The sequence below is a fragment of the Streptomyces fuscichromogenes genome, assembly GCF_014645815.1.
Taxonomy (GTDB): domain Bacteria; phylum Actinomycetota; class Actinomycetes; order Streptomycetales; family Streptomycetaceae; genus Streptomyces; species Streptomyces fuscichromogenes.
Genome location: NZ_BMML01000004.1, coordinates 461,373 through 519,043, shown reverse-complemented (window position 1 = coordinate 519,043; position 57,671 = coordinate 461,373). Strand labels below are relative to the sequence as shown.

The following is a 57,671-nucleotide window of genomic DNA, read 5'->3' as shown; positions in this document are numbered from 1 at the left end:
AGTGCCCCGCGCCCCCCGGGTCGGACAACCGCGCTCGCTTACAGGTCAGCCAGCGTCGGCAGCAGTTCCATCGCCGCCGTCACGTCCCCCGTCAGCGCGCGGTCCGCCATGTCCTCCGGCAGGGCGGCCGCCGCCACCCTGAAGGCAGGCACCGTCGGCTGCACCGACGCCAGCCGCAGTGCCCGTACCGCCGTCACCAGTTCACAGGCCAGCACCACCGGGTACGCCGCGGCCGCCCGTGCCGCCTGTTTCGCCGCCTGGCCCGCGAAGCTCGCCGCCTCCTCCAGGCCGTGGGAGAGGACGGTGTGGCCGGCCGATGCCGGGGCGGCGCTGGAACGGAGCTCCGCCAGTGCCGAGTTGGCGGTGTACTCCAGGATCATCGTGCCGGAGCTGCTGGCCGGGCCGGCGGCCAGGAAGGCGGGCAGGCCCGTGAGATCGGCGCGGGTCAGGGCCTGGAGGCGGGCGGCGGAGAGCTGGGCGGTCTGGAGGAGGGCCAGGTCGAGGCCGTCCAGGGCCAGCGCGAGCGGGGCCGCGAAGAAGCCGCCGTGGTGGTGGACGTTTCCGTCGGGGGCCAGCACGGGGTTCTCCGTGGGGCAGTTGATCTCCGTCTCGATGATGTGGCGGAGCCTGTCGGCGGACTCCAGGGCCGCGCCGTGGACCTGCGGGAAGACCCGGAAGCCGTAGGGGTCCTGGATGCGGCGGCCGGTGGTGCGGGGGTGGCCGGGGATCGCGAGGAGGCGCCGCACCTCCGCCGCCGCCCTGGCCGGGCCGGGGTACGGGCGCAGGGCGTGCACCTCGGGCGCGTAGGCCTCCGGGGAGCCGGAGACGGCCGCCAGGGAGAGTGCGGCCACCGCGTGCGTGGCCCGCAGCAGTACGTCCAGGTCGTGGCAGGCCAGGGCCGCCCGGCCCAGGGCGAGGGCGTTGCTGCTCAGGAGGGCGAGCGAGTCGCCGGGGCGCAGGACGAGCGGGGCCGGCAGTTCGGCGTCGGGGGACGCCGTGAGCCAGGGGCGTTCACCGATCAGGGTCAGGCCGGTCTGGGCCAGGGCCGTGAGGTCGCCGGTGCCCACACCGCCGTACTCGTTGATCGCGGGGTGCACGCCGAGCCGCAGGGCCTCGGTCAGCCCGGTGACGAAGGAGGGGTGGATGCCGGAGCCGGCGGCCAGCAGCTGGTTGGCCCGGACGGCCAGCAGCGCGCGGGCCTGACGGGCCGGCAGCACCGGGCCGGCGCCGCCGGCGTGGCTGCGCAGCAGGCGCAGGGTGTGCTCGGCCGTGTCGGACGGGTCGACGCTGACCGAGCGGTGGGCGCCGACGCCGGTGCCCCGGCCGTACCAACGCCCCTGTGCGGCGAGGCGGCCCGCGGTCTCGTGGGCCCGACGGACCCGGTCGAGCGCCTCGGGCGGTACGACAGGAGCGGCAACGGCGTCGGCGAGCCGGACGAGTCCGGTCAGGCCGAGGCCGTTGCCGTCGAGCACGACACCGGAGTGCGAGGGCACCTGTCCCGGTGTCTCGGTGATGCTGTCCAAGGAAGGTCCGGAGAAGATCCGAGGGAGGCCAGGAGGCGGGTCAGCTGCTGAGGCCGACCTTCTTCAGCCAGGCCTGGGCGACGTCCAGCGGGTCCTTGTTGTCCGACTGCACCTGGGTGTCCAGGTCCAGCAGGGCCGCCGTGTCGAGCTTGGCGGAGACGGCGTTGAGGGCGTCGGTGGCCGTCTGGTTCAGGGCGCTCTTGTAGACCAGGGGCTGGACGTTCTCGAAGCCGAAGAGGTTCTCCGTGTCCTGGAGGACGACGAACTTCTCCTTGGTGATGGTCGGGTCCGTGCTGAAGATGTCGCCGGCCTGCACCGCGTTCTTCTTCAGGGCGGCCGCGGTGAGCGGGCCGCCCGCGTCCAGCGCCTTGAAGGACTTGAACTCCAGGCCGTACACGGACTTCAGGCCGACCAGGCCCTGCTGACGGGTCTGGAACTCCGGCGAGGCGCCGATCACCAGGTCCTTGGCGATGCTCTTGAGGTCGGCTATGGAGGACTTCTCGGTGAGGCTGTACTTGGCGGCGGTGGTCGCGTTGAGCGTCACCGTGTCCTTGTCCTGCGCGTCCGCCGGGTTCAGCAGCGTCAGCTTGGAGTCCAGCTTGGCCTCGATGGCCTTGGTGGTCTCGTCGACCGTCTTCGGGGTGGCCTTGGGGTCGAGGTAGGCGAGCAGGGCGCCGTTGTACTCGGGCAGCACGGAGATCGAGCCGTTCTTGAGCAGACCGTAGGTCGTCTCACGGCTGCCGATGTTCGACTTGTAAGTGACCTTGACACCCTTGGCCTTGAGTGCTTCGCCGTAGATGTCCGCGATCAGGATGCTCTCGGCGAAGTTGTTGGAGCCGACGACGACGGCGTCCCCGCTCGCCTTGCTGTCCGACAGCGGGTCGGACTTGCTGTCGTCGGAAGAGGAACAGCCCGCCAGCAGGGCCGTCGTCGCGGCGAGCGCGACGGCCGCCACGCCTCGGTATGTCCGGATTGACCTGCTGGGGAGGGTCTTGGAAGTCACGGTTGCCGTTCCGGGAGCTGTGGGAAGGGTGGGGGTGTTGCGAACCGCGCGGGCCTGTCGTGCACCGCGGGAGCTGTTGCGAACCACTCCCGACGATCCAATCCAGCCGGTTCTCGGTCAGTCAAGTGCCTTTGGGTCACCGATTGGCTTCAATCCGTGGCCAGTTGTGGACGGAGAGCGGTCTCTTTGTAACGGATTCTTGATAAAGAGCAAGCGGAACCGAGCTTCAAGAACGCTGTAGTCTCACCGCAGTTGATATCGGTCACAGCGGTGCACGGGGCCCGCTACTCGGTGTCGTTCCGCAGCAGCTCGGGGTGAAGACGCCCCCCAGACCAGACACCCTCATGAAGGAGGCCCGGTGTCCACGAACCAGGTGGACGCGACCGTCCGGCCCGCCCAGACGCGGGGCGGGATACGGGGTTTCGCCGACCGTTGGCCCTTCCGCCGCAAGCTCAACCTGCTTGTCGGTGTGCCGCTCGCCGTCATCGCCGTACTGCTCGCCTACGTCTTCAACGACCTGGTGGAGCAGTCCACCAGCGCGAACGACGCGGCCCAGACGGTCCGGGACAGCGCGCAGGTGGCACGCCTGGTGGACAAGGTGGAGGCGGAGCACCAGCAGGCGATCCTGCTCTCCGCGCGCTACGAGTCCGGCGACTCCAAGCCCTCGGCGGCCGCCTACCGCAAGGCCCAGGACGCGGTGAACTCCCAGGTCACGAAGGTCAGTGAGGCCTTCGGCGACCGGCTGCCGGCCACCGAGGCGGCCGCCCTGCGGCAGGTCGAGGGTCTGTCCAGCCTGCGGGAGTCGGTCGAGCAGGCCTACCTGCCGGCCGACAACATCGACCCGGCGTACAGCAACGCGTCCAACGACCTGATCGACGGCCTCGGTCTGGACCGCGACACCAACCTCGCCGCCACCTTCACGGGCAACCTGCTGGACTCGCTGCTGCGCGCGGACGCCGCCCACGGCGCGTTCGAGACCAACGTGCTCGCGGCGACCACCGGGGACACCAACGCCCTGATCGAGTTCACCAACGCGGTCGGCGCCTACGACCTCTACCAGCACCAGGCCGACCGGTTCGCCCGGTTCGCCACCGAGGGCCAGGCCAGGCAGCTGGCCGACGTCGAGCACACCAAGGCCCAGAGCACCATCGCCGAGTCCTTCGCCGAGCTGCAGATCGACCCGACCAAGCTGGTCTCCGGCAACCAGGACCAGATCCGGCGGGCCGTCAAGGACGCGCTCGCCGACTACCCGGCCTACCACGACCAGGCCGCCGCCCGGCTCACCATCACCACCTCGCTCATCGGCCAGATCGCCGAACGGGCCGACACCACCGCCGACTCCGCCAAGTGGCGCGCCATCTACCTGCTGAACGCCTCGCTGCTCGGCTTCGTCCTGTGGCTCGCCCTCTCGGTGCTGGTGCGCCGCTCGGTGATCCGCCCGGTGCAGGCCCTGACCGGGGTCGCGCACGAGGTCGCCGAGGTGGCGGGCCGCGAACTCGCCCGCGTCGCCGACGACGACGCCGAGGACTCCGGTCCGCCCCGCCTGCGGGACATGCCGGTCACCGCCCGCGACGAGATCGGTGACCTGGCCGAGGCGTTCAACCAGGTGCAGACCACGGCCGCGGCCCTGCTCGAACGCCAGGTGCTCAGCCGCCGCAACACCGCCGAGATGTTCGGCAACGTCGGCCGCCGCGTCAGCAACCTGACCACCCGCCAGCTGGCCTTCATCGACGCGGTGGAGCGTGCCGAGACCGACCCGGCCCTCCTCGAACGCCTCTACTCCATCGACCACATCGCCGTCCGCCTGCGCCGCAACGCCGACAGCCTGATGCTGCTGGCCGGCATCCGCGAGACCGTGCTGGCCGCGGGCCCGACCCCGGTGTCCAACGTGGTCCGGGCCGCGCTCGGCCAGATCGAGGGCTACCAGCGGGTACGGCTGTACGCCGGCACCGACGCCATGATCGAGCCGGACATCATCGGCGACCTCACCCTGATGGTGGCCGAACTCCTGGAGAACGCCGTGTCGTTCTCGCCGGCCGGCAGCCCCGTCGAGGTGACCGCCCGCTCCAGCGAGGCGGGCGCGCACATCGTCGTCACCGACCACGGCCTCGGTATGAGCGCCGAGCGGCTGGCCGAGGAGAACGCCCGGCTGATCCGCCGTGAGCGCCTCGACCTGGTGCCGACCAAGGTGCTCGGCCTCTTCGTGGTGGGTGCGCTGGCCCGGCGCTGGGAGATCGGCGTCGAGCTGACCCGGACCCCCGGCGGCGGTGTCACCGCCGAAGTGACGCTGCCCGCCCGCCTGTTGCTGACCATGAGCGCGGTGGCGGACACCTCCGGCACCCCGTTCCCCGCGGAGCCGACGGCACCGACGTCCCTGTCGGCACTGTCGGCGCCGGCCACTCCGGTGGCTCCGGTCGCTCCGGCCGCTCCCGTGGCGCCGGCCGCTCCGCCGGCCCCGGTGGCCGCCGAGCCGAGCGGCCCGACCCCCGCCGTCACGGTGCCCTCCTGGGCCGAGCCGGAGAACCCGCTCCCCCGCCGGCTGCCGCGCCGCGAGTCGGCCGCCGAGCCCGCGGCACCGCAGCCCCCGCTGATCCCGGCCGCGCGCTCCGGCGAGCCCCCGGCGGACGCCGACGCCGATTCCGGCGACGGGACCCGCCCGCTGCGCCGCCGGGTGCGCGGCGCGACCCTCCGCACCACCGTCGGCGCCGCCCAGAGCCTCGCCCAGGCACCGCGCACCCGCGACGCCGAGGCCGAGCGGGACGCGCTGGACGAGTTCGAGGCGGCGGTGGAGCGCGCCCGGCGCGAGAGCGCCACCGGAAGCCACCAGCGGCCCGTGCCGCACATCGACCCCACAAACCCCCCGCAGGACCAGAACCACCTTCCGGAAGGAGCCGAGCAGTGAGCACGTCGACAGGTGACACCCCGACGGGCGGCACCACGCCGACCGACCTGCGTGCGGCCGCAGCCGACTTCACCTGGCTGCTGAACCGCTTCGCCACCGAGACCGCGGGCGTCGTCGACGCGATCGCGGTGTCCTCCGACGGTCTGCTGATCGCGGTCTCGGAGTTGCGTGAGCGCGCCCACTCCGAACGGCTGGCCGCGATCGTCTCCGGCATCACCAGCCTGGCCGCCGGTGCCTCCGGCAACTACGGCCTGGGCGGCCTCAACAAGGTCATCATCGACCTGGAGGGCGGCCATGTCATCGTCTCCGCGATCGGCAACGGCGCCGTGCTGGGCGTGGTCGCCGACAACGAGGCCAAGCTCGGCAACATCGCCTACGAGATGACGCTGTTCGCCAACCGCGCGGGTGCGGCGCTCAGTCCGCAGCTCGTGCTGGAACTCAAGAACAGCGTCGGCGTCCCACAGACGCGCTGACCGGCACCGCCGGTCGGCTAGCCGAGAAGGCCGAGAGAGGAAGACACAGCCATGGCGGACGGCACCCCGCCCCCGGGCCCGGACCCGGTCGGCCCCGCCCCCGCCGTACGGCCGTTCCTGGTCACCGCCGGCCGGGTGGCGGACAGCGCCTCCGGACCGGCGATGCCCGTCGAGACCCAGGTGGTGGCCACCGCCGCCGGGCTCGCCGTGCTCGACCGGCTCTCCTTCGAGCAGCACGACATCGTCGCCGCGTGCCGGCTTCCGCAGTCGCTCGCGGAACTGGCGGCGCGGCTGCGGCTGCACCTGAACGTGGTCCGGGTGCTGGCCGAAGACCTGCGCGAGGCCGGGCAGCTGACGGTCCACGTGCCCGACTTCGAGGCCACCCACGACTCGTCCGTCCTGCGCAGGGTTATCGATGGCCTGCGGGCCATCCCCGACTCCCGAGGGGTACTCCGTGACACCGACTGACTCGCTGACCCGGGGCACCGGGCGTACGGCCGTACGGCCGCCGCTGCCGGTGAAGATGGTCATCGCGGGCGGTTTCGGCGTGGGCAAGACCACCGCCGTCGGCTCGATCTCGGAGATCGAGCCACTGACCACCGAGGCCTCGATCACCGAGGTCGCGGCGGGCGTGGACGACCTCTCGCTCACCCCGCGCAAGACCACCACGACCGTCGCCATGGACTTCGGCTGTATCACCATCGACCCGACCCTGAAGCTGTACCTGTTCGGCACTCCCGGGCAGGAACGGTTCGGCTTCATGTGGGACGACATCGTGGAGGGCGCGCTCGGCGGGCTCGTCATCGTTGACACGCGTCGTCTGGACGACTGCTATGCCGCGGTCGACTACTTCGAGCACAAGGGCATTCCGTTCGCCGTCGCGATCAACGCGTTCGACGGGCGCGTCGAGCACACGATGGACGAGGTGCGCTGGGCGCTGGACGTCGCGGAGGGGACGCCGCTGGTCGTCTTCGACGCGCGTGAACGGGGCTCTGTGCGCGATGCGCTGCTCGTCGTCCTGGAACTGGCGCTGGCGCGGAGCGGCGGGTAGTCGCGGTTGCGGGGAACTGCGGACCGGTTGTGGCTGGTCGCGCAGTTCCCCGCGTCCCTGGCAGATCAGGGGAGTTATCCCCGGCGTACGCCGGGAGAGACGGTCAGTCTCTGTACCGCCCAGAAGATGCCCAGCGTGGCCAGGGCCATGGCCGCCACCAGGGTGGCGCCGCCCACGACCTTCTCGTAGTTCTTCTGGTAGAGGCCGTCGATGATGTACCGGCCGAGGCCGCCCAGGCTGACGTAGGCGGCGATGGTCGCCGTCGAGACGATCTGGATGGCCGCCGAGCGCAGGCCGCTGAGGATCAGCGGAAGGGCGACCGGGAGTTCCACCTGGAAGAGGACGCGTGACTCCGGCATGCCCATGCCCCGCGCCGCGTCCACCGGGGACGGGTCGACCGAGCGCATCGCCTCGTACGTCGTGACCAGGATCGGCGGTACCGCGAGGATCACCAGCGGGATCATCACCGGCAGCATGCCGAAGCCGAGCCAGATGAACATCAGGACCAGCAGGCCGAAGCTGGGCAGTGCCCGGCCGGCCGTGGCGATCAGGGCGAGGGTGTTGCCGCCGCGGCCGTAGTGGCCGGTGATCAGGCCGACGGGCAGGCCGATGCCCGCCGCGTAGGCGAGCGCCTCCAGGGAGTACTGGACGTGTTCCCACAGACGGGTGGGGATGCCGTCGTAGCCGTGCCAGTGGGAGCTGTCGCTGAAGAAGGCGTGGACGTAGTTCAGGACGTTCACCGGGTGCTCTCCTTCGGCATCCAGGGCGTCAGCACACGGCGTACGAGGACGAGGACGGCGTCGGCCACGATGGCCAGCACGGCTGTGGTCAGGACCGAGTTCACCGCCAGTTCGGGACGGTGGTAGATGTTCGCGTCGTTGAGCAGGTTGCCGAGCGCGCCCTGGTTGCCGATCAGCATGCCGACGCTGACCAGGGAGATGCTGGAGACGGTGGCGACGCGCAGGCCCGCGATGATCGCGGGGACCGCGATCGGCAACTGGACCTGGAAGTAACGGCGTACCGGGCCGAGGCCCATCGCGGTCGCGGCGGCCAGGGTCTCCGCCGGGACCGAGCGGACGCCGTCCACGATGGCCGGGACCAGGACCACCAGGCTGTACACCGCGAGCGGGATCATCACCGTGGTCTCGGTCTGGCCGGTGTAGTCGATGAGGACGACGAAGAAGGCCAGCGAGGGGATGGCGTACAGGATCGTGGTCACGCCCAGCACCGGCGGGTACAGCCAGCGGAAGCGCACACAGAGCTGGGCGATCGGGAGCGAGACCAGGAGACCGGCCAGGACCGGGAGGAGGGCCTCGCGGAGGTGGAGGCCGATCAGCCCGAAGTAGGTGTTCTGGAGGTCGCTCGGGATGTCGAAGAAGCCGCTCATCCCCCGACCTTCGCGTCGTCGCGGCCCTCGGCGTGGGCGGTGCGGATCGCGGCGCCGATGACCTGCTGGGAGACGACGCCGACCGCGCGTCCCTCGCCGTCCACGGCCACGGCCCAGCCGGTCGGCGAGAGGACGGAGCCGTCGAGGGCGGCGCGCAGCGAGTCCCTGCCGGGGACGAAGGGCCGCCCGTACGGGATCAGTTGCTCCGGGCGGATGGAGCCGGCGGTGAGGTTCCGCGGCTCGCCCCAGCCGAGCGGTCTGCCGTCCAGGTCCGTGACGAGGAGGTAGGGCGCGTCGGCCGCGGCGCGGGCGCCGAGCCGGGCGGCGTCGGTGTCGATCGCCACGATCGGGGCGGTCTGCAGTTCGAGGGCCGCGGACGGGAAGAAGGACAGCCGCCGGATGCCCCGGTCGGCGCCGAGGAAGTCCTCGACGAAGGCGTCCGCGGGGTCGGTGAGCAGTTCGGCGGGCGGGGCGTACTGGGCGAGATGACCGCCGGTACGCATCACGGCGACCATCGTGCCGAGCTTGATCGCCTCGTCGATGTCATGGGTGACGAAGACGATCGTCTTGCCCAACTCGTCCTGGATGCGCAGGAGTTCGTCCTGGAGCCCCTTGCGGACCACGGGGTCCACGGCGGAGAACGGCTCGTCCATCAGGAGCACCGGCGGGTCCGCGGCGAGCGCCCGGGCCACACCGACGCGCTGCTGCTGGCCGCCGGAGAGCTGGTAGGGGTAACGCTTGGCCAGCGCGGAGTCGAGGCCGACCCGCTCCATCAGCTCGGCCGCCCGGGACCGCGCCTTCTGCTTGTTCCAGCCGAGCAGCCGGGGCACGGTGGCGATGTTGTCGATGATGGTGCGGTGCTGGAAGAGACCGGCGTTCTGGATGACGTAACCCATCGACCGGCGCAGGGTGTTGACCGGTTGCGCGTGGATGTCGGCGCCGTCGAGGAGGATGCGGCCCTCGCTGGGCTCCACCATCCGGTTGATCATCCGAAGGGTCGTGGTCTTGCCGCAGCCCGAGGGGCCGACGAAGACGGTGATCGAGCGATCCGGTATCTCCAGGGAGAGCCGATCGACGGCGACCGTACCGTCCGGGTACCGCTTGGTGACTGAATCTATCCGTATCAAAACGCCGAATGCCCTTCGGGTTTGGCAGAAACTGCCCAGTTTTCGACCACGGTCGCCGTGGTACAGGCGGTTGCGGGGAGAGTCTAGACCGGAAGTGTTTCAGCACTTTGGCGACTGACTGATCCTCTTCAGTTCGTGACCTGACCGTCGCCCACTGTGCGGGACCTGTGAGTTCCCTGATTCTCATTCCTCGCTCAGTGAAGCCTCACGACCGCCCCAGACAGCGCCCCGATCGTCGGGGTCATGAACGAAACGAACGCGGGAGGCGTCCGGCGCCGGTCGGTCGAGATCGTGGTGCCGGTCTACAACGAGGCCCATGTCCTCGCCGGCAGCATCGGCCGTCTCCACGCATACCTCGAAGACTCCTTCCCGTTCCCGTTCCGCATCACGATCGCGGACAACGCGAGCACGGACGCCACCTGGACGGTGGCGACCGGACTGACCCTGCGCCTGCCGCACGTACACGCACGGCGGCTGGAGGAGAAGGGCCGGGGCCGCGCCCTGAAGCACGTGTGGAGCCGGTCCACGGCCGATGTCGTCGCCTACATGGACGTCGACCTCTCCACCGGACTCGACGGCTTCCTGCCGCTCGTCGCCCCGCTGCTGTCCGGGCACAGCGACCTCGCGATCGGCAGCCGGCTGCACCGGCAGTCGGCGGTAATACGCGGCCCCAAGCGGGAGTTCGTCTCGCGCTCCTACAACCTCCTCCTCAAGGCGGGTCTGGGCGCCCGCTTCTCGGACGCGCAGTGCGGCTTCAAGGCCGTACGCACCGAGGTGTTCCACGCCCTCGCCCCGCACATCGAGGACACCGCCTGGTTCTTCGACACCGAACTCCTGGTGCTCGCCCAGCGCAACGGGCTGCGCGTGCACGAGGTACCGGTCGACTGGGTCGACGACCCGGACAGCCGGGTCGACATCGTCCGCACCGCCGTCGACGACCTCAAGGGCATGGCCCGCATGCTCCGGGCCACCGTCACCGGCCGCACCCGCGTCCCCGCCGTACCCCGGCGCACCACCGTCCCCCAGAACGTCACGGCCCTGCCCACCGGGGCAGCCACCGCCGTCGAGCCCATGGAGTACGCGTCATGACGACCCTCGCCCCGCCGCCCGCACCGGCCCAGGACGGCCGGCACCGGGCCGACGCCCCGCCGGTCTCTCGCGCCAGAAGGCTGTTCACGGGCGCCCCCGAGGACCCCCGCTGGGCCCGCCCGGCCCTGTGGGCGATCCTGCTCCTGGCCACCGCCCTGTACGCCTGGAACCTCACCTCCCTCACCGGCAACACCTTCTACGACGCGGCGGTCTACTCCGGCACCAAGAGCTGGAAGGCGTTCTTCTTCGGCGCCCTGGACTCCGGCAGCTTCATCACCGTCGACAAACCCCCCTTCGCCCTGTGGGTGATGGGCCTGTCCGCCCGCGCCTTCGGGTACGGCACCTGGCAGTTGGCGCTGCCGATGGTCACCGTCGGCACCGGCTCGGTGGCCCTGCTGTACCGCCTGGTCAAGCGGGACTTCGGAGTCGTGGCGGGCACGATCGCCGCCCTCGTCCTGACCCTCACCCCGATCACGGTCGCCATCAACCGCGACACCAACCCGGACCCGATCCTGGTCTTCCTGATGCTGCTCGGCGCGGCCGCGCTGCTGAAGGCGGTGCGCACGGGCAGGCTGCTGCCCCTGGTGTGGTCGGCGGTCGCCATCGGGTTCGCCTTCAACACCAAGATGATGCAGGCGTACGTGGTGCTGCCGGCCTTCTTCCTGGTCTATCTGTGGGCCACGGACCTGTCGTTGGGCAGGCGCGTGCGCAACCTCGCCGTCGCCACCGTCGCGTTGGTGGTCAGCAGCGCCTGGTGGATGGTGATCGTCGACCTGATCCCGGCCTCCTCGCGGCCGTACATCGGCGGCTCCACCGACAACACCGTGTGGGACCTGGTCATCGGCTACAACGGCTTCGGCCGGATCTTCGGGGCGAGCTCCTCGGTGGGCTCTGCGGGCAACGGCGCGAGCTTCGGCGGCAGTTCGGGCCTGTACCGGATGTTCAACGACATCATGGGCGGCCAGATCTCCTGGCTGATCCCGTTCGCCGCGATCGCCCTCGCCGGTGGGCTGGTGCTGCGCGGCCGGGCGCCGCGCACCGACGCCAGGCGCGCCGCGCTGATGCTGTGGGGCGGCTGGTTCGTCCTGCACTTCCTGACCTTCTCGCTCGCCGAGGGCACCTTCCACCCGTACTACGTCACCGCCATGGCGCCGGGGATCGCCGCCCTGGCCGGCGCGGGCGGGGTCATGCTCCACCAGGCCTTCCGGGACGGTTCGGCGGCCAGGTGGGGCTGGGTGCTTCCGGTGGCCGTCGCCGCCAGCACCGTCTGGGCGGTCGTCCTGCTCCAGCGGGTCTCCGGCTCCGGCACGGTGTACACGGTCGCCGAGGTGGTGGCCGGGCTCGGCGGTGCGCTCGCGGTGACCGGCCTGCTGGTCGGACGCTTCATGAAGCGGCAGAAGCTGATCGGCTTCGCGGCGCTGGCGGCGATCGTCGCCCTGCTGGCCGGCCCGGCCGCCTACTCCGTCTCGGCGGCCACCACCGCGAGCAGCAACGGCACCAACCCCACGGCCGGCCCCAGCACCGGTGGCGGCATGGGCGGCGGCGGTGGCCAGCGCCCGAGCGGCAGCGCGCCGACCGGCACCGGAAGCTCCGGCGGGCAGTCCATGGGGCAGCCGCCGACCGGGACGGGAAGCACCGGCTCCAGCTCCAGCTCCAGCTCCAGCAGTGAGTCGCAGTCCGGCCGTACCGCCGGAGGCATGGGCGGCGGTCAGGTCAGCTCCGCGATGATCACGTACCTCAAGAAGCACCAGGACGGCGCCACCTGGCTGGTCGCGGTGGCCACCGACCAGACCGCGTCCTCGATCATCCTGGAGTCCGGTCAGCCCGTCATCTCCATGGGCGGCTGGTCCGGCAGCGACAACGCGATGACCCTCGCCAAGCTCAAGAGCCTGGTGAAGGCGGGCAAGCTGCACTACATCGTCGTCAGCAGCGACGGCGGCCAGGGCACCAACTCCGAGATCTCCACCTGGGTGAAGAAGCACGGCACGGCGGTGAGCGCCTACAGCGGGCTGTACCGGCTGGACGCGTCGGACGTCGGCTGACCGCGGGCCACGAACGGGCGGGCCGCCGGGAGACATCCCGGCGGCCCGCCCGTTCGTGCTGCCCGACCGCCCTACGTCCCGCCGCCAGGGTCAGGCGGTCGCCGAGGGCTCCCCGGCGACCGGCAACCCCGGCGTCCGCACCACGGCCCGCTCCGCGTCCACCACGAACACCTCGCAGCCCGGGCGGGCCGCCGCCCACGCGGCGCCCTCCGCGCCCATCGCGAACGCGGCCGTCGCCACGGAGTCGGCCTCCGTCAGGGTCCGGGCGACGACGGTGACGCTGAGCAGCCCGGTCGCTGGACGCCCCGTGCGGCCGTCGACGATGTGGTCCCCGCGCTCGTAGCGGGCCGAGGTGGCGACCGCCCCGTCGGTGATCTCCAGGACCGTGCACAGCCGGTCGGCGTGGTCGGGGTGGCGTACGCCCACCCGCCAGGGGCCGCCGACGGCGACCACGTCACCGCCGGCGTTCAGCACGAACCGCCGGGCCCCGGCGGCCGACAGCAGGTCCGCCGCCCGCTGCACCGACCAGCCCTTGACCACCGCGCACGGGTCCAGGCCCCGCCCCGGCAGCCGTACGTCGAACGCGCCGCCGGTCGCCACGCGGTACTCCTCGCACAGCGCGAGCACCTCGGCGAGGTCCGGGCTCACCTCGGACACGGAGAGTTCGCCCCGGTCCAGCCGGGAGACCTCGCTGTCCGCCCGGAAGGGGCTGAACCGCGCGTCGGCCTCCCGCAGCCGGCCGAAGACGGCGTCCGCGGCCGCCGCGAAGTCCCCCTCGTCGTCCACCCGCAGCGAGACCGGGAACCCCATGACGTGTTCGACCCGGTGCATGATCAGCCCTTCGCGTCGATCGCGGCCTGGAGGGACTCCTTGTAGCCGTCGCTGGTGATCGTCGCGCCGGACACGGTGTCGATGTCCGCGCTCTGTGCCTTCAGTGTCTCAGCGATGAGCACCGGCACCGCGGCCGTCGTCTGCGGGTGGTTCGGCTGCTGGAGCATCTTCACGGCGGCGATCTCGTCGCCGTCGAAGGTCACCTGGACCTGGACCGGGCCCTTGTCGGTGTCGATGGTCGTACCCTTGACGACCGTGCCCGAGGAGGAGGTGGCCGAGGAGCTCGGCGCCGGTTCGGTGGTGGAGGTGGAGGCGGAGGTGGTCGTACCGCCGATCGACGGCTCGTAACGCCAGACGGGGACGAGGCCCGCGATGCTCAGGGCGACGACGGATATGGCTCGCTTCACGGTGTCTCTCTCATCCCGCCAGGCTGAAACGCTCGAAGTGGATCTGCGGCTTGGGCACGCCCAGGTCTCCCAGGGTGCGCAGCACCGCGTTCATCATCGGCGGCGGGCCGCACAGGAAGACGTCCCGGTCGGCGATGTCCGGCACCAGCCGGATCAGCTCGTGCGGGGCCAGCCGGTCGGGGACGGGCGGGCCGGTGACCAGGTGGAGTTCGGCGCCCTTGGCGACGGCGAGGTCGCGGAGTTCGTCGTAGAGGACGGCGTCGCGGTCGGTGCCGACGCGGTAGACGACGATCGCGTGTCCCTCGATGTCCTCGAGAAGCGCACGGATGGGGGTGACGCCGACGCCGCCCGCGATCAGCAGGGACTCGGTCCTGCGGCGGTGCAGGGTGGTGAACGCGCCGTAGGGCCCCTCGGCGAAGACGCGGGTGCCGACCTTCAGGTGCCGCAGGCCGGCGCTGCCGTCGCCCACCGCCTTGGCGGTCAGGCGCAGGGTGCGGCCGTCGGGGGCGGCGGAGAGGGAGAACGGGTTCGCCTGCCACCAGCGGTCCTTGGTCAGGAACCGCCACAGGAAGAACTGGCCGGCCTGGGCGCCCAGCCGGTCGAGGTCGCGGCCGGTGACGTGGACCGAGACGACGTTGTCCGACTCGGGGACGACTGCGGAGACCTGGAACTGGTGGCGCTGGTTGCGCCACAGCGGCAGGACCAGACGGCCGAGGGCCACCGAGCCGAGCGCGACGCCCCACAGGGCGTACCAGTACGCCGTGGCGGCGGCCGACGCCGTGAAGGTGGTACCGACCGCGACCTGGTGGCTGAAGGCGAGGACCACGGCCACGTACGTGTACAGGTGGATGAAGTGCCAGGTCTCGTAGGCGAGCCGGCGGCGGGCGTAGCGGGCCGAGACGGCGCCGACCACGAGGATGATGCCGAACGCGACCACGGCCCGGAGCACGCCTTCCGTGGTCTCCGCGAGGTCGACGAGCTCGGAGACCGGGCCGACGCCCGCGCCGTCGGCGTAGCCGAAGCTGATGAAGACGACGTGCGCGAGCAGCGTCCACAGCAGGGCGAACCCGGTCCAGCGGTGCCAGGAGGTCAGCCGGTCCATGCCGATCCGGCGGTCCAGCCAGGGCAGCCGGGCCACCAGCACCAGCTGGAAGGCCATGACGAGGGCGCCGTACAGGCCGAAGAGGCGGCCGATGACGATCAGGGCGTTGGAGGCGAAACCGGCCTCGGCGAAGAAGTAGGCGACCACGGCCGCGTTCACGGCGAGCACGGCGTACAGGCCCGTGCGGGCCACCACCCTGGGGCGTGTCGCCGTGGGGGGCGCAGGGGGTGATTGGACGGTCGTCACGGGTCGGCAGCTCCTTGATCGGGTCCTGGGAGTCGAGCTTCACCCGCGGCTGCTGTCGTTTTCCTGTCGGACCGCTTTCAACTGGTTATCGATGTGTTTTCTGTGTGAGCACGGGTCTGGCGTCCACGGCCGGGTGGCGCAGTATGAGCGGGTGGAAAAAGTACGACTCCTCGTCGTGGACGACGACCCGCCGATCGCCGACCTGGTCGCGACGGTCGCGCGGTACGAGGGCTGGGACGCGGTGACCGCGTATTCGGGTGAGGACGCGCTGGCCCGCGCCGCCGAGTTCCGGCCGGACATCGTCGTGCTCGACCTGATGCTGCCCGACCTGGACGGCTTCGGGGTGCTCGACCGGCTGCGGCACTCCGGGACGATGGTGCCGGTGGTGTTCCTGACGGCCCGCGACGGGGTCGCCGACCGGGTCGCGGGGCTGACCCGGGGCGGGGACGACTACCTGGTCAAGCCGTTCGCGGTGGAGGAGCTGATGGCCCGGCTGCGCACGGTGCTGCGGCGCAGTGCCGGACCCGGCTTCCAGCGCTCGGTGCTCCGGGTCGCGGATCTGACGATGGACGAGGACACCCGCGAGGTCCGCAGCGGCGACCGGCCGCTCTCCCTGACCCCTACCGAGTTCGAGGTGCTGCGCTACCTGATGCGCAAGTCGCCGACCGTGCTCACCAAGGCGCAGATCCTCGACCATGTGTGGGAGTACGGCTTCGGCGGCCGCTCCAACGTCGTCGAGCTGGTGGTCAGCCGGCTGCGCCGCAAGATGGACGAGGCCGGCGGGGAGCCGCTGATCCACACCGTGCGCGGCTTCGGGTACGTGATCCGGCAGCAGGCGGCGGAGTGATCGGCCGGCTGCTGCACTCGTACCGGAGCACGCGCCTGGGCACCCGGCTCGCGCTGGGGCTCGGGGCGCTGGCGCTGGTGGTGTTCGCGGTCGTCGGCACGGCCCTGACCACCTACATGCGGGACTACCTGTCGGCCCAGCTCGACGACCAGCTCGGGCTCGCCCAGACCGCCCAGTCGAAGAGCATCGAGCAGAACGGCACCCTCCAGGGCAAGAAGTACTACCGCTGGTACTACGCCGTGTACGACGTCTCGCACGGCACCCCGGTGCTGCGCAAGCCCGAGGAGAGCAGTGACCTGCCCTCGGACATCGCGCCGCTCACCTCGGTGGCGAAGGCGCAGATCGCCGCGGGCACGGAGGTGCTGCGCACCAAGGACCTGACCGACGAGGGCGAGTACCGGCTGCGGGGCTGTGAGGTGGAGCCCGGGGTGGTCCTGGTCAGCGGGGCGCCCATGGACAGCATCGACGACACGGTTCGGCAGCTGGTCACGGTCCAGGTGGTCGCCTTCGGGCTGGCGCTGCTGGCGCTGGTGGTGTTCGGCCGCCGGCTGCTGCGGCACGGCCTGGAGCCGTTGAGCGACATGGCGCACACCGCGCACGGCATCGCCTCGCACAACCTGACGGAGTCGGCGGCCCGGCTGCCGCTGCGCGCGGCGAAGCGCGGCGGCGGGCCGGAGGTCGAGGAGCTGCGCACCGCCTTCAACACGATGCTCGAACACATCGACCACTCCCTCGCGGTGCGCGCCGAGGCCGAGCAGCGGCTGCGCCGCTTCGTCGCGGACGCCTCGCACGAGCTGCGCACCCCGCTGATGTCGGTACGCGGCTATGCCGACCTCTTCCAGTACGCCGCCGCCAACGAGCCCGAGGAACGCGACCGCCATCTGGCCCGGCTGCGCGCGGAGGCCGCCCGGATGGGCATCCTCCTCGACGACCTGCTGCTGCTCGCCCGGCTCGACGCGGCCGAGGTGGAGACCCCGCTGCGACTGGAGGACACCGACCTGACGGAGCTGGTACGGGAGGCCGCCGACGCCTTCCGCGCGGCCCACGCCGACCACCCGCTGACGGTCGCGGCCGGCCCGGACCCGGTCCCGCTCCGCCTCGACCCGGTCCGTATCCGCCAGGTCCTGGACAACCTCCTGACCAACGCGGCCGTCCACACCCCCACCGGCACCCCGGTGTCCGTGACGGTCGCGGTCAGCGACGGCTCGGCGTCGGTGGGCGTCGCCGACCACGGCCCCGGCATACCGGCCGCCGACCGCGCCCGGGTCTTCGACCGCTTCTACCGCGTCGACAAGGCCCGCAGCCGCGACCGCGGCGGCAGCGGGCTCGGCCTGTCGGTGGCCCGCGCGCTGGTGGAGGCGCACGGCGGCACCATCGGCCTGGGCGACGGCTCGGCGGCCGCCACGGTGTTCACCCTGACGCTGCCCAGGAGGCCGGCCGCCGCGCCGGCGCGCTGACTAGCCCTCCGCCTGCGCCTGCACCGCCTCGGGACCGGATCCGCCCGGCCGGGGGTGCGGGCGGGCCGCCAGCACCGCGACGTCGTCCTCGGCATGACGGGCGTCGAGGCGGTTGAGGATGGACTCCAGGAGGCTGTCGACGCCGACGGCGGGGGTGAAGTGGAGGTCGGCGAGGCGGTGCAGGGAGCGGTCGATGTCCTCGTCGCGGTGTTCCACCAGGCCGTCGGTGAAGAGCACCAGCGCCTCGTCGGGTTCGAACTGGTGGGTGGCCGACTCGTAGCCGCCGAAGCCGGTGCCCAGGGGCGGGCCGACGGGGACCCGCAGGAGTGCGGTACGGCCTCCCCTGGTGATCAGCGCGGGCGGCAGGTGTCCGGCGCTGGCCAGGGTGACCTGCCCGCGGCCGGGGTCGACGCGCACGAGCAGGCAGGTGGCGGGTCTGCGGTCCGCCTCGGCGGCGGCGATGTCGTCCAGCTGGCGCAGCACCCGGTGCGGCGGCAGCTCGGAGGCGGCGATGTAGCGCAGCGAGGACCGGTACGCGTTCATGTCGACGGCGGCCTCCAGGCCGTGGCCCATCACATCGCCGACGACGAGCAGCGTGCGCCCGAAGTGCAGCCGTACGGTCTCGCACCAGTCGCCGCCGACCAGGACCCGCCCGCCGGCCGGGAGGTAGCGGATCGCCACGTCCAGGTTCGGGTGCGGCCGGCCCGGCTCGGCGAGCAGGGCCCGCTGGAGATCGCCGGCGGTGCGGTTGAGCTCCTCGTACTCGCGGGCGTGCCGGATGTGGGAGGCGGCGTGTTCGGCGAGAAGGGCCAGCTGCTCGGCCTCCGCGCGGGCGAAGGCCGTTCCCTCGCGGGCGCAGACCAGCACGCCGTACTGGTCGGAGCCGCTGGTCAGGGGCGTGCACAGGGCCGGGCGGGTGCGGTCGCCCAGCGGGCGGGACAGCCAGGGGTCCGCCCAGTGGTCGGCGGCCGGGGTGCCCGCGTCCAGGGCCACGGCTGTCGCCCAGCGGGCGTCGGGCAGCAGATCGGCGTCGCCGGTGACCGAATCGTAGCCGGAGAAGGTGTCGCCGACGCGCCGCAGCACGGCCGCGCCGCCGCCGGCCAGCCGTACCGCGGCCCGGGTCAGTTCCGTACAGGTGGTGGCCTCGTCGAGGCTGGTGCCGATACCGGCCGCGGCCGTGCGCAACGCCCTGACCTGCCCGGACCGATCGACGCCGACGCCCGGCCCGTCGGCGGACACGGTCCCCCGGCGGGACTGGAACCATCGCGTGACACCCGACACCCTCACAGAGTCTCAAACCCCACCGCTCCGAGCACCAGCCACCGACACCCCACACTTCCCGCCCCCGGCCGGGACCGACTCTGCGGCTCTGCGGCTCCGCGGCTGCGCAGGAGGTGTGCGGCTGCGCGGCTCTCCGGCTGTGCCGCTGCGCGGCTGCGCGCTCTCCTGCTCCACGGCTGCCGCCGGATGGCAGGACTACCGCCGGACGGCGGGGCTGCCGCCGGACGGCGGGGCTGCCGCCCGGCGACGGGACTACCGCCGGACGGCAGGGCTACCACCCGACGGCACGGCTACCGCCGGATGGCAGGACTACTGCCCGGCGGCACGGCTACCGCCGGACGACAGAACTACCGCCGGACGACACGGCTACCGCCGGACGGCAGAACTACCGCCGGACGACAGGACTGCCGCCCGGCGGCACGGCTACCGCCCGACGGCAGGACTACCGCCCGGTGGCGGGGCTGTGGCTGGGGTGTGGGAACGGGGCGGTGGTTGGGGTGCTTCGGGGGCGGTGGGGCTGGTCAGGGGGTCGGTGTGATGCCGAGTGTGGCCGTCTGGTCGGCCTTCCCGCGCAGGGCGATCACGCTGAGGAGGCAGCAGACGAGGGCCGCGACGCCGCAGACGACGTAGCCGACGGCGTAGCCGTTGCCGAGGGCCTCCAGGGCGAGGGGTGCCGCGCCACCGGGCGGTGAGGAGGCGGGGACCGAGTTGACGGCGAGCGGGCCGCCCTCGGCCGCGACCTGCCCGGCCGCCGCCTTGACCTGGGCGCCGAGGCCGGAGTCCGCGAGCTTCCGGGTGAACTCGTCGGCGGCCCGGCTGAGGGCGATCGCCCCGATGACGGCCGGGCCGAGGGTGAAGCCGAAGTCCCGCAGCAGGCTGGTCGACGCGCTGGCCATGCCCGCGTAGTGGACCTCCACGGTGTTGACGGCGGTCGCGGTGATGGAGGAGACCGTGAGGGCGAATCCGATGCCGACCAGGCCGATCGGGAGGATCAGCGAGGTCAGGGCCCGGTCGTGGACCGGGAGGCCGGCCGCGACGAAGTCACCGGCCGCCATCAGGGCCAGGCCCGCCCCCAGCACCCAGCGCGGGCTGACCTTCTCCAGCAGCCGGGAGATCAGCGGCAGCAACAGCAGGGTCCAGGCGTTGAGCAGGATGAACGCGAACGAGCCGCGCAGCGGACTCTGGTGCTGGATCGGCCCGAGCCGGATGCTGGTCGCGTAGGCCGTGCCGAGGTAGCTGAACATGCCGACCACGGCGACGAACGAGGCGACCGCGAAGGCCCGGTTGCGGAACAGGTCGAGGCGGAGCAGCGGCGCGGCCGCCCGGCTCTCGGCGACGACGAAGAGCGCGATGAAGACCGCCGCGACCACGTACGCGATCACCACCGGGGTAGCGGTCCAGCCGTCCGACGGACCCTGGATCACCGCGTACAGCAGGGCGAACATGCCGATGCCGACGGTGATCTGGCCGGCGAGGTCGAGGGAGCGGCCCTCGGGTGCGCTGGAGTTCTGCGCCAGCAGCCCGCTGAGCAGGGTGCTGAGCACGGCGAGCCCGGTGACGACGACGAAGGCCCAGCGCCAGGAGCCGTAGTTGCCGGTGATACCGCCGAGCACCGGCGCGATGAACCCGCCGCTGGAGAGGGCGGCGGCCCAGACGGTGATCGTACGGGCGCGGTCCCGGGCCGTGTGGGTGCCGGCGGCGATCACGGCCAGCGAGGTCGGGAACAGCGCGGCCGCGCCGAGACCGGCGACGGCCTGGCCCACCCAGAGCATGTGGATGCCGGTACTGGCGGCGGCCAGCGCCTCGCCGACGACGAGCAGGGCGCCGCCGCCGACCAGCAGCCGCTTGCGGCCGAAGAGGTCGCCGAGGACGCCGAAGGTCAGCTCCAGCACGGTGACGGGCAGCAGGAACGCGTCCGAGATCCAGGTCAGCTGGGAACCGACGGGATGCAGGTCCTGCTGGAACAGGCCGTTCAGGGTGGCCGGCATGGCGAGGGCGATCTGCGCCAGGCAGACCGCGAAACAGCCGGCGACGAGAGTGCCGACGGGCAGTGGGCCGGACGGTTCGCGGAGGGACGTGGGGCCGGATTGCGAGCGCGTTTCAGTGGACACGGGGCTCCCCTTTGAGCGGTCCTGCGGGAGACGGCGGGATGCGCAGCGAATGTAGGGCAGTTTTTTCACGTCGGTCAATAGACTGCCCAATATCACGATCGCGCCGGGCGCCGGCACACAGCCGTGTGAGCCCTGCCAGGTCTGCTAGCGTTCATGTCCACTGCCCCTGAAACTCCTTCGCGAAGGCTCCAAGGACCCCGGGTTTGATACGAGACGATCGCTGGACGACTGTCACGCCGTGGTTCTTCTCCGACGAGCCCGCAGCCGTGGAACCCATCCGGCGCGCTCTTCCGGACGACGGCCGGCACCGCGCCTGGGCGAACTTCTCCTTCGTGTCGGACACCGGTCATCTGCACAGCGTGGATCTGCTGGTGGCCGGCCCCGGCGGGCTGCATCTGCTCGAAGTCGACACCTCCCAGGGGCGGTTGCACAACGACAACGGCTTCTGGCTGCGCACCCACGGCCGTAACACGAAGGTGTCGGACAGCACGCGCGCCGTCGCCGCCGTCAAGGCGCAACACCTCACCGCGGTACTGCGCCGGGCCGCGGCCGGCCGGTTCCTCACCGTTCCGGAGGTACGCGGCTCGGCGTTCCTCAGCGACTCGCGCTCACCCGTCGACCTCGACGGACCGGACGCACAGGGGGTGTTCGGCCCCGACGAGCCGGTCGAGCCGTCGCTGCCCCGCGTCACCCGGGACCTGCTGGGACAGCCCGCGAACGACCGCGGGCACCGGCCCGGCCGACGGTTCCTGCGGGCCCTGCCCACCCTGCTGGACCGGGTCGGCCTGCGTCCGGTTGAGCACTGGCCCCGGGTCGGCACCTGGCAACTGACCGCGAAACCGGTCTCGTTGACCGACCGATGGCAGGACTTCGTCGCCTGGAGCACGGTCTGGGACAAGGCACCGTGCCGGGTCCGGGTCTACGCCGCCGGCCGGTCCCGCGCCGAGACGGACGCGGCGGTCCTGCGCGAGTACCTGCTGCTGCGCGAGTTCGACCACCCGGGCATCGTCACGGTGGACACCCTGGAGCAACACGCGTCCGGGCCAGTGCTGATGTTCCATGTGGAGAAGAAGAACCTGCTCCGCCTCGACCACATTCTGGCCCTGCACCGCTCCCGCCTCACCCCCGACACCCGGGCCGACATGATCCGGCAGATCGGCTCGGCGCTCGCCCACGCGCACGCCCGGGAGATCGCCCACGGCGCACTGAGCACGCGCGCGGTGATAGGCACCTCGCGGCCGGCCAAGGGCGAGCGGGTGGGGGACGGCTGGAGCGATCCGGAGCTCCAGATCACCGACTGGCACCACGCCGCGACCGCCGCCGTCGGCGACGACGCTCCGACCGCCGCCGCGGTGACCCGGGACCTGCGTGACCTGGCCGCCGTCGCGCAGGAGATCTGCGCGGACGCGCCGACGGCCCGGTTCACCGGGCTCGCCGACCGCCTGGCCACGGAGCCCGGCTTCGCCCGGCTTCACCCCGCCCGGCAGATCCAGCGGCTCACCCGCCGGCTGGCCGCGGCCGCCGTGACCGGGACCGCCGACCCGGGGTGACGGCTCCCGCGGCTCACGCGCTGAGCGCCCCGTGCACCAGCCGGGCGACCTGCGGGTCGCCGAGCAGATCGTCGTGTTCGGTGACCAGCCTGGACGGGTGGTCGGCACACCAGCCGGGCAGCGGGTGGTCCGCGGAGGCGATGACCGTCGCGTGCTCCACCGGGCCGGGCCGGCGCGCGGCCGCGACCAGGTAACCCAGGTAGTCGGCGAAGCGGGCGCACAGCATCGCCCGCAGATGCTCGGGCATACCCGCCCGTGCCGTGGCGTGTTCCACGACGCGCCGCTGCTCCTCCCGCAGCCGCTCGGCGACCGACGGCAGGTCGTCCGGGTCCGCCAGGGTGTCGCGGACAGCCGTGACCTCGGCGAACATCTGCTCGTCCAGATGGGCCCGGAACGTCTCGGTGGCGGCCAGGAACTCCGAGTGCAGCAGCTCCCCGCCCACCTCCGTGGGGTCGATCGTGACCAGGGCCGGTGCCCCGTCCGGGCCGGTGCAGGCCCGCCGCAGGCCGTCGGCGAACGCGGCGCCGGCGCAGAACGTCACGATCGCCCGTACCGGGCGGTCCGGCTCCGGCAGCGCGGCCGCCCAGCGGTCCACATAGCGCTCCGGCTCCGCCTCGCCCCGCAGGTCCGTGCCGATGCCGGGCGGCACGGTCAGGTAGACCCCCTCCCCGCCGGGCAGGTTCGCGGCCAGCCGGGCGAAACCCTGCTGGTTCGGCCGGGGACCGAAGTCGACCGCGAGCACGGTGCCCGCGGAGCCCTCCGGCCGGCGCAGGCACCGCCACAACTGCCTGTCCATCAGCACCCCTCGTCCACGACGGCGTGCCGCAGCGCACGGTGGTCCACCTTGCCGCTGAGGTTGAGCGGCAGCTGCGGCAGCCAGACATAGCTCTCCGGCACGGCGTAGTCCGGCACCAGCCGTGCCACCTCCCCGCGCAGGTCCACGCCCCGGTCGGCATCACCGGTGAGCACGGCCCGCAGGTGGACGCCCTCGCCGGGCCGCGGCACGTCGAACACCACGGCCTCGGTCACGCCCGGACACCTGCGCAGCGCCGCCTCCACCTCGCCGAGTTCGATGCGCCGCCCCCGTACCTTCACCTGGCGGTCCAGTCGCCCCTGGTGCACCAGCACCCCCTGCTCCCGCGTCACCCGGTCGCCGGGGCGGTACCAGTGATCGGCCGGGACCTGTCTGGCCGTCGGCTCCACGGGCGCTCCCGCCGGGCCGAGGAACCGCCCGGTGTTGTGGTCGGCGAGCAGATAGCCGCCGAACCGCTGGGCGCCCCGTACGCACAACTCCCCCTCGTCCGCCGGGCGGCCGTTCCCGTCCAGCAGGACGGCGTCGAGATGCGGGAACACCGTACCGATCGGCACCGTTCCGTTGCTGGTGTCGGGCCAGTCCCGCGGATCGGCGGGAAGCCGGTAGTCGGCGCAGAGCACGGTCAGCTCGGTGGGGCCGAACGCGTTGGCGATCACGCTGCGGGGCGCGGCCGCCGCCCAGGCCCGTGCCTGGTCCAGGGTGAGTTGCTCGCCCATGAAGACGCTCCACCGCAGATCGGGCAGACCGCCCGGGGGCAGTGCCCGGTACCGCTGCGCGAGCGTGATCACCGAGGGCACCGAGAACCAGTGGGTCAGGGCCCGGCGGCGGGCGTACGTGGCGGGGATCAGCAACTCGCGCTTCTCCGGCACCACCAGGGTGCCGCCGGCCCCCCAGGTGGCGAAGAGGTCCAGGACGGACGGGTCGAAGGTGAAACTGAAGGTCTGCGAGACCCGGCTGTCCGGGCCCAGTTCGTACCGGTCGATCGCACAGCCGAGGAACGCCGCGGCGTTCGCGTCGGTGATCGGCACGCCCTTCGGCTCGCCGGTCGACCCCGAGGTGAACAGGATGTACGCGGGGCGGTCCGTGCGGTCCGGCGCCGGTGCGGTGGCCGGCGGACCCTGGAGGAGTTCCTCCAGCAGCCTGATCGGCATGGCCCACGGCTCCTCGCCGTCGGCGGACCGCAGGGCGCCGGCCGACGGGCCGTCGGCCAGGACCAGTCCGGCACCCGCCTGTTCCAGGACCGAGCGGTTACGGACCAGCGGAGAGCGCGGGTTCACGGGCACCACGGTGCGGCCCAGCCGCAGCACGGCGAGGTAGCCGACGTAGCCGCCGAGCGTGCCGCTGGTGCACAGGCCCACCGTCGCGGCGTCGTGCCGGGCCAGACCGGCGGCCACCCGCTCGACCAGGCCGGCCAGTTCCGCATAGGTGAGCCGCTGCTCGGCGGTGTCGAGCGCGACCGCGTCAGGGGTACGCACGGCGGTCGCGCCGAACCAGTCGTAGAGCGGCCGGGCATCGGGCATCCGGGTCACGGCCGGTCGACCGAGGCGGGCCAGGCGGCCTCTTCCGCGATGCGGGAGACCAGCGGGATGTCGCGGATGTCGTCGTGGCGCAGCGCCCAGAGCAGGAACCGCTCCACGCCGAGCCCGAACCCCGAGGTGGCCATCGGGGCCTCGTCCTTCATCTGCGCGTACCAGGCATACTCGTGCTCGGGCACCTTGTGCAGTGCGAGACCGGCGCGCACCTGCTCCCCCGTGGTGTGCCGGTGCCCGGACCCGACCACCTCGCCGATACCGAAGTAGAGGTCCGCGTTCTCCGCCACCCGTTCGTCCCCGTCCGAGAACGCCTGGTAGAACGGGACGCTGAGGTGGTCGAAGTGGGTCACCCAGACGAACTCGCCGACGAGTTCCATGAGCCGGCGCTCGGCCGCCCGGCTCAGCGACCGGGCGCCGTCGGCGGACGTGACGACCCCCTCGCCCTTGAGCAGCCGGACCGCCTCGTCGAAGCGCAGCCGTTCGAAGGGCTGCTCGTCGACCGCCACCCGCTCCAGGTGGTCGAGGCCGCCGAGGAGGGGGCCCAGGGTGTCGCCGTGTTCGACGAGCACGGCGGAGGCCATGGCCCGCACATAGCCGTTCACGTAGTCGACGAGGTCGTCGAGGTCGCCGGGGATCTCGGCCTCGCTGTGCACGAACTGCCCGAGGTGGGTCGCGTCGGGCACGTCCCCGCGGAAGCAGGGCAGGATGTTGTGGCAGCCCTGCGGGGCGATCCGGCAGCCGTACTCCAGCATGAACTGCATCGAGTCGGCCAGGTACGTCTCCACGCCGTTGACCTGGACCGGCACCGGCACCGAGTCGCTGCCGAGGCCGGTGGGGCAGGTGACGGTCCGGGTGGTTATGGGGAAGTGCAGGGCCCGTACGCCGCGGCTGTGCGCGTAGGTGTAGGTGGCGCGCACCACGGAGTCCTGGAGGTCCGCGACGAGACGTGCCCAGGGGGAGTCCAGTGTGCGTCGGAAGCCTCCGTCGGCGTCCGCCCAGAGGCGGGGGGCGGTCGGCGAGTTGGTCGACATCATCTCAGCGGTCTTCATCGAAGTCGTCCTTCAGACGCGAGTGGGCGAGGGGCAATGTTGTGGTTGCCGCGGAACATGTTGGCGGGATCGACCTCCGCCTTGAGCGCGGCCAGCCGGGCATAGCGGTGAGCGCCGTAGACCTCCGCCGCGCTGCGGCCGCTGCGCTGGGTGTAGTTGACGTAGCTGCCCTCGGACCGCCATGGCCCGAGGTCCCGGAGCAGTCCGCCGGCCCAGCCCCGGCCGTGTTCGTCGCCGGCCGGGTCGTCCCAGGCCGCGGAGGCGGAGCAGATGAACGAGGCGTCTCGTGAGGGGAAGGCGGTGGCGTCGTCGTCGACACGTGCCACCGCGCCCCGGAAGTAACCGAGATCGATGGTCGAGTACCTGGTCAGGCCGTCGACCGCGTACCGGACGAGGACGTCGACGGCATCGGCGGGCAGGTCGGCGAGATAGCCGGAGGTGGTGTAGTACCGCCGGCCGGCCGGTTCGCTGCCGTCGCCCATGGCCTGCAGTTCGGCGAAGGGCATGACCCGTTCGAACGAGCCGGCGGGCGGGCAGTCGGCGAACAGCTCCGCGGCGGCCTGCGGACCGCCCTCGGCGCCGAGCCACACCGTGGTGAAGGCCAGCACCGGCTGTCCGTGCAGCCGCGCCGGTATCCAGTCGGCCGCGGGTGCCCGCTTGAAGGCGCCGACCAGTTGGAGGTCGTCCGGCTGCGACGGCATGGCGTCGCGGTAGGCCCGCAGGGCGTCACCGGCCTGCTCGACCGGGTACACGGCGGAGCGGACCCACACCTCGTCCACCGGCCGCAGGCGCAGCGTGAACTCGGTGACGACGCCGAAGTTCCCGCCGCCGCCGCGCAGACCCCAGAGCAGTTCCGGACGGTCGTCCTCGGACACCCGCACCGTGCTGCCGTCGGCCAGGACGACCTCGGCGGCGGTCAGATGGTCACAGGTCAGGCCCCACTTGCGGGCCAGCCAGCCGTATCCGCCGCCGAGTGCCAGACCGCCCAGTCCGGTCTCGGAGACCACACCGACGGGGCAGGCCAGACCGTGCGGGGTGGTGGCGCCGTCGAGGTCCGCGAGCAGCGCCCCGCCCCCGGCGACCGCCAGCCGGCGCACCGGGTCCACCTCGACGCTCCGCATCGGGCTCAGATCGATGAGCAGAGCGTCGTCGGCCAGGGCGAGGCCGGCGACGTTGTGGCCACCGCCGCGCACCGTCACCGCGAGGCCGGCGGCGGTCGCGTACCGCACCGCGGCGGCCACGTCGGCCGCGTCGGAACAACGGGCGATGACGGCCGGCCGTCGGTCGATCATGCCGTTCCATACCCGGCGGGCCTCGTCGTAGCCCGGGTCGCCGGGCCACAGGGCGGCTCGCAGGGCCTCCTCGACCGGCCTGCTCATACGGTGTCTCCTCTGGTTCCCGCGCCGATGGGTGCTGCGCTGTCGGGTGCTGCGGTGCCGGGTGCTGCGCTGTCAGGTCCTGTGGTGCCGGGTGCCGCGCCGTCGGGGGTCGCGTCGACGGGTCTCGCGCTGTCGGGCTCCGCGTCCGACTCGTCGCCGTCATCGGTCAGTTGGCGCAGCCAGGGGTCGGCGCCCAGGCCGTCGGCCTCGTACAGCCGGGCCACCCTGGTCGCCACGGAGCGCACGAGGTGTCCCGCCGAGTCCGCGTCGGCCGCGGTGAGCAGCACCTTGACCGCGTGGAACGCGGTGTCGGACCGCGCGGCCCCGTGCTGGGCGACCTCGTCCACCCGCACCACGCCGGGCAGCTCCCGCACCTGCGGCCGGGTGACGGCCGAGCGGACCGGACCGGACCGTTCCGGGAAGGGCACGTACAGACTGACCAGTACCTCCGGCCGGGTCGGTGCGGCGAGTTCGGGGCGTCGGCCCAGTGCCACGTCGAACGCGGCCCGGACCAGGTCGGAGCCGCCCATCATGCCGATCATTCCGGCCACTTCACCGCCGAGCCGGCCGTTGACCTCGATGACCTCCACCCCGTCCGCGCAGACCCGGAGTTCGGTGTGGCTCACCCGGTCCCGCACGGTCAGCGCGGTCAGCGCCGCGGAGGTGGTCGCGAGCACCGCGTCGTACACGTGCGGCGGCAGCTGCGCGGGCAGTACGTCGCCGGTCTCGCGCACCGCGTGGCGGGACGGCCCGGTGCCACCGGCCACGGCGAGCGGTGTCTTGTCGAAGACGGCCACATGCGTGTGCAGGCCACGGTGGGTCACCGTCTCCACCGACACGTAGTCGGCCAGCCAGCGGCGGCCGGACGGATGCGGGGCCCGCTGGATCATCTGCTCCAGCACCAGGCCCGCCCAGCGCTCCCGCCGGCCGGGTTCGGCCTCCAGATCGGCGGGTCCGGTCAGGAAGCCGAGGTCCGTGCTGGCGGTGCCGCGGCGGGGCTTGAGGACCGCGGGCAGCCCGATCTCCGCCGCCGCCTCGAACAGCCCCGCCGGTGAGTCGACCGGTGCCGAACGCACCGTGGAGACGCCCGCCGCGTTCAGCAGGCGCCGTTGCACCAGCTTGTCCCACGGCTGGTCGGCCTCGGTGGCACCGGGCAGGCCCAGCTCGCGCACCGCGGCGTCGCACGCCTCCAACTCCGCGTCGTGGAAGGTCACCAGGCCGTCCAGGCCCAGACCGGCCAGCTCGTGCGTGACGTCGTCGCCGATGACGACGACGGTGGCCAGCGCCTGTCCGAGGCGGACCAGGTCCGGCTCGGCCGCGGCGACGTCGCGGCGGACCAGGAGCACGACCTCGCACCGGTCGCGTCCCGCCAGCACCAGGTCGCGCAGGTTCGCGGCCGCGTTCGGCGCGTGCAGCACGCCGAGCCGCGGCAGGGCGCCGCTCACGCGGTGGTCCCCTCGGCCGTCACGAGTCGCTCCGCGCAGGCGTCGGTCAGGGCTCCCAGCGTGCCGTCGATGAACGCGACCTCGACCGGGAACACGATGCCGAGCCGCCGCTCCACCCGGTCGATCAGCGAGGCGATCAGCAGCGAGTTACCGCCCTCGGCGAAGAAGTCGTCGTCCGGCGAGGGGTCCGTCACATCGAGCGCCCGGCACCATTCCTCGGTGACCACGGCCGTCGCCCGGTCGGCGGCGGTCCGGTCGGCCGGCGCATGACTGTCCTGCATATTCTCTCCAGTGCTTCATGGTGGCCGAAACGGATTCAGCTGTCCGCCGGCTTCGTCCCGGTCCCGTCCCGCAGCGCACCGACGAAACGCTGATGCAGGCCGGCGACGTCCGATGAGGTGAGCAGGCCGGGACGGTAGGTCCAGAAGGCCTGCAGACCGTCTTCTCCCGCCGCCTCCAGCCAGCAGGTCAGATCGAGCCGGGCCTGCTCGGTGTCGGCCTCGCGGCCGATCAGTTCGAAGCTCTCGCCGCGGTACGTGGGTCTCGCCACGTCCTGCGCGCCGAACGCCACCCGGATCTCGGGCGGCACGGCGCCCTCCTGCCGGAACCAGGCGCGCACACTGTCGAACGGCACGTCCTGGTGGCGTGCGACGAAGAGGGTGGCCTCCCGGACCCGGGCCAGTACCTCGGCGAAGGGTTCCGGGCCGCCGGTCCGGATCCGGATCGGCAGCACGTTGACGAAGCATCCGATCGCGTTCTGCGCCTCGGGGGTGGTGCGCCCGCTGAAGGCGGCTCCGACGGCCAGGTCGTCGGTGCCGGTCAGGTCGGCCAGCGCGACGGCGAAGGCGGCCAGTCCGACCATGTGCAGCGTGGCGCCGTGCCGGAGCGCGAGGCGGCGTACGGCGCTCGCGAGACCCGTGTCGATCGGCTCCCGGCGGTGCGCGCCGACGCGTTGCACGGTGCCGGCCGGCCGTGTCCCGGGGAACGGGCCGAGGGCCGGCAGCCCGGTCAGGCCCCCGGCGAGCTCCGCGACCGCTCGCCGCCCTTCGGGTCCGGCCAGCCACGCGTGCTGCCGCGCTCCGAACGCGCCGGGACCGGGGACCGGGGTGAGGTCCGCGGCTGCGCCGTCGGCACGGGCGTCGCAGCACGCGCCGAGCTCCCGGACCAGCAGCTCCAGCGACCGGGCGTCGAAGACGGCGTGGTGCACCGTGAGGAGCAGGGCGACCGCGCGATCGCGGTGGGCGACCAGCCGGGCCCGGAACAAGGGGGCCCGTTCCAGGTCGACGGGTCGTCCGGCGTCCTCGGCGGCCAGTTCGCGCAACCGCTGCGGACCGGGCGGATCGGCCTCGGTCACCCGGGGGACCCGACCGCGCACCGGCGCCACGACCTGTCGGTGCGGCTCGGTGCCCACCAGCGGAAAGGCCGTACGCAACGCCTCGTGCCGGGTGATCACATCGTCCAGGGCGGCTTCCAGCAGGTCCGCGGTGAGGTCGCCGCGGACCTGCACCACGACGCTGATGAGGTACGCGGTCGGCTGCGGCGCGAGCTCCGCCGCGAGCCACACGGCCCGCTCCGCGGCGGTGAGTTCCCCGCCGTCGGCGGCCGCGGCCGCTTCGCCGCTGCGCGGGCGGCCCGGCAGCAGCCGCAAGTGGGCGACGAGCGCGCCCAGCCGGGTCTGCCGGAAGAGGTCGTCGAGGGTGACGTCGATGCCGAGCTCGTCCTGGATCCGGGCGACGGCCCAGGTGGCCAGCAGCGAGTCGCCGCCCAGCTCGAAGAAGTCGTCGTCGTCCGTGGCCTCGGCACCGAGCAGGTCGTGCCAGATGCGGGCCACCGCCGCCGTCAGCTCCGCCTCGCCACGTCCCTGGGACTGGGCGCCTGCGGTACGACGGCGCACCACCGGGGTCTTCACTGGCTCAGTCAACGAAGGCCAGCAATCTGCGCAGGTTGGCCGCGACCGCGTGCCGGAACCCGTCGTGGCGCTCCGGCGCGGGCACGGGCACGACGCAGTCCCGCCACGACCAGGCCCGCCAGACGATCGCCGCCTGGAGGCCCAGCGGGTACGCGTCGGCGATCCGGTCCCGGGACGCGTACGGCGTCCACCGGTCCAGGTAGGCGTCGACCAGCGCCTGCTGCACCCGCTCCCCGTCGGCTATCTCGTTCTGTTCGAACTCCCGCAGGACCGTGGTCAGTCCGCACAGGGGACTGCCGATGCCCGTCTCGGCCCAGTCGAAGAAGATGTCCCCCTGCGGCCGGAACGAGACGTTGCCGTGCCAGAAGTCGATGTTGACCAGGACGTCCGGGAGGCCGGTCTCGGCCAGCTCGGCACAGCGCCGGGCGAACTCCGCCCGGAAACCCAGGAGTCGGTGGTGCTCGTCGACGGTCAGCCCCCACTCCTGCCCCACACCGAGGCGTTCCGGCTCGGAGAGCATCCGCTCGAACAGGCCGGGAAGGGAGCCCGGTCTGCGATCCGGTACGCCCAACTCGGCCAGCTCGCCGATTCGTTCGGCTGTGAACCGCTGCATTTCCGCGTACCGCACGACCGACGACCGGTACCGGGGCACGTCGTCGGCGACCGTCACGTCCTCGATGTAGGTGCAGGCGCCGATGTCGGCGGAGAGCAGCCAGCCGCGTTCCGGTTCCACGGCGAGCACCGGGACGATGTTGTCCGGGAACCAGGTGCCGAGCCGCTGGGTCAGGACCGGCTCGTGGGGGAAGGCCGGCGGCGCCGCCTTCAGGAAGACATGGCCCTGCGCGGTCGGCGCACGCAACGTGCACGCCCAGGGCGAGATCAGGAACTGCTCGACCGGGCCGGTGAGTTCGTCCCCGCGGTCCCGCAGCCGGGCGGTGAGCCAGTCGGTCGCCTCGGTGTACCAGCCGGGACGCGTCCACGGAACGTCCGCGAGGGCGACCTCACCGCTGAACCACCCTTCGAGCAGCGTGCGGTCCACCGGATCGAGACCGGTCAGCGCCTCGACGTCGGACGCGCCGACCCAGCGCGCGGACTCGGCGACGGCCGACGACACCGGACACCACTGGTGTGCGTACACCGGGCCGGCTTCCGGACCGCTCGCGGTGTCGGCCAGCGTGCCGAGGCGGACGGTGTCCACGCCCCAGCGGTCCCGCAGCACGGCGCGGGTGCGCTCCGGTGCTCCGGCCGGATGGCGCGGCAACGACCAGCGCCCGCCGCCCTCTTGAACCAGAACCCGTTTCCCGTCGTCGGTGCTGACGATCGTGCGTGCCTCGGTCTCGGTCCCCGTCACGGTGTGCTCCCCCTTCACCTTCACCCGGTGCGGCCGTCGCCGCCTGCTGTGGCCTCATCGGCGGCGCCGGCCCACAAGTGGCGCATTTCGGCATTCGAGTCGAGCAGTTCGGCAAGGGTGCCGACCGCGTCCACCGCGCCGTCCTTCAGTACGACGATGCGATCCGCCCGCTCGAACGCGGCCCGGCGATGCGACACGGCCAGACAGCTGCGCCGCTCCCCGTCGTCCAGCAGCCGGCGCCACAGTTCCCTTTCGGTGCCGCCGTCCAACGCGCTGGAGATGTCGTCGAAGACCAGCAGCTCGGGTTCCCGGACGAGCATCCGGGCCGCGGCGACGCGCTGCACCTGCCCGCCGGAGAGCTTCGTCCCCCGGGGGCCGACCATCGTGTCGAGGCCTTCCTCCAGGGCGGCGAGGTCGGCCTCGAAGACCGCGGTGCCGAGGGCGCGGCGGACCTCGTCCTCGTCCGCCTCGTGGCCGACGAGGACGTTGGTACGCACCGTGTCACTGGTCAGCCGCGGGACCTGGGAGGTGTACGCGGCCAGGGGCGGGACCAGCTCGCCGGCCTCCTGGCCGTTCCAGCACACCTGCCCGCTCGTCGGGGGCAGCAGTCCGAGGACGGCACGCAGCAGCGTGGACTTGCCGGCTCCCACCCGGCCGGTGACGACGACGAACTCGCCGGCGGCGATGTCGAAGCTGACGTCCGTGACCCCGCGGCCGGACTCCGGGTACCGGTACCCGAGCCCGCGCACCCTGAGGTCGGCCAGTGCCGAACGCGGCGGGGCCGCCGGTGTCGGCGCGGGCTCGGACAGGCCGGTCACCGCGCCCGGCACGGCGTCCTCGATGCGCTGGAGCGAGGCCCCGGACTGGATCACCAGGGCGAGGTTCTGGCTGAACAGCGAGGTGAAGTCCGTCACCCAGCCGACGTAGACGATGAACAGCGCGAGGTCGCCGACGCGCATGGTGCCGTCATGCAGGTGCGCGGCCGCCAGCACGAGTACCAGTCCGGTGCCGATGGCGGTCGTGTTGTTCCAGACCGCGCCGAGGAAGACATCGGTGAAGAGGCGGCTCTGCACGGTCCGCCGACGGCGTATGTCGTTGAGACGGGTGAAGTGGGCCAGTACATGCGGCTTCGCGCCCGCCAGTTGGATGGCCTGGATGCTGTTGAAGACGTCACCGAGGAAGGCGCTGACGTCACCGGCCGCCTCCCGGCCCTGCCGGTGGTACTGCTTGATCTTCTTGCTGGCCATGTTGATCAGGAAGCCGGCCACGACGAGCGGGACGCAGACGACCGCGGTGATCAGCGGATCGACGGCGACCATGACGGCGATCGCGATCAACGCCTGGACCGCCGCTCCGGCCACCATGAGCGTGTAGACGACGGTGCTGGAGACGGTGGTGGTGTCGTCGGTGAGCCGGGACACCACGTCGCCGGTGGGGTGCTTGAGCCGGATCGCGCCCGGTTTGGCGAGGATCCGGGCGAAGCCGCTGCGCATCAGCAGTCCGATGCCGACCGCCTCGCAGATCCCGTCGTACGCCACACAGGCCAGCAGCGAGACGACCCGGGCCAGGGCGGCGCCCACCAGGATCGCGATCAGCACCCAGAAGCCGGTGGTCAGACTCCCGCCGGTGCTCAGCCGGTTCAGGATGTCCCGGACCACGAAGCCGGGCACCAGCGGGAACACGCTGCGCAGCAGTTGCAGCACCAGGTCGAGGGCGAAGACGCCGGGTGCGGACCGGGCGATCCGCCAGAAGACTCGGAGTGTACTCATGCGGCACCCGCCAGCAGCGCGGAGAACCGGGAACCAGCGGTGTCGGCCAGCTCGCCGCGCGGGCCGAACTCGACGACCTCGCCGGCGTCCAGCACCGCTATGTGGTCCATCTGCCCGACCGTCTGCAGGTGGTGCGCGATGACGATCGCGGTGCGGCCCTGGAGCAGTGTGCGTACCGCGGCGGCGACGATCCGCTCGGTCGCCGGGTCCAGCCGGGAGGACGCCTCGTCCAGCAGGATCACATCGGGATCGCGCAGGAAGGCGCGGGCGAAGGTGAGCAGTTGTGCCTGTCCCGCGGAGAGCGCCCCGTCGCTGATCACCGTGTCCAGCCCCGCCGGGAGCGCGTCCAGCCATTCCCGCATGCCCAGGGCCGCCATCGCCGCCTCGATCCGCTCGTCACGGGCGTCCGGATCGAAGAGCGTGATGTTGTCCCGGACGGAGGCGTGCAGCACGTGCACGTCCTGGGTCACCACGGCCACCCGGGAACGCAGTTCGGCGAGCGGTACCGTGCGGATGTCCACGCCTCCCAGCAGCACCGAGCCCTCCTGCGGGTCCATGCCGCGGTAGAGCAGGCGGCCGATCGTGGTCTTCCCGCTGCCGGTGCGTCCGAGCAGGCCCAGCGCCTCACCGGCGGGTAGCTGGAAGCCGACCCGGCGCAGGATCGGACGGCCGTCGACATAGGCGAAGTCCACGCCGTCGTAGGTGAGCGAGAGCGGGCCGTCCGGCAGCGTGCCCCGGCCGGTGTCGCGCACCGCGGACTGCCGTTCGGAGAGTTCGGCGATCCGGTCCATGCCGGCCATCGCGGTCTGCAGGCCGTCGACGCGGTTGGAGATACGGAACAGGGTCAGGCTGAGCAGGCTCGCGTAGAAGTAGCTCACGTAGACCGTGCCGAGCGTGATGCCCCCGCCGTGCAGCAGCAGGGCGCTGGTGACCAGGATGGCCGCGGTGGCGGCCGAGACGCTGAGCTCCAGGGCGCTGGACGAGGCCCGGAAGGCGACGCTCTCGGTGCGCATGGTGCGCCGCAGACGCTCCAGCAGTCCGTCGAGCCGCCCCCGGGTCCAGGCGTCGCTGCCGTTGGCCTTGATGTCCTCGGTCGCCAGGACCCGCTCCTCCAGGAAGCCGGCGATGTCGGCGTTGTCCTGCCGCAGCCGGTGGAAGTACGGCGAGGCCACCCGCTGAGTGCGGCGCAGCACCGGGATCACCACGACGGAGAAGACCAGGAGGATCAGGCCCAGCCGCCAGTCCGCGGCGAAGCTGACTCCCAGGATGCCCAGCGAGAGCAGCACGTTGGCGAAGATCTGGAAGGTGAACGTGGAGAAGAACTGGGCCAGGGTGGCCACGTCACCGTCGACTCGCTGGATCAGCTCTCCCGGCGTCTTCTCCTTGTGGAAGCCCAGGTCGAGATCGAGGCAGTGTTCGGTGAGGTCCATCCGCATCTGGTTGGTCGTCCGCCAGCCGAGGTCCTCGGCGAAGTAGCCGGCCACCGACACCACGACCTGGTTCGCGATGGTCAGCACGATGAAGAGCAGGGCGATCCGTACCAACGCGTCGACGTCGGCGCCGTCCTTCGCCCGGTCGATGAAGCGGCCCAGCAACTGCGGGTTCCAGAGCGAGAGTCCGACCTCGGTGAACAGGAGCACGAGCAGGAACACCGCGATCCGCCAGTGCGGCGCTAAGTAGGCCAGGAACAGGTGGAGCCTTCGCCTCATCCGCCCACCGGCCGGCCGGCCGCACCCGGCGCACGCCGGATGACTCCTCGATCGTTCACCACTGCACTCCCTCGCGAGTGAAACCCTTGCCTGCGTGAGCACGGAGAGCCGCAGTCCGAAGTGACCGGACAAGGGCCTGAAACCGCTCGCCATGATTGGGCTGACGACATAGAAGCAGTCTCGCCATTCGCCTGTCAACCAATTAAATGACCACGCCCGAAGGCCTTTTACGGCCCGTCATTCGGCCCCTGATCACGAGCATTTCGTCCGGAATGGCCGCGTTGCGGGACGGCATTGAATTCATCCATGAACCAGGTCCCGCGAACATCGCGGCAGCCCGGACGGGTGACGTAATATAGGCTGCCGACCGACGTCGCCAAGTCCCGTCGGCCGTAAGGACGATGCCCGGACCGCGCCGGTTCTCCGGCAGCCTTCCGGCCCGGCCCGTCCCGGTGCCACCCGGATCGCCGCGTCACCCCTTGTCCTGCCCCGCCCGGCAGCCGGGGCTCGGGGCCGGACAGCCGTCCGATCAGCCTCGATCATTCCGCGGCACGCGGGCCATCCCGCGCCGGGCCGCACCACGCCTCGCGGCCCAGCGAGCGCCGCGACACGCAAGCCGCCTGGAGGACTCGCACATGACCAGCGCAGTTGCCCCCGCCACCGCCGTCGAAGCCCTCGCCCGCGTCGACGCCCTGCGCGACACGTTGTCGGCCGGCGCCGAGACGGCCGACCGCACGGCCGGCTTCCCCCAGCAGGGGATCGACGCGCTGAAGGAGAGCGGCCTGCTCTCCGCCGCCGTCCCGGCCGCCTACGGCGGAGCCGGGCTGACGGCGCCCGCGCTGGCGGAGCTCGCCATGCGGATCGGCCGGCACTGCAGCTCGACGGGCATGATCTGGGCGATGCACCAACTCCAGCTCGCCTGCCTGGCACCGGGCGCGGAGAGCCGACCGCTGCTCGCGGACTACCTGCGTACGGCCGCCGCCGAGCAGCACCTGGTCGCCTCCGTCACCTCCGAGGTCGGCATCGGCGGCAACCTCCGGATGAGCAGGGCGGCCCTGGTCCCGGTCGGCGAGGACTGTCTGCTGGAGAAGCACGCCACCACGGTCTCCTACGGCGAGCAGGCGGACAGCCTGCTGGTCACGGCCCGGCGCGACCAGCAGGCCGCGGCCGACGACCAGGTCCTCGTGCTGGTGCTGCGGGAGCAGGCGAGGCTGCGGCGCACGGGCCCGTGGAACACGCTGGGCATGCGCGGCACCTGCAGCGCGCCGCAGCACCTCCAGGCCGTCGTACCGCGCGGCCAGGTGCTGGCCGAGCCGTTCAGCGCGATCGCCGCGCGCGTCATGGTCCCGCTCTCGCACATCCTCTGGGCCGCGGTCTGGACCGGGACGGCGACCGACGCCTTCCGCCGCGCCGTACGGTTCTCGCAGGTCAAGGCGGCCCGCCAGAGCGGCACGTTCGTCCCGGACCCGCGGCTGGGACGCATGCACGCCACCCTGACGATGCTGCGGGCCGAAGTCCGGGGCCTGGCCGCGGACTTCGCCGACAGCCGGGCCGCCGAGGGTTCCCCCCGCGATCTCACCGTGCCGGCCAACGCGCTGAAGGTGTCCGCCTCGGAGGAGTCGGTCCGGGTGGCCGCGCTGGCGCTGGAGGTCTGCGGCATGGCGGGCTACTCCGAGGAGGGCGAGTTCTCGGTGGCCCGCCACCTGCGTGACCTCTACTCGGGCCGGGTCATGATCGCCAATGACAAGCTCAACGCGGTCAACACCGAACTGCTGCTCACCGGCGAGGACTTCCTCGACTGAACCGGACACCGGGGCGGGAGCCGGTCCGGCTCCCGCCCTGGGCCCTCGCACGGACCGGCCCGTTCACTCGGCCCCGGAGGATCCCGCGGCCCTGATCGTGGCGGCCAGCTCGACCGCACGGGAATTCTTCATGATCTCCGCGTTGGCGATTTTCACACCGAATCTCCGCTCTATCTTCAGCTGCATACGAAAGGCAAGGAGCGAGTTCCCGCCGAGGGCGAAGAAATTGTCGGAACCACTGATTCCGGAAACTCCCAGCAGCTCCTCCCAGAGCGTGATGACGAATTCCTCCTCGACGCCTCCCGGCATCGCGTCCGCCGGAGCCTCGACGCTTCTCGCGGCCAGCCCTTCGAGGAGTTCGGAGACATTCCGCTTGCCGTGCTGATCGGCGGGAATTCTGTCGACCAGGTGCAGGTCGCCGGGGACGAGGAAGTGGGGCAGGTTCCGTTCGGCCGCGGCCCGCAGTTCCTGCCGGGTCGCACCGCTTCCCTCGACCACGAATGCAACCAGCCGACGGTCGACGCCCTCCCCGACCGGGGTGACCACGACGTCCTGGACACCGGGGAGACCGAGGAAGAAACGTTCTATTTCTCCGGGTTCGACCCGGTAACCCCGGATCTTCACCTGCCGGTCGGCCCGGCCCAGGAAGTCGATGACACCGTCGTCGCCGACCCGGACCAGATCACCGGTCCGGTAGAAGCGGGTGGCGCCGTCCGGCCCGCCCGGCTCGGAGAACCGCTCCGCGGTCAGATCGGGCCGGCCGAGATAGCCGCGGGCCACCTGCGGTCCGCCGACGAACAGTTCGCCCGGACTCCCGGGCGGGACCGGCGCCCCCTCCGGGTCCCGCACCTCGACCACGACCCGGTCCAGCGGCCGGCCGATCGGGACGGCCTGCCGCCGGGTGTCCTCCGGGGTGATCCGGTGCGCGACGCACGCCGTGGTGCACTCGGCCGGTCCGTAGAGGTTGTAGAGGCCGCCGTCGAAACCCGCGTCCAGGATGACCCGGCAGACCGCCGGCGCGATCACGTCGCCCGCGACATGGAGCAGCCGCAGCGCGGCGAACGCGTCCGGCTGCTCGTCCGTGACATGGCCGGCGACCATGGTCGGGACGAGCATCGCGGTGATCCCCAGCCGTCGTACCTCCGTGTCGAAGCCCGCGGCCAGCAGGTCCGGCACCAGCGGGAGCACGGTCACCTCGGCACCGGCCGCGAAGCTGTTCCACATCTCCCAGTGGAAGAGGTCGAAGGAGAGGCTGGAGACCTGGCCGATCCGGTCCTGCTCGGTCAGCCGCGGCAGCGCCGGGTTGCGGGCGAAGGCCACCACGTTGCGGTGCTCCAGCACGATGCCCTTCGGGGTACCGGTGGAGCCGGAGGTGAACAGCACGCTCGCGGCGTCGTCCGGGCGCGGCGACGGCAGCGGGTCCGCGGCCGGCGGCACGTCGGACAACGGGGCGGGCAGCACCCGGACCGCGGCACCGTCCAGCCGGCCGGCCCAGGCCGGTTCGGTGATGACCACCTCGACACCGCTCAGCCGCAGCATCAGGTCGCGCCGCGCGTCCGGGTAGCGGCTGTCGATCGCGACGTACGCGGCCCCGGCCCGCAGCACCGCGAGCAGGACGACGAACACGTCGGCCGACCGCTGGAGGTGGACACCCACCAGGTCGCCGCGGCCGACGCCGAGTCCGCGGATCCGCCGGGCCAGCTCCGTCGACCGCGAGGCCAGCTCCCGGTAGGTCAGCGCGGTCTTCTCGTCGCGTACCGCGACACGCTCCGGATACCGCGCCACGGTGTCGTCGAACAGTTCGGTCAGAGTCTCCGCGGTCATGTCGCCGCCCCTCCCGTGGACGTGCTGAGCACCAGTTCCTGGCCGTCTTCGGCGAGTTCCAGCCGGGCGACCACCCGGCCCAGTTCCCCGGTGGTCGCGACATGGGTGCCGCCGCACGGCGCCGTGACCTGGCCCTGCCGCACCACGCAGGTGAAGCGCCGCCGATCCGCCAGGGTCGGTCCGTCGGTACGCACCACCACCGGCACGTCCGCGCTCACCCACTCCGCGAGCAACCCGTTCACCTGGGCCTCCAGATCGCCGAGTGCCTCGGCCAGGCCGTCCGCCACGAAGCCCTTGCGCCGCAGCGACCTGCCCATCCGGTAGCGGTCGACACTGCCGTGCGGGCCGATCCGCGAGCTCACGATGGCGATCTTGTCGAAGTCCGGGGCGCCCAGCGAGTCGAGCCCGGCCTCCTTGCCCCACCGGTCCCGCAGGGCGGCGTTGAGCGCCGGCCCGACCAGTTCGCAGCCGGTGTGGCCGGCGGACAGACCGGCCCGCCGCCGCGGATCGACCGACAACCGCACTTCGTGCCCCGGCAGCGCCCACGGCTCGTCGGCGACGACGTGCACCACGTGCCAGGTCCAGTCGGGATCACCGCGGCGGACCGGGATGTCCCCGGCCACCCGCACCTCGCCGGTGCCCCGGTGCACGGCCCCGATCACGCTGTCCAGCACCTCTGACGCGCGGCCGCCGCCCGCCACGGTCCCCCGGTCCCCCGGCTGGTCCGGCCAGGTGTGGTCCTCCGGGTGGAACGGGGTGGTGTCGCAGAGCAGTCCGTACCGGCCGTCCGACGCCAGCACGTGGCACACGGTGGCGCGGGCGTCGAGTGCGCCGGACGGGAAGGTGACCACGGTGGAGTCGGTCGTGCGGAACTTGGCAGGCTCGGTCATTCCACTTCCAGGGCGAGCAGGTCGTCGTACGTCTCGCGGCGCAGCCACACCCGTGCCTGGCCGTCCCGGACGGCGACCACCGGTGGGCGGGGCGTCTGGTTGAAGTTGTTCGCCAGGCTCCGGCAGTAGGCGCCGGTGCTCGGCACGGCGAGCAGGTCACCCACCCGTGTGTCGGCGGGCAGGTGGTCGTCGCGCACCACTACATCACCGGCGTCGCAGTGCAGGCCGACCACACGCGAGAGCATCGGACCGGCGGTCGAGCGCCGACTCGCCAGGACGCCCGTGTAGAGGCCGTCGTAGAGGGCCGGGCGGATGTTGTCGCTCATCCCGCCGTCGACCGAGACGAAGGTGCGCAGACCGGCCACGTCCTTGACGGTTCCGACGCGGTACACCGTGATCCCCGAGCGGCCGACGAGGACCCGGCCCGGCTCGATCGCCAGCCGGGGCGGCTCCAGCCCGAGCTCCGCGCAGCTGCGCCGGGTGAACTCGCGCAGCCCCGCGGCGATCTCCGCGGGCGTGCTGGGCCGGTGGTGGTCCAGGTAGGCGATGGCGAAGCCGCCGCCGAGGCTCACCTCCGGCAGGGACACCCCGTGCTCGCGGAGGAACCGGGCACGGATCTCCATGACCCGCCGCACCCCCACCTCGAACGAGTCCAGGCCGAAGATCTGCGAGCCCAGGTGCATGTGCAGGCCGACCAGTTCGAGTTCGTCCGCCTTGTGGGCCGTCGCGACCGCGGTGGAGGCGTCGCCGGTCCGCAGGGAGAACCCGAACTTCTGGTCGTCGTGGGCGGTGGCGATGTTGGCGTGCGTGTCGGCGTGCACACCGACGTTGACCCGGATCAGGACCTGCGGCCGTACCCCGGCCTCGGCTGCCAGCTCGCGCAGCAGCCCCAGTTCGTCGAAGGAGTCCACCACGATCCGGCCGACCCCGTGGCGCAGACCGGTGGCGAGCTCCGCGGCGGACTTGTTGTTGCCGTGCATCACGATGCGCTCCGCCGGGAAGCCGGCGGAGACCGCGATCAGCAGCTCGCCCAGGGAGCAGACGTCCAGGTGCAGGCCGAGCTCGGCGCAGATCCTGGCGACCGGCCGGCACAGGAACGCCTTCCCGGCGTAGTAGACGTCGAAGTCGTCGAAGACGGTGCGGAACTCGGCGCACCGGGCCCGGAAGTCCGCCTCGTCGAAGACGTACACCGGGGTGCCGAACTCCGCGGCGAGGTCGTCGGCCCGCAGTCCGCCCACGGTGAGGACGCCGTCGGCCGCGCGCTCCGCGGAGGCCGGCCACAGCCGGGGCGGCAACGCGTTCAGGTCGGCCGGTTCGGTGAGCCACTCGGGTTGTGTGGAGGTCAGCACCGGTCACGCTCCGTTCGGGGCGAAGAAGTCGGAGATCTCGGTGGCGGTGCCCGTCGCGACGGCCCGGTCGAGTACGAAACGGCCCACGGCGAGGTCGAGGATGCCCATGCCGAAGGGGGAGAAGATCACCGGCCGGTCGTCGGGGACGGCGATGTCCCCGCGCAGCACACCGGCGAGCGTCCCGGTCACGAACGACCGGTCACCGGCGAGCTGTTCGGCGAGGTGCGGTGACGTGTTCTGCTTCAGGCAGTGGTCCACGTCGTCGACGATGTTCGCGGCGTGCAGCACGGTCTGCGGTGCCAGGTCCCGCAGCGACACGTGCAGGACCAGCTGGCCGGGCCGGAACCGGTGGTCCGCCGGCAGGTACGGGCGCAGAGCCGTGGTGGCGAAGACGACCAGGTCGGCGTCGCACGCGGTGGCCAGGTCCGCGGCCCGGCCGCCGGGCAGCCCGGCCGCGAGACGCTCGGCCGCCCCGGGGTTCAGGTCGTGGCAGTGCACCACCGGCGGTACCGGCGTGGTGGCGGCCAGGTAGCGGCAGATCTCCCGGGCGATCACTCCGGCGCCGATCACGCCCCAGCTGCGCGGCGGGGCGTCCTGGAGGACCCCGGCCGCCAGCGCGGCCGACGCGGCGGTGCGGGCGGCGCTGATCGCCGCCGACTCCAGCAGCGCCGTCGGGTACCCGGTGCGGTAGTCGTTGAGCACCAGTACCGCGGAGGCCCTGGGCAGTCCCCGGTCGTGGTTGCCCGGGAAGCTGGAGATCCACTTGATCCCGGCGGTCTCGGCCTCGCCGCCGAGAAAGGCCGGCAGCGCGATGATCCGGCTGTCCGGCTTCTCCGGGAACCGCAGGAAGTAGCTGTCCGGGTTGACCGTCCGCCCCGCGTCGTGCAGGAGATACGCCTCGCGCACCCGGTCGATCACGTCCTGCTCGGCACCGGCCAGCGCCGCCCGTACGGCGGGTCCGCCGACCACCGAGAAAGTCGTCGTAGTCATGTTCTCGCTTTCACTAGCTCTTCGCGGACCGGTCTGCGCGCCGACCTCGCGCTGTCCCGCAGCAGTTCGTCGCCGAAATGGGTGGCGACCCAGCCGTCGTCGTAGATGGTGTCCAGATAGGCGCCGCCGAGGTCGGGCGAGATCGCCAGCACCCGGCTGCCGGGCGGCAGGCGGTGCCGGTGGGCCATGGCCGCCGCCACCACGGTGCCGGTCGAGCCGCCGACGAGCAGGCCGTACCGGGACGCGATCCGGCGACAGGCGACGATCGTGTCCCGTTCGGAGACCAGGACCCGGCGGTACTCCCCCGGCGCGAAGATCTCCGGCTTCCGGCTCGCTCCCATTCCGGGGATCAGCCGGCGGGCCGGTGCGCCGCCGAACGTGATCGAGCCGAGCACGTCGACCGCGACCACGGTCGGCCGGGTGCCGAGACCGGCGAAGTGCTCCACGCAGCCCATCAGCGTGCCCGACGTGCCCACCCCGACGAACAGCCAGTCGGGCACCCCGAACCGCTCGCAGATCTCGACCGCGGTGCCGTCCCGGTGGGCCGCCACGTTCGCCGGGTTCGCGTACTGGTTGAGCCAGACGAGGCCGGGCTCGGTGGCCAGCCGCAGGCTGATGTAGGCGATCCGGGAACCGAGATAGCCGCCGTTGTCGTCGCGCCGCTCGACCACCACCACCTCGGCGCCGAGCGCCCGCATCTGCTGGACGCTGCGGTAGTTGCTGTTGGGGTCGGTCACCAGGGTGAGGTGGTAGCCGCGGGCCGCGCAGATCGCGGCCATCGCGACGCCGAGGTTGCCCGAGGTCGACTCGATGAGCTCGGCGCCGGGCCGGAGCAGCCCGGAGCGCTCGGCCGCGTCGATCATGGCGGTCGCGGTCTTCATCTTGATCGACCCGGCGGGGTTGCGGGACTCCAGCTTGAGCCACAGCTCGGCGTGCGGCAGCAGGCCGGTCAGCGGGACGAAGTCCTCGCCGGGGTCAGGCACGGTCGGGTTGCGCATGTGGCGTCTCCGTGGCGGGCATGAGCAGGGAGGCGAGCAGTCGGGGCCGGGTCCGGTTGAGGTAGTGGCCGCCGTCGGGGACGCCGACCACGCGCGGATCGGCGGCGAGCAGCGCCCAGTTCGGCACGGTGCCCGCGACATCGGGTACCACCGGGTCGTCGGCGGCCACGACGACGGTGAACGGCCGGGTCAACGGCTCGCCGGCGCGCAGCAGATCGGCCAGGAAGGCATTGCCGAGCGCGGTGTCACGGCGCAGCGCGGCCACCTCGTCCGGCGTCGGCGCGGGCTGGTCCGGCGCCTCGGTGTCCGGTACCGCCCAGTCCCGGACCGTCTCGTCCGGGGCGTCCAGGACCTCCCGCACGGGATGGTCCGCCGGGTCGACCGACTTGAGCGTCTTGCCGACGACGACCACCGACGCCACCCGCCCGGACGGCAGCCGGCGGGCGAGCGCCAGTGCCGGTCCCGCGCCCGCGCAGTGGCCCAGCAGGGTGAGCGGTCCCGCCACCTGGTCCAGCTCCGCCACCAGGGTGCCCAGCAGCCGGCCCGGGTCGGGGTCCGCTCCCGGCGGCAGGTCCAGCACCAGGAACCGTACGGGAAGCGACTCCTGCAGAGCCTTGGCGAGCGGCAGGTAGCCCACCGGGGAACCGCCCGCGTACGGGAAGCACACCACGGTCAGCTCCGGCCGGTCGGCCGCCGCGATCTCGGCGAGGAGGCCGCTGTCGGTGGGCCCGGTGGCCCGTGCCAGTGCCTCGGCGGTGCGGTGGCGCAGCAGTTCGCGTACGCCGAACCGGCCGCCGGAGCGCGCCGCCGCCGCCATCGCGCTGAGCGAGTGGCCGCCCAGTTCGAAGAAGTCGCCGTCGGCGCCGACGGCGTCGGCGGGCAGGCCGAGGGCGGCCGCGAACAGGGCGACCACCTCCCGTTCGGCCGCCGTCGCGGGCGGCCGGGGCCGGCGTCGCTCCGACTGCGGCAGCGGCAGGGCGGCGATGGCGGGCCGGTCCGCCTTGCCGTTCGCGTTCAACGGCACCTCGGCGAGCGGGGCGATGACGTCCGGCAGCATGTGGGCGGGGAGTTCGCGGGCCAGTTCGGCACGGATCGCGGCCGCGTCGAGGCCGGTCGCACCGCTGTACCGGGCGGCCAGCAGGCTCTGCCCGGCCTGGCGGCGGACGAAGACGAAGGCGGTCGTGATGCCGGGCACCCGGGTCAGCGCCTGCTCGATCTCCGGCAGCTCGATCCGGTACCCCCGTACCTTGACCTGCTGGTCCCGCCGGCCGACACAGTCGAGCAGCCCGTCCGGCAGCCAGCGGCCGAGGTCGCCGGTGCGGTAGAGCCGCGGGGAGGTGTCGTCGAGGGTGTTGGGCGGGAACGCGGCAGCCGTCCGCTCCGGATCGTTGACGTAGCCGGCGCCTACCGCCGGACCGCTCACCAGGATCTCGCCGAGGGTGCCGATGGGGACCGCCGTTCCGTTCTCTCCCACCACGTGCAGCGTGGTGTTCAGAACCGGCCGCCCCACCGGTACCCGTTCGGTGTCCACCGGTGCCGTGACGATGTGGTGGGTGATGTCGTCGGAGGCCTCGGTCGGCCCGTACGCGTTGACCACCGGCACCTGGTACGCGGCGAACCAGCGCCGGGCCAGGGCGGGTTGGAACGCCTCGCCGGTGACCATCAGGTAGCGCAGCGGGCCGAGTCCGGCAGGCCGTGCGGGGTCGTCGAGCAGTGCGTCGAGCAGTGCCGGGACCACCTCCAGGACGGTCACCCCGGTGTCGCCGACCGTCCGCCACAGATCGGCCGGGTCGACGACGTCGTCGACGATCACCGACCGGCCGCCGGTGAGCCACCCCGCGAGCAACTGCCAGACGGAGATGTCGAAGCACTGCGAGGCGGTCTGGGCCACCACGTCGGAGCCGCCGAGACCGAGGTCCACGATCTTGGCCTGGAGGTGGTTCAGCATGCCGCGGTGGGTCACCGTCGCGCCCTTGGGCTCACCGGTGGAGCCGGAGGTGAAGATGACATAGGCGGGATCACCGGCCGCCACCACCGCCTCGACCACCGGGGTCGGGTCGGCCGCCTCGGTCGGGTCCGCCGCCTTGGCCGGGTCAGCCGTGTTCGCCACGACCACCTCGGCCGAGCCGGCCGCCTCTATCGCCACGACCACCTCGGCCGGGTCAACCACCTCGGTCAGGTCAGCCGCCGCGGTCAGGTCGGCCGCCCGGGTCTCCGCCGTTTCGAGGACCGCCTCGTACTCCGCCCGCGTGAGCACCAGTCGGCAGTCGGCCCGCCGGACCATGCGGGCGACTCGCTCGTCCGGGTCCCCCGGCGCCAGTGGCAGATAGACGGCGCCCGCCCGGAGGATGCCCAGCACGGCCACCGCCCACGGCAGGCCCCGGGTCATCCGCACGCCCACCGCCTCGCCCGGCCGTACGCCTCGCGCGGCCAGGCCCGCGGCCAGTCGCCGGGACTCCCGGTCCAGCTCGCGATAGCCGAGCGCGTCCGTCGCGTGCTGGACGGCGACGGCGTCGGGCCGGGCGGCGACGGTTTCGGCGAACCGGTCGAGCACCGTCTCGCCCGGCACCTCGTGGTCGGGTCCGGACCGGAAGGCGGCCAGCTGCCGTGCCTCGGCGTCGTCCATCAGCGAACGGGCCGCCGGGGCCTGCGAGGGGTCGGCGGCCAGCAGCCGCAGAGCGGTCCGGTAGTAACCGGCGATGCGCTCGATCTGCCGGGTGCCGAAGGCCGAGCCGTCGTAGTGCAGGCTGAGGCCGACCGTGCCGTCCAGGGCGTCCCGGAAGAACTCCGCCCGCAGCGGGAACTCGGTCTGGCTGTGCACCGAGACACGGCGGAGCCGGAACCCGTGCTGCCGGTCGAGGTCGTTGAGCACATGGAAGTGGGTGAAGTTGAAGACCACCTCGAACAGGTCGCGGCCCGCCTCCCGGACCAGCTCGCCCATCGGGAAACGCCGGTGCGGCAGCAGCGCCACCTCCGAGGCGTGGACGCGGCGGATCAGCTCGGTCCAGCTGTCGGCATCGGTCCGCGCCCGCAGCGGCAGGGTGTTGAGGAAGAGCCCGAGGGTGGTGTCCCCGTGCTGCTGCTCGGGACGGCCGCTCAGCTCGTATCCGGTGGTGACGTCGACGCGACCGGACACGAAGGCCAGCACCGCCAGGTGCGCCGCCATCAGTACCGACTTCACCGGTACGCCGATCCGGCCGGCGAGGGCCCTGAGCTCCGTGCCGAGTTCGGCGTCCAGCGGGACGTCGAGCGTGCGCAGCGTCTGCGCCGCGTCCAGGCCTGCGTCGGGCAGCCGGGGCACCCCGGTCGGCTCCGCGCCGTCGAGCACGCCGTGCCAGAACTCCCGGTGCTCGGCGGACGCCACGGCGCGCTGTTCCAGCGCGACGAAGCGCTCGAAGCCCACCGGCTCGGCGAGCCGGGCGGGGGCGCCGGTGGTGCGCAGCGCCCCGTAGTGGGCGAAGAGGTCGTGCAGCAGCCGGTTCACGCTCCATCCGTCGAGCGCCGCCGCGTGATAGCTCAGCAGCAGGTGCCGGCGTTCGCCGCCCAGATCGCAGACCCGCATGCGGACCAGGCCCGGTTCGCCGTCCGGGAAGCCTGCCCGCAGCTCCTGCTCGACCGCCGCCGCGAGGTAGGCGCGCTGCTCCGCCTCGGTCCGGCCGGACAGGTCGACCGGCCGGCACCAGTCCGGGGCCGTCCGGTGCACCACCTGCACCGGGACCGGCTGGCGCCCGGGGTGGAAGGAGGTGCGCAACGCCGGGTGCCGGTCGGCCGCCTCCCGCGCCGCCCGCAGGAACAGCGGCCAGTCCAGCGGCCCGTCGTAGCGATAGCCGGACACGTCGTGGTAGACCGCCGCGTCCCGGGTCGCGACCTCGTAGAGCAGTCCGCGCTGCAAGTGCGTCAGCGGGTACGCGTCCACCGCGTCGGCGGGCAGCCCGGCCTTCGCGTCCTCCCCGGTGAGCAGGGCGAACGGCGCTGTGGGCCGGTCCTCGTCGGTGTCCTCGGCCCGGCGCGCCACCCGGGCCAGCGCGGCCACGGTCGGATGGGCGAACAGCTCCTGGAGGGTGAACTCCAGACCGGCCGGCCGGGCCGCGGCCAGCGCGCCGATGAACCTGATGGAGTCGAGGCCGAGGTCGAAGAGGTTGTCCTCGGCGCCGACGGGCCCGCCGCCGAGCACGCCCGAGAAGATGCCGGCCAGCGTGGTCTCCGTCTCGCCGCGGGGTGTGCCGCGGCCGGTCCGGGTGCGGAGCGCGGCCAGCGCCTTCAGGTCCCGCTTGCCGTTCGAGGTGTGCGGGATCTCGGTGATCCGGCGGATCCGCGCGGGCACCGCGTAGGCCGGCAGCCGCTCGGTGAGAGCGGCCCGCACGGTCTCCTCGGCATCCGGTCCGTCCGCGACCACGAACCCGCGCAGCATCCCGTCGACGGCGATCGCCGCGCAGTCCGTCACGCCCGCCACCCCGCGCATGACGTGTTCGATCTCGCCCAGTTCGATCCGGTGCCCGCGGATCTTCACCTGTGTGTCCAGGCGGCCGAGGTACTCCACCGAGCCGTCCTCCAGCCACCGGGCCGCGTCGCCGGTCCGGTAGGCACGCTCGCCGTGCTCCTGGGCGTCCGGCACGAAGCGCTGCGCGGTACGCGCGGGGGCGCGCAGATAGCCGCGGGCCAGCCCGGCGCCCAGCAGGTACAGCTCGCCCGGCACCCCGACCGGCGCCGGACGGCCGTCCCGGGTCAGGATCCGCAGGCGCAGGTTGTCGATGGGGACTCCGAGCGGGACCGGCCGACGCACGTCGTGGCCGGTGCAGTCGTAGTGGGTGACGTCGACGGCCGCCTCGGTGGGCCCGTACAGGTTGATCAGGGCGGGTCCCCCGTCCGGGTACGCCTCCCTGAGCAGCCGGACGGACTCGGCGCTCAGCGCCTCCCCGCTGGCGAAGATGCGCCGCAGCCCCTCGGGACGCCGGTTGCGGAGTCTGGGCAGCATCGCCTGGAGCATCGACGGGACGAAGTGCAGCGTGGTGACGGCGTGTTCCCGGATGCGGTCCAGGATGGCCAGCGGCTCGCGCTCGGCGCCGACCGGCAGCGTGCTCACCGAGCAGCCGGCCATCGACCACCAGAAGATCTCCCAGAGCGAGACGTCGAACGAGACCGGCGTCTTGTGCAGGACGACGTCGTCGGCGGCCAGTGGGTAGGCCCGCTGCATCCAGGTCAGCCGGTTGACGATGGCCCGGTGCTCGACCATCACGCCCTTGGGCGTCCCGGTCGACCCCGAGGTGTAGATGACGTACGCCAGATCGTCCTCGCCCGCGAGGTCCGGCAGGTCCGTACCGTCCAGCGCCGCGAGCCCGGGGTCGGCCGGATCGACCAGCACCTCGGCACCCGGGCACCGCGCACCGACGACGATCCGGGCCCGGCTCTCCTCGATCATGTGCCGGATCCGGGCCGCCGGGAGCGCCGTGTCGATCGGCAGGTACGCGGCGCCGGCCTTCACGATGGCGTAGAGCGCGACCAGTTCGTCCGTGGACCGGGGCACCGCCATCCCGACGATGTCGCCGGGGCCGGTGCCGAGTTCGCGCAGCCGCCGGGCCAGCCGGTTAGCTCGCTGGTTGAGCTCGGCATAGGTGGTGCCGTCGTCGCGCACCGCCACCCGGTCCGGGAACCGCGCGGCCCCGTCCTGGAGGCCGTGGTGGAGGAGGACGCCCTCGGCCCGGGGACGACCGGTCCGGTTGACCGCGGCGAGCCGCTCGGCCTCGGCGGGGTCCACCGAGGTGAGCACCGGGCCCAGCGTGCCCGGCCCGGCCGGGTCGAGCAGCTCGGTGAGGATCCTGGTGAAGGTGCGTGCCAGCCGGTCGGCCGTCGACGCCAGGAACAGATCGGTGCGGTAGCTCACCGACAGCCGGCCGTCCGCCATCGAGAACCCCAGGGTGCTCCCCGCGGGCGGCTGTCGCACATCGGTGCCCACGACCGCGAAGTCGGTGGGGACGACGCCCTCGCGCCGCAGCAGCGCCTCGGGGGACACACCGAGGTTCCGGGCTCCGGTGAGGTACGCCTCCCGGACCGCGGAGAGCAGCTGCCGACCGGACTGCCCGGGGTCGACGACGATCCGCACCGGGAAGACGCGCCCGCCGGAGTCCGTCAGCACGCAGACGTCCCGGGTGTCCGTCCGCACGGCCGCGAGCAGTGCGGTCACCGCCGTCGACAGCACCTGGACCAGGGTGGGGTCGTCGCGGGTGACCGCGGCCGCGCGCGCGGCGACGGCCGGGTCCAGAGCGGCCGTCGCCGTCGCCGTGGGCCGGTCGGCCTGCTCCGTCCCGAGCAGGTCCCGGCAGAGCAGGGTGGCTTCGGGGAGCGCGTCGATCCAGGCGAGCCAGTACGACGTCGCCTCGGGGACCCCCGGTACCGCCCGACCCGCAATCACATTGGTCACTGCATCGCTCCGTAGTCGAAGTCGGCCTCGTCGGCGTGGTCGGGAACGGCCGGACCGCGCAGCACCGGCTCGTCGGGCGCGGTGTCGAGCTCCGCGACGACGGCCAGCACGGAGTCCAGGAGGTGGGCGGCGGAATCCCGTGTGTAGAGGTCGGTGGCGTACTCCAGGTCCGCGACGAGCCGGTCCGGGTGGTCGTGGACCTGCAGATTGAGGTCGAACCGAGGGCTGCCGGTCGGCAGCAGCTCCAGACGGGCGCGCAGATTCCCGGCGGAGTACGCGTAGACGGCGATGTTCTGCAGCGCCAGGAACGCGTCGAACAGCGGGTTGCGGGTGCCCGGCCGTGCGCCGCGGCCGACGGCCAGGCCGTCGAACGCGAAGTGCTGGCGGTCCAGAGCACGGCGGTGCGTGGCGTCGAGGTCGGACACCAGGCCGGCCAGGCTCATGCCGGGTGTGATCCGCACCGGTACGGGCACCGTGGTGACGAACATGCCCACCGTGTCGGCCAGGTCGGGGTGCGACCGTCCGTGCATCGGCGCTCCGATCACCAGGCTGGTCGCGCCGCCGGTCCGGACCAGAGTGGTCGCGTAGGCGGCGAGCAGCACCACGAACGGAGTCGTACGGTGCGACCGGGCGGCCCGGGTCAGCAGGGCGGCGGCCACCGGGTCGCGGCGCTCCCGGGCGCCCGCGTCCCCCGGGCGCGGCGGGCGCGGGTGGTCGGTGACGAGCGTGCCGGCTCCCGGCATGCCGTCCAGTTCCCGGACCCAGTACCCGTGGTCACGGGTGGCCCGCTCGGCGCACCACTCGGCCGCGTCCAGCCAGCGCACCACCGGCCGGACCGCGCCCTCGGCCTCGCCCTCGTGCAGGTCGAGCAGTTGCTGGACGAGTACCCGCACCGAGACCCCGTCGGCGATCAGGTGGTGCAGGTCCAGGTAGAGGCGGGAACCGGCGAGCCGGGCGCGCAGCAGAGGTGGCACCGCCGGGTCGAACGGCCTGACGAAACCCGCGAGTTCGGTGTCCGGGTCGCCGGGCGGTACCGACTCCCAGGCCAACTCGGCCTCGTCCAGCACCTGTTGGCGAAGTCCCGTGGCGTCGACGAAGAGCCGGGTGCGCAGGGCGTCGTGCCGGCGGACCAGGGTGCGCAGGGCGGCCCGCAGCCGGTCGGGGTCCAGCGGGCCGTCGAGGTCGAGCCGGATCGGGATGTTGTAGGCGAGCGAGTCGGGCCGGGCCTGCCACAGCGCGTAGAGGCCGCGCTGGCTCGGGTGGACCGCGCCGGTCGAACCGGTGCCGGCCGGGATCGCCGGGACCGCCGCCGGTGCGGCCGCCAGCCGCCGGGCCATCTCGCGCAGCGTGTCCGCTTCGTAGGCGTCGGCGAACCGCAGGCTGCGCCCCATCCGCCGGTCGATCAGGTCGAGCAGACGGGCCAGCTTCAACGAGTCGCCGCCGATGTCGAAGAAGCCGCTGTCGGGATCGAGGTCCGACGCCCGGCAGCCCAGCACGGTGGCCCACAGCCGGTGCAGGGGCGGCACGTCCTCGTCGGCCGGCACGTCCTCGTCGGCCGGTTCGCCCGCGTCGGCCGGTCCGGCCTCGTCCGGCAGGGGCAGTCGGCCGTGGTCCACCTTGCCGGTCGGTCCGAGCGGCAGTTCGTCCAGGACGAGCAGGCGCGCCGGCCGCAGGTAGCCGGGCAGCAGCCGGGCGAGCGCCGACCGCAGGGGGCCCGCGCCGGTTCCGTCGGTGACGGCGTACGCGATCAGCCGTGCCTCGCCCGCCGCGTCCCGCCGGGCCACCGTGTGCGCCTGCCGCACCTCCGGCAGGGTGCGCAGCGCCGCGGTGACCTCGGCGGGCTCCACGAGCTGCCCCATGATCTTGACCTGCTGGTCGACCCGGCCGTGGAAGTGCAGCACGCCCGCCGTGTCCCGGGTGACCCGGTCACCGGTGCGGTACCGGCCGTCGCGGAAACGGGTCGCGGTCAGCTCCGGGTCGTTCAGATAGCCCCGGGCGACCCCGGCCCCCGCGACCCACAGCTCGCCCTCGGTGCCGTCCGGGACCGGATCGCCCCGGTCGTCGCAGACGAACAGGTCGGTGGCCTCGATCGCGCGGCCGATCGGGATCGGCTCGGGCACCGGCCGGGTGACGCGGTGCACGGTGGTGAAGGTGGTGTTCTCGGTCGGCCCGTACCCGTTGTAGAGCTCCAGTCCGGGGCAGTGTTCCAGTGCCAGGGCCGCGTGTTTGGGCGAGACCACGTCCCCGCCGGTCATCAGCACCCGCAGACGGGCGAACATGCCGGGATCGTGCTCCGCCATACGATGGAACAGCGGCGCCGTCAGCCAGGCGAACGTGATCCGCTCGCGCCGCAGGAACGCGCCGTACAGCGCCGGGCGGGCCATGGTCTCCGCATCGGCGATGTGCAGGGCCGCGCCGTTGAGCAGGGCGCCCCAGATCTCCAGGGTGGCCGCGTCGAACTCCGGGGCGGCGCCGTGCGCGATCCTGTCCTGCGGGCGGAAACCCGCGTAGCGCGCTCCGCACACCAGCCGGATCACGCCGGCCTGGCCCACGACGACGCCCTTGGGCTCGCCCGTGCTGCCGGAGGTGAACATGACGTAGGCCGGCACGCTCTCGTCCGGCACGTCCTCGAACGGCACGTCCTCGAACGGCACGTCCTCGAACGGCACGTCCTCGAACGGCGCGTTCTCGTCCGGGGCGGTGTCGGCGTCGCCCTCGTCGAGCACCTCCGCCGCGGTGCGCAGCCGGGTCCGGTCCGGGAGGGCCGCCGCCTCCGGTCCGGGTCCGTCGCCCGTGCGCACCACGAGGCGCAGGTCCGCCTTCGCCGCGATCCGCCGCAGCCGGACCGCCGGGTGCCCCGGGTTGAGCGGCACGTATCCGGCACCGGCCAGCACCGTGCCGACCAGCGCCGTGACGAAGGAGGCCGACCGACCGCCCGCGATGCCGACGAGCGTGCCCTTCCGTACCCCCAGGCGGGTCAGCCCGCTCGCGAACGCCTCGGCGTCCGCGAGCAGTCGGGCGTAGGTGCGGACGGAGCCGTCCTCGGCCAGGGCAACGCGGTCCGGGTGCTGGGCGACCTGCGCCCGGAACCGCTCGGCGATCGTCACCACCGGGCGTCGCCCTCGTCGGCGGAGAGCCGGCCGGCCAGGTCGTCGATGCCCGCCTCGCGGGCGCGCCGCCCCACCTCGGCGGTGAAGCCGCCGAGGGTCGGGTGCTCGAACACGGCGCGTACCGGCACGGTCAGACCCAGCAGGTCGGAGAGCGTCAGGGTGATGTCCATGGCCAGCAGGGAGTGTCCGCCGAGCAGGAAGAAGTCCTCGTCCGGGCGTACGTCCTCCAGGTCGAGCAGTTCCGCCCACATCCGGCCGATGACCGGCAGCGCCGCCGCGTCCGGTGCGGCATCGCCGCCGGTGTCCGGGTCCGGGGCCGCGTCGGCGCTCCCGTCCGGCCAGGGCAGGTCGAACTCGGCGACCCGACGCCGCGGATCCCGCACCGCCTCGGCCAGCACCCGGAGCCAGGCCGCGCCGAGCGCCTCGACGGTGGCGGCGTCCAGGACGTCGGTCCGGTAGCCGAACGAGGCCCGCAGCTCGCCCCCGGTGTGCTCGACCGACAGGTCCAGATCGAACTTGGCCGTCGAGTACTCGGTCCGCAGTTCCTCCACCTCCAGCCCCGGCAGGGCGAGTTCGGCGGCCGCGTCGTCGTCCACCGCGAACAGCACCTGGAAGACCGGATGGTGGCGGGCGTCGCGCCGCGGGCCGATCTGCTGTACCACCCGCTCGAAGGGCACGTCCTGGTGCTCGTAGGCGCCCAGGGCGGTCTCCCGCACGCGTTCGAGCACCTCGGCGAAGGCCGGGTCCCCGGCCAGGTCGAAGCGGAGCGCCACGGTGTTGACGAAGAAGCCGAGCAGCGGCTCCAGCTCCAGCCGGGTACGCCCGGCGGTGGGCGTACCGATCACCAGGTCGCGCTGCCCGGTGCGGCGGGCGAGCAGCACCCCGAACGAGGCCAGCAGGGTCATGAAGAGCGTCACACCGTGCGCCCGGCTGACTCCCAGCAGGTCGCGGTGGAGGTCCGCCGGGACGGCGACGGAGACGCTCGCCCCGTCCACGTTCCCGGTGCCGGCCGTCCGCGGCCGGTCCAGCGGCAGGGCCAGCACCTCGGGCGCGCCGGTCAGCCGGTCCTTCCAGTAGTCGAGTTGCCGCTGCCCGTCGGGACCGGCGAGCCAGTCCCGCTGCCACACCGCGAAGTCGGCGTACTGCAGCCGCTGTTCCGGCAGGCCCGGCGCCCGGTCTTGTGCGGCGGCCGCGTAGAGCTCACCGAGTTCCCGGTACAGCACCGAGGTCGACCAGCCGTCGGTGACGATGTGGTGCTGGGTCAGCAGGAGGACGTGCTCCTCCGCGCCGAGGGTGATCAGCATGGCCCGGACGAGCGGCCCCTGGCCGAGGTCGAACGCCCCGCGCTCATCGGCCCTGATCAGCATGTCGAGCGCCTCGGTCCGCTGCGGCTCGGGCAGTTGGGAGAGGTCACGGCGGCTCAGCGGAACCCGGACGTCCTTGCCGATCGTCTGGTGCAGCCGGCTGTCGGCCCAGGAGAAGACGGTGCGCAGGATCTCGTGCCGGGCGACCAGGCGCTGCACCGCCTCCTCCAGCGCGTCCACCCGCAGGGGTCCGGTCAGCCGCAGCACCGCGGGCACGTGGTAGCTGACGTCGCCGCCGTTGAGCCGGTCGAGGAACCAGAGCTGTTCCTGGGCCGGCGAGGCGGGAAGCAGCGCCGCGTCGCGCGGCGCGGCGGCGATGGTCTGTTCCTGTCCCTGGTCCGCGCGGGTGACCAGCTCCGCGGCGAGCGCGGCCACCGTCGGGTACTGGTAGATGGTCCGCAGCGGCACCTCCCGGTGCAGCGACCGCCGGATGCGTGCCGCGACCTGGGTGAGCATCAGCGAACTGCCGCCGAGAGCGAAGAAGTTGTCGTGGCGGCCGACCCGGTCGGCGCGCAGCACCTCGGCCCAGATCTCGGCGAGGCGACGCTCGGTCGGTGTCCGGGGCGGCACATGGTCGCCGGCGGCGTCGTCCGCCGTGGCCGGCTCCGGCAGCGCCCGGCGGTTGATCTTCCCGTTCGCGTTGAGCGGGAGCGCGTCCAGCACCATGATCACCGACGGGATCATGTAGGCGGGCAGCCATTCGGTCAGGAAGGCCACCAGGTCGACCTCGGCCTCGCCGTCCAGCAGCGTCGCGTAGCCGACGAGCCGTGCGTCGCCGCCGACCGCGGCCGGGCGCACCACCACCACGGCGTTGTCCACCGCCGGGTGTCCGCGCAGTGCGGACTCGATCTCGCCGAGCTCGATCCGGAAACCGTGCACCTTGACCTGGTTGTCGATCCGGCCCAGGATCTCCAGCACCCCGTCCGGGCGGAACTTCGCCAGGTCGCCGGAGCGGTACATGCGGGCCCCGGCCAGGCGGGAGAAGGGGTCGGGCAGGTACCCTCGCGCGGTCTGCCGGGCGTCCCGGTGGTACCCGCGGCCCACACCGACCCCGCCCACGTACAGTTCGCCCGGCACTCCGACCGGCTGCGGCTGCAGCCACTCGTTGAGCACGTAGAGCTGGGTGTTGGCGGTGGGCCGGCCGATCGGCACGATGCCGTCCTCGCTCGTCGGGCCCTCGTGCCGGGCGAGCGTGGCGTTGTCGATGGCCGTCTCGCTGAGCCCGTACGCGGCCACGATCTGGGTGTCGTCCCGGCACAGATCACGTACCCGCAGGTAGTCCCGGGAGTACCAGATGTCGCTGCCGGCCACCAGCAGATCGAGGAAGTCCAGCCGCAGGCCCGCCTCCTGGAGGTGATCGGCCAGCGCCGCGAGGATGGGGGTGATGAACTCGGCGCTGTTCACCTCCTCGCGCACCATGAGGGCGTGGAGGTCCGGCGGGGACATCACCGTCTCGTGCGGGACGACGACCAGCTTCGCCCCGCTGAACAGGGCCCGGGTGGCGTCCGCGACGAAGATGTCGAAGGCGAAGCTGGTCATCTGCAGATGCGAGCGCATCGGGGTGTCCCGCAGGTACGTGTGCTCCCAGAAACGGAAGTAGTTCACGTAGTTGCGGTGCGTGACCATCGCGCACTTCGGGGTGCCGGTGGATCCGGACGTGTAGAACATGCACGAGAGCTGGTCCGGGTCGATGGCGACCACGGGAGCGGTGTCCGGCATCGTGTCCAGCGTCGCCCGCTCCTCGTCGAGCCGCAGGGCGTCGGCCAGTGCGGGAACCTCGCGGACGGTGGCGGTGGTGCTCACCACGACCGGCACCGCCGCGTGGCCGAGCATGTACTCCAGCCGGTCGCTCGGATAGTCCGGGTCCAGCGGTACGTAGACGCCACCGGACTTCAGCACGCCGAGGAAGGCGACGACGACGTCCACGCCGCGTTCCATGCACACACCGACCGGGGTCTCCGTACCCACCCCCCGGCCGCGCAGCAGGTGCGCCAGCTGGTTGGCCCGGCGCTCCAGCTCGGCGTAGGTGAGCCGGTCGGAGCCCTTGACCACGGCGAGCGCGTCCGGTGTGCGGGCCGCCTGCGCGTCGAACAGCTCCGGCATGGTCAGCAGATCACCGATCGCGAGCCCGGTGTCGTTCCAGGTGACGAGTTGGTGTTCGCGCTCCGCGGGAGTCAGCATCGGCACCGCGGCGACCGGGGCGCCCGGATCGTCGAGCAGCGCGCCGAGCAGCTGCACCCAGTGGCCTGCGGCTCGCTGCGCGGTCTCCGCGGTGAACAGGTCGGTGGCGTACTCGATCTCGCCGCGGAACACGTCACCCTGCTGGATGAGGTCCAGACTGAGGTCGAACTTCGCGGACACCTGTGTGTCGGTGAGTGTGTCCACGGTGATGCCCGGCAGTCTCAGCTCGCCGGTCAGCTCTGCGGTCTGCAGTCCGAAACTGGCCTGGACCAGGGGTGAGTAGCTCGGGTCCCGGTCGGCCTGCACCGCCTGCACGACCTCGTCGAACTGCACGTCCATGTGGTCGAAGGCGTCGTAGACGGCCTCCGCGGTCGCGGTGACCAGGTCGTGGAGGCCGAGTTCGGGTGCGGTGTCCACCCGGATCACCAGGGTGTTGACGAAGCATCCGATCAGGCCGTCGAGATCGGGGTCGGGACGGCGGACCACCGGAATGCCGACGGCCAGGTCCCGTTCGCCGGTGTACCGGGCGAGCAGCGCGAAGAACGCCGAGAGGAACACCACGAACGGGGTCACGCCCTGTTCCCGGCCGAACTCCGCCACCCGTCGGGCGAGTTTGGCGCTCACCTCGAACTCGGCGACCGATCCGCGGTAGCTCTGCACCGCCGGACGGGAGTGGTCCGCGGGCAGTTGCAGCGTCGGCGGCGGCGGGGCCAGCCGCTGCTGCCAGTAGCGCAGCTGCTCGCCGGCCCCGTCCGTCCGGCCGCGCTCGGCGAAGTCGGCGTACTGCACGGGCAGTTCGGGCAGGTCCGGCGCCCGGCCGGAGAGGCGGGCCGAGTACAGCTCGCCCAGTTCGGCGAGGAGCACGGCGGCCGAGGACCCGTCGAAGACGATGTGGTGGAACGTCAGTGCCAGCACGTGCTCCTCGGCCGCGCAGCGCACCACGGCCGCCCGCAGCGGAGCCTCCTCGGCCAGGTCGAACGGCGCGTGGGTCTCCTCGTCGAGCAGCTCGCGCAGCCGTCGGTCCCGGTCGGGCTCGGCGGCGATGTCGTGCACCGGCAGCGGTACATGGGCGCCCTCGGTGACCACCTGCACCGGCACTCCGGCGCGGTCCGGGAACCGGGTGCGCAGGATGTCGTGCCGGGCGACGATGTCGCGCAGGCACCGCTGGAGCACACCGACGTCGAGCGGGCCGCGCAGCCGCAGCAGCAGCGGGATGTTGTAGAGCGAGCTGTCCGGGTGCAGTCGGTGCATCAGCCACAGGTGCTGCTGCGCCGCGGAGAGCGGCCGGTCCTGTCCGGACGCGGGCGCGACGGGCCCGGCGGTGTCCGGTCGCTGCCGCCGCTTGCGCGGAACGATGCT

General features: G+C 72.6%; 39 protein-coding genes (2 of these 39 cut by a window edge). 10 read left to right on the top strand and 29 right to left on the bottom strand.

Annotated elements, in window-relative coordinates; translation table 11 throughout:
* Positions 1-38 precede the first annotated feature (38 nt).
* Positions 39-1,523 carry an aromatic amino acid lyase gene (locus IEZ11_RS11630; protein ID WP_229712959.1) on the bottom strand — a complete coding sequence of 495 codons (1,485 nt, stop codon included), beginning with the start codon at positions 1,521-1,523 and terminating at the stop codon, positions 39-41.
* 40 nt (positions 1,524-1,563) lie between these two features.
* Positions 1,564-2,526 carry an ABC transporter substrate-binding protein gene (locus tag IEZ11_RS11625; protein ID WP_189262591.1) on the bottom strand — a complete coding sequence of 321 codons (963 nt, stop codon included), beginning with the start codon at positions 2,524-2,526 and terminating at the stop codon, positions 1,564-1,566.
* A 358-nt stretch (positions 2,527-2,884) separates the two neighbouring features.
* Between IEZ11_RS11625 and IEZ11_RS11620 the strand changes: the two genes are divergently transcribed.
* From IEZ11_RS11620 to IEZ11_RS11605, 4 genes are read left to right on the top strand one after another with little or no spacing between them, the layout of a single operon-like run.
* Positions 2,885-5,428 carry a sensor histidine kinase gene (locus IEZ11_RS11620; protein ID WP_189262590.1) on the top strand — a complete coding sequence of 848 codons (2,544 nt, stop codon included), beginning with the start codon at positions 2,885-2,887 and terminating at the stop codon, positions 5,426-5,428.
* Positions 5,425-5,901 (top strand): roadblock/LC7 domain-containing protein, encoded by a 477-nt coding sequence (locus IEZ11_RS11615; protein WP_189262589.1) that lies wholly within the window; start codon positions 5,425-5,427, stop codon positions 5,899-5,901. Before IEZ11_RS11620 ends, IEZ11_RS11615 begins: the two co-directional genes overlap by 4 nt.
* A 51-nt stretch (positions 5,902-5,952) precedes the next feature.
* Positions 5,953-6,369: a DUF742 domain-containing protein gene (locus tag IEZ11_RS11610; protein ID WP_189262588.1), complete on the top strand. Its 417-nt coding sequence runs from the start codon at positions 5,953-5,955 to the stop codon at positions 6,367-6,369.
* Positions 6,356-6,952, top strand: a complete 597-nt coding sequence (locus tag IEZ11_RS11605) for a GTP-binding protein (protein WP_189262587.1) — start codon at positions 6,356-6,358, stop codon at positions 6,950-6,952. Before IEZ11_RS11610 ends, IEZ11_RS11605 begins: the two co-directional genes overlap by 14 nt.
* Before the next feature lie 74 nt (positions 6,953-7,026).
* Here the strand turns inward: IEZ11_RS11605 and IEZ11_RS11600 are convergent, their stop codons facing one another.
* From IEZ11_RS11600 to IEZ11_RS11590, 3 genes are read right to left on the bottom strand one after another with little or no spacing between them, the layout of a single operon-like run.
* On the bottom strand, positions 7,027-7,692 hold the full coding sequence (locus tag IEZ11_RS11600; RefSeq protein WP_189262586.1) for an ABC transporter permease: 666 nt from the start codon (positions 7,690-7,692) through the stop codon (positions 7,027-7,029).
* Positions 7,689-8,339: an ABC transporter permease gene (locus tag IEZ11_RS11595; protein WP_189262585.1), complete on the bottom strand. Its 651-nt coding sequence runs from the start codon at positions 8,337-8,339 to the stop codon at positions 7,689-7,691. The genes IEZ11_RS11600 and IEZ11_RS11595 overlap by 4 nt, the downstream gene beginning before the upstream one ends.
* On the bottom strand, positions 8,336-9,466 hold the full coding sequence (locus IEZ11_RS11590; RefSeq protein WP_189262584.1) for an ABC transporter ATP-binding protein: 1,131 nt from the start codon (positions 9,464-9,466) through the stop codon (positions 8,336-8,338). The genes IEZ11_RS11595 and IEZ11_RS11590 overlap by 4 nt, the downstream gene beginning before the upstream one ends.
* Positions 9,467-9,709: 243 nt before the next feature.
* Here IEZ11_RS11590 and IEZ11_RS11585 point away from each other — a divergent pair, with 243 nt between their 5' ends.
* Positions 9,710-10,555, top strand: a complete 846-nt coding sequence (locus IEZ11_RS11585; RefSeq protein ID WP_189262583.1) for a dolichyl-phosphate beta-glucosyltransferase — start codon at positions 9,710-9,712, stop codon at positions 10,553-10,555.
* A complete protein-coding gene (locus IEZ11_RS11580) occupies positions 10,552-12,597 on the top strand; it encodes an ArnT family glycosyltransferase (protein ID WP_189262582.1) in 2,046 nt (681 codons plus the stop codon). The genes IEZ11_RS11585 and IEZ11_RS11580 overlap by 4 nt, the downstream gene beginning before the upstream one ends.
* Before the next feature lie 90 nt (positions 12,598-12,687).
* Here IEZ11_RS11580 and IEZ11_RS11575 read toward each other — a convergent pair whose 3' ends face one another.
* From IEZ11_RS11575 to IEZ11_RS11565, 3 genes are read right to left on the bottom strand one after another with little or no spacing between them, the layout of a single operon-like run.
* Positions 12,688-13,428, bottom strand: a complete 741-nt coding sequence (locus IEZ11_RS11575) for an FAD:protein FMN transferase (protein WP_189262581.1) — start codon at positions 13,426-13,428, stop codon at positions 12,688-12,690.
* 2 nt (positions 13,429-13,430) lie between these two features.
* Positions 13,431-13,835, bottom strand: coding sequence for an FMN-binding protein (locus IEZ11_RS11570; RefSeq protein ID WP_189262580.1), 405 nt, complete (start codon positions 13,833-13,835; stop codon positions 13,431-13,433).
* A 10-nt stretch (positions 13,836-13,845) separates the two neighbouring features.
* Complete coding sequence (locus IEZ11_RS11565) at positions 13,846-15,183, bottom strand: ferredoxin reductase family protein (protein ID WP_189262579.1); 1,338 nt, start codon at positions 15,181-15,183, stop codon at positions 13,846-13,848.
* 151 nt (positions 15,184-15,334) lie between these two features.
* Here IEZ11_RS11565 and IEZ11_RS11560 point away from each other — a divergent pair, with 151 nt between their 5' ends.
* Together IEZ11_RS11560 and IEZ11_RS11555 are read left to right on the top strand one after the other, a co-directional pair.
* Positions 15,335-16,030, top strand: a complete 696-nt coding sequence (locus tag IEZ11_RS11560; RefSeq protein WP_189262578.1) for a response regulator transcription factor — start codon at positions 15,335-15,337, stop codon at positions 16,028-16,030.
* The gene (locus IEZ11_RS11555) at positions 16,027-17,487 is read left to right on the top strand and encodes a sensor histidine kinase (RefSeq protein ID WP_189262577.1); all 1,461 of its coding nucleotides are present in this window, start codon (positions 16,027-16,029) and stop codon (positions 17,485-17,487) included. The genes IEZ11_RS11560 and IEZ11_RS11555 overlap by 4 nt, the downstream gene beginning before the upstream one ends.
* Here the strand turns inward: IEZ11_RS11555 and IEZ11_RS11550 are convergent, their stop codons facing one another.
* Both IEZ11_RS11550 and IEZ11_RS11545 read right to left on the bottom strand, forming a co-directional pair.
* Complete coding sequence (locus IEZ11_RS11550; RefSeq protein WP_189262576.1) at positions 17,488-18,768, bottom strand: PP2C family protein-serine/threonine phosphatase; 1,281 nt, start codon at positions 18,766-18,768, stop codon at positions 17,488-17,490.
* Positions 18,769-19,289: 521 nt separating this feature from the next.
* On the bottom strand, positions 19,290-20,879 hold the full coding sequence (locus IEZ11_RS11545) for an MFS transporter (RefSeq protein WP_229712957.1): 1,590 nt from the start codon (positions 20,877-20,879) through the stop codon (positions 19,290-19,292).
* Positions 20,880-21,082: 203 nt separating this feature from the next.
* Between IEZ11_RS11545 and IEZ11_RS11540 the strand changes: the two genes are divergently transcribed.
* Positions 21,083-22,429, top strand: a complete 1,347-nt coding sequence (locus IEZ11_RS11540) for a protein kinase (protein WP_189262575.1) — start codon at positions 21,083-21,085, stop codon at positions 22,427-22,429.
* Between the two features lie 13 nt (positions 22,430-22,442).
* On the opposite strand, the gene IEZ11_RS11535 is transcribed toward IEZ11_RS11540, so the two are convergent.
* Genes IEZ11_RS11535 through IEZ11_RS11490 form a run of 10 tightly spaced genes read right to left on the bottom strand, consistent with a single transcriptional unit; the run spans position 22,443 to position 35,386 of the window.
* Positions 22,443-23,225 (bottom strand): hypothetical protein, encoded by a 783-nt coding sequence (locus IEZ11_RS11535; RefSeq protein ID WP_189262574.1) that lies wholly within the window; start codon positions 23,223-23,225, stop codon positions 22,443-22,445.
* Entirely contained in the window at positions 23,225-24,763 is a 1,539-nt protein-coding gene (locus IEZ11_RS11530) for an AMP-binding protein (RefSeq protein ID WP_189262573.1), read from the bottom strand. The genes IEZ11_RS11535 and IEZ11_RS11530 overlap by 1 nt, the downstream gene beginning before the upstream one ends.
* Positions 24,764-24,768: 5 nt before the next feature.
* On the bottom strand, positions 24,769-25,824 hold the full coding sequence (locus IEZ11_RS11525; RefSeq protein ID WP_229712956.1) for an amino acid--tRNA ligase-related protein: 1,056 nt from the start codon (positions 25,822-25,824) through the stop codon (positions 24,769-24,771).
* Positions 25,821-27,203 carry an FAD-binding oxidoreductase gene (locus tag IEZ11_RS11520; protein ID WP_189262572.1) on the bottom strand — a complete coding sequence of 461 codons (1,383 nt, stop codon included), beginning with the start codon at positions 27,201-27,203 and terminating at the stop codon, positions 25,821-25,823. The genes IEZ11_RS11525 and IEZ11_RS11520 overlap by 4 nt, the downstream gene beginning before the upstream one ends.
* On the bottom strand, positions 27,200-28,648 hold the full coding sequence (locus IEZ11_RS11515) for an ATP-grasp domain-containing protein (protein ID WP_189262571.1): 1,449 nt from the start codon (positions 28,646-28,648) through the stop codon (positions 27,200-27,202). The genes IEZ11_RS11520 and IEZ11_RS11515 overlap by 4 nt, the downstream gene beginning before the upstream one ends.
* Positions 28,645-28,929 (bottom strand): acyl carrier protein, encoded by a 285-nt coding sequence (locus tag IEZ11_RS11510; protein WP_189262570.1) that lies wholly within the window; start codon positions 28,927-28,929, stop codon positions 28,645-28,647. Before IEZ11_RS11510 ends, IEZ11_RS11515 begins: the two co-directional genes overlap by 4 nt.
* Before the next feature lie 35 nt (positions 28,930-28,964).
* Complete coding sequence (locus IEZ11_RS11505; protein ID WP_189262569.1) at positions 28,965-30,557, bottom strand: condensation domain-containing protein; 1,593 nt, start codon at positions 30,555-30,557, stop codon at positions 28,965-28,967.
* A 4-nt stretch (positions 30,558-30,561) separates the two neighbouring features.
* Positions 30,562-31,908, bottom strand: a complete 1,347-nt coding sequence (locus tag IEZ11_RS11500; protein WP_189262568.1) for a phosphotransferase family protein — start codon at positions 31,906-31,908, stop codon at positions 30,562-30,564.
* A 20-nt stretch (positions 31,909-31,928) separates the two neighbouring features.
* On the bottom strand, positions 31,929-33,677 hold the full coding sequence (locus tag IEZ11_RS11495) for an ABC transporter ATP-binding protein (protein ID WP_189262567.1): 1,749 nt from the start codon (positions 33,675-33,677) through the stop codon (positions 31,929-31,931).
* Positions 33,674-35,386, bottom strand: coding sequence for an ABC transporter ATP-binding protein (locus IEZ11_RS11490; protein ID WP_189262566.1), 1,713 nt, complete (start codon positions 35,384-35,386; stop codon positions 33,674-33,676). The genes IEZ11_RS11495 and IEZ11_RS11490 overlap by 4 nt, the downstream gene beginning before the upstream one ends.
* A 635-nt stretch (positions 35,387-36,021) precedes the next feature.
* Here IEZ11_RS11490 and IEZ11_RS11485 point away from each other — a divergent pair.
* Positions 36,022-37,188, top strand: a complete 1,167-nt coding sequence (locus tag IEZ11_RS11485) for an acyl-CoA dehydrogenase family protein (protein WP_189262565.1) — start codon at positions 36,022-36,024, stop codon at positions 37,186-37,188.
* Positions 37,189-37,251: 63 nt separating this feature from the next.
* Here the strand turns inward: IEZ11_RS11485 and IEZ11_RS11480 are convergent, their stop codons facing one another.
* Positions 37,252-39,012, bottom strand: a complete 1,761-nt coding sequence (locus IEZ11_RS11480; RefSeq protein WP_189262564.1) for a non-ribosomal peptide synthetase — start codon at positions 39,010-39,012, stop codon at positions 37,252-37,254.
* Positions 39,009-39,902: an alanyl-tRNA editing protein gene (locus tag IEZ11_RS11475; RefSeq protein WP_189262563.1), complete on the bottom strand. Its 894-nt coding sequence runs from the start codon at positions 39,900-39,902 to the stop codon at positions 39,009-39,011. The genes IEZ11_RS11480 and IEZ11_RS11475 overlap by 4 nt, the downstream gene beginning before the upstream one ends.
* Positions 39,899-41,251 carry a diaminopimelate decarboxylase gene (gene lysA, locus IEZ11_RS11470; RefSeq protein WP_189262562.1) on the bottom strand — a complete coding sequence of 451 codons (1,353 nt, stop codon included), beginning with the start codon at positions 41,249-41,251 and terminating at the stop codon, positions 39,899-39,901. The genes IEZ11_RS11475 and lysA overlap by 4 nt, the downstream gene beginning before the upstream one ends.
* Before the next feature lie 3 nt (positions 41,252-41,254).
* Positions 41,255-42,241, bottom strand: a complete 987-nt coding sequence (gene sbnB / locus IEZ11_RS11465; protein WP_189262561.1) for a 2,3-diaminopropionate biosynthesis protein SbnB — start codon at positions 42,239-42,241, stop codon at positions 41,255-41,257.
* Positions 42,238-43,239, bottom strand: a complete 1,002-nt coding sequence (gene sbnA, locus IEZ11_RS11460) for a 2,3-diaminopropionate biosynthesis protein SbnA (RefSeq protein ID WP_189262560.1) — start codon at positions 43,237-43,239, stop codon at positions 42,238-42,240. The genes sbnB and sbnA overlap by 4 nt, the downstream gene beginning before the upstream one ends.
* On the bottom strand, positions 43,217-49,657 hold the full coding sequence (locus IEZ11_RS11455) for a non-ribosomal peptide synthetase (RefSeq protein WP_189262559.1): 6,441 nt from the start codon (positions 49,655-49,657) through the stop codon (positions 43,217-43,219). The genes sbnA and IEZ11_RS11455 overlap by 23 nt, the downstream gene beginning before the upstream one ends.
* Positions 49,654-52,767 carry a non-ribosomal peptide synthetase gene (locus tag IEZ11_RS11450; RefSeq protein ID WP_189262558.1) on the bottom strand — a complete coding sequence of 1,038 codons (3,114 nt, stop codon included), beginning with the start codon at positions 52,765-52,767 and terminating at the stop codon, positions 49,654-49,656. Before IEZ11_RS11450 ends, IEZ11_RS11455 begins: the two co-directional genes overlap by 4 nt.
* Positions 52,761-57,671: the 3' portion of a non-ribosomal peptide synthetase gene (locus IEZ11_RS11445; protein WP_189262557.1), read on the bottom strand. It continues 3 nt past the right edge of the window; only the last 4,911 of its 4,914 coding nucleotides appear in the window; the start codon falls outside the window, past its right edge — the gene reads right to left on this strand; the stop codon is at positions 52,761-52,763. Before IEZ11_RS11445 ends, IEZ11_RS11450 begins: the two co-directional genes overlap by 7 nt.
* Position 57,671, bottom strand: a 1-nt sliver of a protein-coding gene (locus IEZ11_RS11440) for a non-ribosomal peptide synthetase (RefSeq protein WP_189262556.1). The gene runs 5,048 nt beyond the window's last position; just 1 of its 5,049 coding nucleotides falls inside the window; its start codon lies off the right edge, out of view; its stop codon straddles the right edge of the window (only 1 of its three bases is visible, at position 57,671). Before IEZ11_RS11440 ends, IEZ11_RS11445 begins: the two co-directional genes overlap by 4 nt.

Coding starts and splice junctions, on each gene's coding strand:
- IEZ11_RS11580 (WP_189262582.1), top strand. CDS start 10,552: ATGACGACCCTCGCCCCGCCGCCCGCACCGGCCCAGGACGGCCGGCAC.
- IEZ11_RS11490 (WP_189262566.1), bottom strand. CDS start 35,386: ATGAGGCGAAGGCTCCACCTGTTCCTGGCCTACTTAGCGCCGCACTGG.
- IEZ11_RS11575 (WP_189262581.1), bottom strand. CDS start 13,428: ATGCACCGGGTCGAACACGTCATGGGGTTCCCGGTCTCGCTGCGGGTG.
- IEZ11_RS11610 (WP_189262588.1), top strand. CDS start 5,953: ATGGCGGACGGCACCCCGCCCCCGGGCCCGGACCCGGTCGGCCCCGCC.
- IEZ11_RS11485 (WP_189262565.1), top strand. CDS start 36,022: ATGACCAGCGCAGTTGCCCCCGCCACCGCCGTCGAAGCCCTCGCCCGC.
- IEZ11_RS11495 (WP_189262567.1), bottom strand. CDS start 33,677: ATGAGTACACTCCGAGTCTTCTGGCGGATCGCCCGGTCCGCACCCGGC.
- IEZ11_RS11585 (WP_189262583.1), top strand. CDS start 9,710: ATGAACGAAACGAACGCGGGAGGCGTCCGGCGCCGGTCGGTCGAGATC.
- sbnA (WP_189262560.1), bottom strand. CDS start 43,239: ATGCGCAACCCGACCGTGCCTGACCCCGGCGAGGACTTCGTCCCGCTG.
- IEZ11_RS11595 (WP_189262585.1), bottom strand. CDS start 8,339: ATGAGCGGCTTCTTCGACATCCCGAGCGACCTCCAGAACACCTACTTC.
- IEZ11_RS11530 (WP_189262573.1), bottom strand. CDS start 24,763: ATGCCCGATGCCCGGCCGCTCTACGACTGGTTCGGCGCGACCGCCGTG.
- IEZ11_RS11510 (WP_189262570.1), bottom strand. CDS start 28,929: ATGCAGGACAGTCATGCGCCGGCCGACCGGACCGCCGCCGACCGGGCG.
- IEZ11_RS11480 (WP_189262564.1), bottom strand. CDS start 39,012: ATGACCGCGGAGACTCTGACCGAACTGTTCGACGACACCGTGGCGCGG.
- IEZ11_RS11535 (WP_189262574.1), bottom strand. CDS start 23,225: ATGGACAGGCAGTTGTGGCGGTGCCTGCGCCGGCCGGAGGGCTCCGCG.
- IEZ11_RS11475 (WP_189262563.1), bottom strand. CDS start 39,902: ATGACCGAGCCTGCCAAGTTCCGCACGACCGACTCCACCGTGGTCACC.
- IEZ11_RS11525 (WP_229712956.1), bottom strand. CDS start 25,824: ATGAAGACCGCTGAGATGATGTCGACCAACTCGCCGACCGCCCCCCGC.
- IEZ11_RS11520 (WP_189262572.1), bottom strand. CDS start 27,203: ATGAGCAGGCCGGTCGAGGAGGCCCTGCGAGCCGCCCTGTGGCCCGGC.
- sbnB (WP_189262561.1), bottom strand. CDS start 42,241: ATGACTACGACGACTTTCTCGGTGGTCGGCGGACCCGCCGTACGGGCG.